Consider the following 45,086-nt stretch of genomic DNA (forward strand, 5'->3'; position numbering starts at 1 on the left):
GTTTCGGTGGTCATAGCGTGAGGGAAACGCCCGGTTACATTCCGAACCCGGAAGCTAAGCCTCACAGCGCCGATGGTACTGCAGGGGGGACCCTGTGGGAGAGTAGGACGCCGCCGAACAATCATTCCAAAAAGACCCCCTCCCATTCGGGAGGGGGTCTTTTTGCGTTACCCTCTGCCAATGCAGAACCTGACCCTGACCTGGCAGACCGCCGGGGGCGCCGCCGTCGTCCTCTACGGCGGCGCGTACGCGGCGGCGCGGGTCCGGAAGCCGGGGGTGTCGGCGCTGCTGCGGGAGGTCGGCACGCTGCTGGCGCTCTTCACGCTGTGGCAGTTGGTGGGGCACCTGTCGGTGATGAGTGCCGACCACGCGCTGGACCGGGCGAGCTGGATCCATCGGACCGAGCAGGTGGTCGGGCTGCCGGACGAGGCGTCCTGGCAGGCGGCGGTCACGCCGTACCCGGTGCTGGTGCGGCTGGCGAACTACTACTACGCGGTCATGCACTTCGCCGTCATGCTCGGAGTGCTGTTCTGGGTCTTCGTGCGGCACCGGGCGCGCTACGCGTGGGTGCGCAACACGGTGGTGATCACCACCGCAGTCTGTCTGCTGGTGCAGTTCATCCCGGTGGCGCCGCCGCGGATGCTGCCGGGGAGCGGGTTCGTCGACGTGGCCGCGGAGTACGGGCAGTCGGTGTACGGCGGCGCGGTGGGCGGGGTGGTGGTGGCCGACCAGCTGTCGGCGATGCCCTCGGTGCACGTCGCCTGGTGCGTGTTGGCGGCGGTCGCGGTGGTGCGGGTGTCGCGGAGTCCGTTCCGCTGGCTGGTGGTGCTGCACCCGGTGCTGACGGTGGCGGTGGTCGTGGTGACCGCCAACCACTTCTGGGCGGACGGCATCGTCGCGGTCGCGATCCTGTTGTCCGCCTACGCCGTACTGGCGTTGGCGGCACGGTGGCGGGGTCGGGTCTCCGTCGAGACGGAGACCCGACCCCGCACCGCAGCCGAGAACCGGCCCAGGCAGGTCACTTGACCGGCAGGGCGACCTTCCCCCAGGAGCCGTTGCTCAGCGAGGAGGTGGCCCAGTACCAGGCGACGAGCCCGGCGACGGCCGCGATCCAGCCGGCGGCCTTGCCCAGACCGCTGTAGCTGCCGAAGACCGCGATGGCGTTCAGCACCAGGGAGAGCGTGAACAGGCCGTAGACGGCGCGGCTGACCAGGCCCGCACCCCAGCCGGCCGCTGTGAGGCTGAGGGCGAGCAGGGCCCACAGCAGCAGGAACAGACCGGCGGCGTTCTTGCTCGCGCCGCCCGCCACCGACCAGGTCGCCCAGAAGGCGCCGAGGCTGGTGAAGGCGGTCCCGGTGAAGCCCTCGCCGCGGCGGAGCTGCCAGAGGCCCGCGATGAACAGGGTGACGCCGCCGAGCAGGTGGGCGAGGTGGGCCGCGTCCCCGACGCCGGTGCCGTGCAGGATCCCGGTGGAGAGCAGACCGTAGGCGAGCAGTGTGAGGCCGAGGGCGAGGTAGCCGAGGTTACCCGCGTCGGCTCCGGTGGAGCGGGCGTTCGTTGCCCCGGAAGCGTCGTTGCTCACCGGAGGCTCCTTTCACTCTGTGCGCGCGCAGGGCGCAGTGACGCTGTGGTGTGGGGACGAGGGGGGATGCGCGCGACCGCGCCGAGGGCGCACGGCTGGGAGCGTGCGCGGGCGGCGGTCAGAAGTGAGGTCGGAAGTGGTGGGCCGGCGGAGAGCCGCTGGTCACGTCCTCGCCGGGGAGATTCCCCGGCGAGACCGGTTTACCCGGCCCTGTTCGCTTGTACCCTTGTGAAGATAACAATTTGTGACTGCGTCAGCTGTGGAGCGGTCACGCGCGGACAGCCACGCGCGGACAGCCACGCGCCAACCGTCACGAGCCAACGGTCACGCCTGACGCTGGTGCGGCACCCGAAGGGTCAGGATCGCCATGTCGTCGGACGGCGGCTCGGGGGCGAAGCGCTCGACCGCGCGCTGCACCCGCATGGCAACCGCGCCGGCGGTCAGGCCGGTGCAGCCGGTGAGCACCTCGGCGAGGCCGTCGTCGCCCAACATCCGTCGGCCCTCGCGGCGTTCGGTCACTCCGTCGGTGACGCAGAGCAGCACCTCGCCGGGGGAGAGCACCAGGCGCTCGGCGGTGAGTTCGAGGTCCTCCATGACTCCGAGCAGCGGCTGCGGGGTGGCGGCCCGGTCGACCTGGCCGTCGGTGCGCAGTCTCAGCGGCAGCGGGTGGCCGGCGCAGACCAGGGACAGTTCGGTGCTGCCGTCCGGGCGGGGCGTCAGTTCGCCGTACAGCAGGGTGAGGAATCGGCTGCGCGAACCCTCGTCCAGGATGGCCGCGTTGAGCCGACGCAGCACCTGTGGGGCGTCCAGGCCCTCGCGGGCGAGCAGGCGCAGCGAGTGCCGGGCCAGGCCGGTGACGGAGGCGGCCTCGGGGCCGGTGCCGCAGACGTCGCCGATGGCGAAGCCGTAGGTGCCCTCGCGGATGGTGAACAGGTCGTAGAAGTCGCCGCCGACCTCGTTGCCCTCGCCGGCGGCCTGGTAGTAGACGTCCACCTCGACGCCGGGGATCTCGGGCAGGTCCGGCGGCAGCAGGCTGCGTTGCAGGGCCTGGCTGGTGGCGGTGCGTTCCGAGTAGAGGCGGGAGTTGTCGAGGGCGAGGGCGGCCCGGCGGGAGAGGTCCTCGGCGAGTTCGAGGATCTCCTGGCGGAACCGGACGCCGGCCGGGACGCCGAGCGCGAGCAGGCCGATGACCCGGTTGCGGGCGGTCAGCGGCAGGACGACGGTCTCGCCGAGCAGGCCCGCGAGTTCGGGGCTGTCGGTGAGGCCGCGGGCGGTGGCCGCCTCGGTGGGCGCGGTCCAGAAGCGGACGCCGTGGGTGGGGCCGGCCTCGGGGGAGGCGGTCTTGTCGAGCAGGTCGCGCAGCGGGTCGATCCGGTCCTCGTCCTCGTGCAGAACGAAGGCGAGGCGGGCCGGGGAGCTGTGGTCGCCGTTGGTGTAGACCGCGCACCAGGAGGCGAGCGTGGGGACGGCCATCTGGGCCATCAGCGCGAGGGTCTGCTCGTGTTCGAGGGTGCCGGCCAGCAGGTCGGAGGCCTCGACGAGGAAGGAGAGCGAGCCGCGGCGCAGTTGTTCGAGCTCGGTCAGCCGGGTGCTCTCGACGGCCAGGGCGACCCGGTCGGCGGCGAACTGGAGGCGCAGCGCGTCCTCGTTGTCGTAGCGGCCGGGGGCGGCGGTGGCGATGCCGAGCGAGCCGATGAGGCGGCCCTCGACCTTGAGGGGGACGGTGACCAGGGAGCGCATGCCGCTGCCGGAGAGCAGGGGCAGTCCGCTGGGGCGGGCGGTGAGGTCCTCGTGGACGGAGGGCAGCCGGGCGGAGTCGTAGCGGTTGCCGGTGTCGACCGGGAAGCGACTGTGCCGACGGTGCTCGGTGGTCAGGCCGGTGGCTGCGCGGACCTCGAACTCGGTCTCGTCGTCGGTGGTGAGCAGCAGGTAGGCGGCGTCGGCGTCGAGCAGGTCGCGGGCGCGTTCGACGGTGCGCTGGAGCAGGGTCTCCAGGTCGTCGGTGGCGACCGGGCCGGCCAGCAGGTCGAGCCTGGGGCCGGCGGCGTCGGCGCGCTCGCCGGGCAGGGCGCGGGCGGGGGAGCGCAGGACGGCGCGGTCGGCTTCGAGGACGAGCAGACAGAGGGTGGAGGGGACGCCCTCGGTGTCGCGCACGCGCACCTGGACGCCGTACACCTCGACCTCCTCGCCGTCGGGCAGCCGAAGGCCGTAGCCGCCCTCCCAGCGGGCCAGCCGGAGGGTGTCGGTGAGGCCGGGGCCGCGGCCGGGGGTCTGCGGCCAGACCGCGAGGTCGGCCCATGGGCGGCCGAGGACGGTGGCGGCGGGGTGCTGGAAGAGCGCCTCGGCGTCCGGGTTCCAGGCCAGCACCCGGCCGTCCTCGTCGAGCTGGACGACGGCGACGTGCACCGGGCCGCGGCTGCTGGGCAGGTCGCTGCCGGGGGTGGCGGGAACGGCGTAGCGGGTGCCGACCACGTGTGCCGGCAGGGTGAGCCGGAACCAGACGGTCTTCTGCCCGGCCGCGTACTCGACGCCCCAGCGCTCGGCGAGGGCGGAGCACATCAGCAGGCCGCGGCCGCCCTCGCCGTCGGGGTCGGCGAAGCGGTCGGAAGCGGAGACGGGCCCGTCGCCGAGGGAGGGCAGGCCGCGCTCGGGGTGGTGGTCGGTGACCTCGATCCGGACGGTCTGCTCCTCGCGCAGGCAGCAGACCTCGGCGGCGGTGCCGGCGTGCACGACGGCGTTGGTGACGAGTTCGCTGACCAGGACGACGGCGTCGTCGACGACCTCGGGCAGGCCCCAGCCGAGCAGCGCATCCCGGACGAAGCCCCGGGCGGCGGCCGCGGACCGGCCGTCGGGGGCGAAGGTGGCGGCTGCGCGCGCAGTGACCACGTTGCCACTTCTCCTCTGCTGCTCTGGCCCTGACTGTCCGGGGTTACGGCGCCGACCTCCCCGTGCGCGCCGTCGGGGTGAGCGTCGGCGCTGGGTCGGGTCGTGGCCCGGTGCAGCGCTCCACCCTACTTTCCGCTTGGTTCCCCGTGGGGGCGGGGCCGTGAAACAGGCACCAGAGGGTGATTCTCCCCACCTGTTTCGGACGGTGCGGGGACAACCCAGTGCAACCGGCCGTATACCGGGCGCCAGTGCTGCCAGACTGGGGGGTCCGCGACGGCCGGTGGGAGCAGTACGGTCGTGTAGGTGCCGGTGGACCGGAGGGTCCGGCCGGCACGCAGCCCAGCCGGGCCGGTGCCCGGTCCGTGCCGTACCGGCGCGGCGGTCACCGGACAGTTCACACGATGTGGGAGGGGCCCCGTTGAGTTCGGCCATCAAGGACGCCACCAAGGACGCTACCGGTACGACGCCGCCCGCGCCGCGCGGCGGGCGGTCCGGGACCGCGCCGCGGATCGCGGCCGGCCGGCGATCGGGCCACAACCGCAGCGCGGAGCCCGCCGAGCTGCGCAAGCTGCTGGCCGCGCTGACCGCGATGCGGGACGGCAACTTCCGGCGCCGGCTGACGGTTCCGGGCGACGGGCCGCTGGCGGAGATCGCCGCGGTGTTCAACGAGGTCGCCGAGCGCAACCAGCACCTGACCGGTGAACTGGCGCGGGTGCGGCGGGCGGTGGGCCGCGAGGGCCGGCTGAACGAGCGGTTGGAGACCGGCGCGGGCGAGGGCGCCTGGATGGCGGCCGTCGACAACTGCAACGCGCTGATCGACGACCTGGCCCGTCCGATGGCCGAGGTGGGCCGGGTGCTGACCTCGATCGCCGAGGGCGACCTGGACCAGAAGATGGAGCTGCGCTCGCTGCACAGCAACGGGGTGAGCCACCCGCTGCGCGGCGAGTACCTGAAGATCGGCCGGACGGTCAACGGACTGGTGGACCAGCTCTCGGAGTTCACCGACGAGGTGACCCGGGTGGCCCGCGAGGTGGGCACCGAGGGCAAGCTCGGCGGTCAGGCCAAGGTCCGCAGCGTCTCCGGCAGTTGGAAGGACCTGGCGGACTCGGTCAACACCATGGCTGGTCGGCTCACCGCGCAGGTGCGCAACATCGCCCAGGTGACCACGGCGGTGGCCAAGGGCGACCTGTCCCGCAAGGTGACCGTCGACGTGGCCGGCGAGATGCTGGAGCTGAAGAACACCGTCAACACGATGGTGGACCAGCTGAACGGCTTCGCCGCCCAGGTCACCACGGTGGCCCGGGACGTCGGTACGGAGGGTCGGCTCGGCGGCCAGGCGCAGGTGCCGGGTGTGGCCGGGGTCTGGCGTGAGCTGACCGACTCGGTGAACTTCATGGCCGACAACCTGACCGGCCAGGTGCGCAACATCGCCCAGGTGACCACGGCGGTGGCGCGCGGGGACCTCTCGCAGAAGATCGAGGTGGACGCGCGCGGGGAGATGCTGGAGCTGAAGAACACCATCAACACGATGGTCGACCAGCTCTCCGGCTTCGCGGAACAGGTGACCAGGGTGGCCCGCCAGGTGGGCACCGAGGGGCGGCTCGGGGGCCAGGCCCAGGTGCCCTGGGCGGCCGGGGTGTGGCGGGACCTGACCGACAACGTCAACTTCATGGCGAACAACCTCACCGACCAGGTGCGCAACATCGCCCAGGTGACCACCGCGGTCGCCAAGGGCGACCTCTCGCAGAAGATCCAGGTGGACGCGCGCGGGGAGATCCTGGAGCTGAAGAACACCATCAACACGATGGTCGACCAGCTCTCCTCCTTCGCGGACGAGGTGACCAGGGTCGCCCGGGACGTCGGCACCGAGGGCATCCTCGGCGGCCAGGCGAGCGTGCCCGGGGTGTCCGGGACGTGGAAGGACCTGACCAACAGCGTCAACCTGATGGCCAACAACCTGACCAGCCAGGTCCGCAACATCGCCGAGGTGACCACGGCGGTGGCCCGCGGCGACGTGTCGAAGAAGATCACCGTCGACGCCAGGGGCGAGATCCTGGAGCTGGTCACCACCGTCAACACCATGGTCGACCAGCTGTCGGCCTTCGCCGACGAGGTCACCCGGGTCGCCCGCGAGGTGGGCACGGAGGGCATCCTGGGCGGCCAGGCGCGGGTGCGCGGGGTGTCGGGGATCTGGAAGGACCTGACCGACAACGTCAACTTCATGGCCTCGAACCTGACCGGACAGGTGCGCAACATCGCCGAGGTCGCCTCCGCGGTGGCCCGCGGCGACCTCTCCAAGAAGATCACCATCGACGCGCAGGGCGAGATCGCGACGCTCGCCGGGACCCTGAACACCATGGTCGACCAGCTGTCCGCGTTCGCGGTGGAGGTCACCCGGGTCGCCCGCGAGGTCGGCACCGACGGCACCCTGGGCGGCCAGGCGAGCGTGCCGGGCGTGGCCGGCATCTGGAAGGACCTGACCGACAACGTCAACCAGATGGCCAACAACCTCACCGGTCAGGTCCGCAACATCGCGCTCGTGATCACGGCGGTCGCCCGCGGCGACCTCTCGCAGAAGATCGACGTCGACGCGCGCGGCGAGATCCTCCAGCTCAAGACCAACATCAACACCATGGTCGACCAGCTGTCCGCCTTCGCCGACGAGGTCACCCGGGTCGCCCGGGAGGTGGGCACCGACGGGCGGCTCGGCGGCCAGGCCCGAGTGCCCGGGGTGGACGGCACCTGGCAGGACCTCACCGAGTCGGTGAACGAGCTGGCCAACAACCTGACCCGGCAGGTGCGCGCGATCGCCCAGGTCGCCACCGCGGTGACCAGGGGCGACCTGAGCCTGCGGATCGACGTGGACGCCGCGGGGGAGCTCGACGAGCTCAAGGACAACATCAACCAGATGATCGCCAACCTGCGCGAGACCACCCGCACCAACCAGGAGCAGGACTGGCTCAAGACCAACCTGGCCCGGATCTCCGGCCTGCTGCAGGGCCGCCGGGACCTGGAGGCGGTCGCCTCGCTGATCATGACCGAGCTGACCCCGGTGGTCTCCGCCCAGCACGGCGCCTTCTTCCTCGCCCAGCCGGCCGGCCGCACCGCCGAACTGATCACCGAGGACGACGACGAGAACGACACCGTGCTGCGCCTGATCGGCAGCTACGGCTACCAGCGGCGGGCGATGCCGACCACCTTCCGGCCGGGCGAGTCGCTGATCGGCCAGGCGGCGGTCGAGAAGCGGGCGATCATCGTCAAGGAGGCGCCGCCCGGGTACCTCAAGATCGCCTCCGGCCTCGGCGAGGCCTCGCCGACCCACATCGTGGTGCTGCCGGTGCTGTTCGAGGGCCGGCTGCTGGGCGTGATCGAGCTGGCCACCTTCAGTTCCTTCACCACCGTCGCGCTGGACTTCCTGAACCAGATCGCCGACCTGATCGGCGTCACCGTCAACACCATCAGCGTCAACACCAAGACCGAGGGACTGCTGCTGGAGTCCCAGCGGCTCACCGCCGAACTCTCGATGCGTTCCGCCGAGTTGGAAGCCCGCCAGGAGGAACTGGAGCGCACAAACGAGGAGTTGCAGGAGAAGGCCGAGCAACTCGCCCAGCAGAACCGCGACATCGAGATCAAGAACAGCGAGATCGAGGAGGCCCGGCAGGTGCTGGAGGAGCGCGCCGAGCAGCTCGCCCTGGCCTCCCGGTACAAGAGCGAGTTCCTCGCCAACATGTCGCACGAGCTGCGCACCCCGCTCAACTCGCTGCTGATCCTGGCCAAGCTGCTCTCCGACAACAACGAGGGCAACCTCTCGCCCAAGCAGGTGGAGTTCGCCGACACCATCCACGGCGCCGGCTCCGACCTGCTCCAGCTGATCAACGACATCCTCGACCTGTCCAAGGTCGAGGCCGGCAAGATGGACGTCCGCCCGGCCCGGATCGCCCTGGTCCAGCTGGTCGACTACGTCGAGGCCACCTTCCAGCCGGTCGCCGTCGACAAGAACCTGGACTTCGCGGTCCGGGTCTCGCCCGCCCTGCCGGTCACCCTGCACACCGACGAGCAGCGGCTCCAGCAGGTGCTGCGCAACCTGATCTCCAACGCGGTCAAGTTCACCGACGCCGGCGGCGTCGACTTCTCGATCAGCCCGGCCGGCCGGGACGTCCCCCAGCACGTGCGCGAGCGGCTGCTGGAGTTCGGCTCGATCCAGGGCCCGGACGACGAGCTGATCGCCTTCTCGGTTTCCGACACCGGCATCGGCATCCCCGGCAACAAGCTGCGCGAGATCTTCGAGGCGTTCAAGCAGGCCGACGGCACCACCAGCCGCAAGTACGGCGGCACCGGCCTCGGCCTGTCGATCAGCCGCGAGATCGCCCGGCTGCTCGGCGGGGAGATCCACGCCGAGAGCGAGCTGGGCAAGGGCTCGACCTTCACGCTCTACCTGCCGCTGCGCACCGACGCCCCGGACGCCGCCGCCGAGCGGCCGGCCGAGCGCCCGGGGGCCGCGAACCCGCCGGCGCCGCGCGCCTCGGTCGGGGTGACCCCCGTGGGCCTGCCGGTGCCGGTCGGCGAGAGCCCGGCCGACCACTGGGCCCAGGAGGTCCGGGAGATGGCCGAGGAGCGCCGTCGCGGCGCCATGGAGCGCCGGCGTACCGCCGCGCTGGAGAGCGCCGCCGCGCCGCGGGCGGTGGAGCCCGCGCAGCAGCCCAGGCCGGCCCGCGGCGACACCCGCTTCGACGGCCAGCAGGTGCTGATCGTGGACGACGACGTGCGCAACGTGTTCGCCCTGACCAGCGTGCTGGAGCAGCACGGGCTGACCGTGCTGTACGCGGAGAACGGCCGCGAGGGCATCGAGATGCTGGAGCAGCACGAGAACGTGGCGCTGGTCCTGATGGACATCATGATGCCGGAGATGGACGGCTACGCGACCACCGAGGCGATCCGCCGGATGCCCCAGTTCGCCGGTCTGCCGATCATCGCGCTGACCGCCAAGGCGATGAAGGGCGACCGCGAGAAGTCCCTGGAGGCGGGTGCCACCGACCACATCACCAAGCCGGTGGAGACGGACCACCTGCTGTCGGTGATGTCGGAGTGGCTGAACGGCGACCGCGCGTGAGGGCCCGGCGGGCGCGAACCCCGGGTTCGCGCCCGCCGGCCGGCCGGTTTGCTGGCGATCGGGCTCGGGAACCCGGTAGGGTCACCGATCGTTGCGAACAGTGACCGGACGACGACACGCTGCTGAGCGTGCGCCGGAGCACTGGCTGCGCGCCGCTCCGGATCCGATCACGACGGAGCGATGTGCCGGGCGAGGGGGTGCGGCTAGCATGACCGGGGTAGCGGTGGGCAGTACGCGAGTGCCCTCACCGGGCGGCAGGCAGGCGACAGGAGGGCGAGCCCCGATGCAGAAGGCCAAGATCCTCCTGGTCGACGACCGGCCGGAGAACCTTCTGGCGCTGGAGGCGATCCTCTCCGCGCTGGACCAGACGCTGGTGCGCGCCGCCTCCGGCGAGGAGGCGCTCAAGGCGCTGCTGACCGACGACTTCGCGGTCATCCTGCTGGACGTCCAGATGCCCGGGATGGACGGCTTCGAGACCGCCGCCCACATCAAGCGCCGCGAGCGCACCCGGGACATCCCGATCATCTTCCTGACCGCGATCAACCACGGCCCGCACCACACCTTCCGCGGCTACGCGGCCGGCGCGGTGGACTACATCTCCAAGCCCTTCGACCCGTGGGTGCTGCGGGCCAAGGTCTCGGTCTTCGTCGACCTGTACGTCAAGAACTGCCAGCTGAAGGAGCAGGCCGCGCTGCTGCGGCTGGAGCTGGAGGCGGGCGGCGGCGAGCAGCCGGCCCTCGGCGGGGCGTTGCTCGGCGAGCTGTCCGCGCGGCTGGCGGCGGTCGAGGAGCAGGCGGAGGCGCTGGGCAAGCAGCTGGACGGGGCCGAGGACGCCGGGGTGGCGGCCACCGCGGCGCACCTGGAGCGCAAGCTGGCCGGCCTGCGCCGGGCCCTGGATGCGATGCGCCCCGGCAGCGCGTAGACGTGCCTCCGGGCGTTCACTCGTCCGGGTGGTTTGGTGCTGCGGCCGGGTGAAACGGGGTCAGCGTGACGATGTGTCTGCGACACGTCCGGACCTCCGGCTCGGCCGCATGTGCTCGGGTCGCCCGCCCCGGTAGGCTGCTGACCCATGGCCACTCGTACGCCCGGAAACGCCGCACGCAAACCGAGTCCGGGACCGTCCAAGAAGGCCGCGGCCAAGGCCCCGGGCAAGCCGCCCGCGAAGAAGGCGGCCGCCCGCAGGGCCCCCGCGAAGAAGGCGGCCGCCAAGTCGGCTCCGCCGCCCCCGCCGCGCCGGTCGGTGCTGATGAGCGCCCTCAACGCGCTCGCGAGCCCGATCGCCGCGATCTTCCGCAGCTTCGGCGACGGCGCCAAGAACCTCCACCCGGCCCACCGCAAGGACGGGATCGGCCTGCTGCTGTTCGCGCTCGCGCTGGTGGTCGCGGCCGGCACCTGGTTCAGCTCGGAGGGCTGGCTGAACGGGGCGGCCACCGCCGTGGTCTCCGGGCTGTTCGGGCGACTGGACGTGCTGGTGCCGTTCCTGCTGGCCGGGATAGCGATCCGGCTCTGGCGCCACCCTGAGTTGCCGGAGGCCAACGGCCGGATCGTGATCGGGCTGAGCACGCTGCTGGTCGGCATCCTCGGGCTGGTCCACATCGGCTGCGGCGCGCCCACGATGGGCAGCGGCGCCTCCCGGATAAGGGCGGCCGGCGGGATCATCGGCTGGGGCGCGTCCACCCCGATGATGGCCGCCGCCGGCGCGGTGCTGGCCGTGCCGCTGCTCCTGCTGCTGGCCTTCTTCGGCCTGCTGGTGGTCACCGCCACCCCGGTCAACCGGATCGGCGAGCGGGTGCGCGGCGTGGGGATGAGGCTCGGCGTGGTCGAGCCCGGTCCCGAGGACGCGTCGCACTGGGGGCGTACGCCGGAGCGCGAGCTGTCCACCGAACCGCCGGAGGACGTCGACCCCGAGGCGCTGCCCTACACCGTGGACACCGACCGTGACGACCCGGGCGACGAGATCGCCGCCCGCCGTCGCCGCCGCCGGCGCAAGCAGTCCGTCGAGGACGACGAGGAGCAGCCGGCCGCCGTCCGCGTCTCGCTGGACAAGGGCCCCCTGGGCGAGGAGCCGCCGGACCCGTACGCCACCCGCGACCTCGCCGCCGGCGCGGCCGCCGACCTGGACGGCGCACTGGTCTACGGCGTGCCCGCCTCCTCCGCGGTGGCGGACATGATGCACCAGGTCAAGGACCTCACCGCGGCGCCCGAGGAGCCCGCCGTCCCGGCCGCCCGCAACGGCGGCCCGGGCGCGCCCGCGGAGCACAGCCCGGCGCCGGTGCGGATGGAGCAGCTGCAGCTCGGCGAGGGCGTCACCTACGCGCTGCCCTCGCTCGACCTGCTGGAGCGCGGCGGCCCGGCGAAGGCCCGCAGCGCCCTCAACGACGAGGTGGTCGCCCAGCTCACCGGCACCTTCACCGAGTTCAAGGTGGACGCCAAGGTCACCGGCTTCACCCGCGGCCCGACGGTCACCCGCTACGAGGTCGAGCTCGGCCCGGCCGTCAAGGTGGAGCGGATCACGGCGCTCGCCAAGAACATCGCGTACGCGGTGGCCAGCCCGGACGTGCGGATCATCAGCCCGATCCCGGGCAAGTCCGCGGTCGGCATCGAGATCCCCAACCGGGACCGCGAGATGGTCAACCTCGGCGACCTGCTGCGCTCGCGCACGGCTGCCGAGGACACCCACCCCATGGTCGTCGGCATGGGCAAGGACGTCGAGGGCCACACCGTGATGGCGAACCTCGCCAAGATGCCGCACATCCTGGTGGCCGGTGCGACCGGCGCGGGCAAGTCGTCCTGCATCAACTGCCTGATCACCTCGATCCTCGCCCGGGCCACCCCGGACGAGGTGCGGATGGTGCTGGTCGATCCCAAGCGGGTCGAGCTGACCGCGTACGAGGGCATCCCGCACCTGATCACGCCGATCATCACCAACCCGAAGAAGGCCGCCGAGGCCCTCCAGTGGGTGGTGCGCGAGATGGACATGCGCTACGACGACCTCGCGGCGTTCGGCTTCCGGCACGTGGACGACTTCAACGCGGCGGTGAGGGCCGGCAAGGTCACCCCGCCGCTGGGCAGCGAGCGGGAGCTGCGGCCGTACCCGTACCTGCTGGTGATCGTCGACGAGCTGGCCGACCTGATGATGGTCGCCCCGCGCGACGTCGAGGACTCGGTCGTCCGGATCACCCAGCTGGCCCGCGCGGCCGGCATCCACCTGGTGCTCGCCACCCAGCGGCCCTCGGTGGACGTGGTGACCGGTCTGATCAAGGCCAACGTGCCGTCCCGGCTGGCCTTCGCGACCTCCGCGATGGCCGACTCCCGGGTCATCCTGGACCAGCCCGGCGCGGAGAAGCTGATCGGCAAGGGCGACGCGCTGTTCCTGCCGATGGGCGCGAGCAAGCCGATCCGCATGCAGGGCGCGTTCGTCACCGAGGCGGAGATCGCCAAGGTGGTGCAGCACTGCAAGGACCAGCTGAGCGCCGTCTACCGGGACGACGTGATGGCCGGGGCCGGGCCGAAGAAGGAGATCGACGAGGAGATCGGCGACGACCTGGACCTGCTGATCCAGGCCGCCGAGCTGGTGGTCTCCACCCAGTTCGGCTCCACCTCGATGCTCCAGCGCAAGCTCCGCGTCGGCTTCGCCAAGGCGGGCCGGCTGATGGACCTCATGGAGTCGCGCGGGATCGTCGGTCCGAGTGAGGGCTCCAAGGCCCGAGACGTGCTGGTGAAGCCGGACGAACTGGACGGGGTGCTGATCACCCTGCGGGGCTGACGGACCGTGCCCTCGGCGGGTGTTCACTCGTTCGGAGGAGGGTAGGCGCCACGAAGGCTCGTCTTCGATCCCCCGGGGAACCGAATGTCCGTACGCCGCGTCACAGGCCGCGAAGCACACCCCGAGTTCCGTCGTGCGTCCCCGCTGACCGCCGGCCAGCGGGGGCCGGAGCCACGGTCGTGGCGGGGCCGCGCATTCGGCCCGGTCCGTTTGAGAAACGATCCGCCCGCGCCCCTAGACTGTTCCCCAGCAGGTGGCCATCCGCTCGAAAGGCGTGCCCCGTGACCATCGGCAAGTCCTCCGACCGCGACAACGCCCCGTCGTCCGTCGAGCCGACCGACGACGCGGAGCAGGCAGCCGATGCTCCGAGCATCGGCCGGGTGCTGTCCGCCGCCCGGATCGAGGCGGGACTCACGGTGGACCAGGTGAGTACCTCCACCCGCGTGCGGGTGCCGATCGTCCATGCCATCGAGGAGGACGACTTCGGCCGCTGCGGCGGCGACTTCTACGCCCGCGGGCACATCCGCTCGATCGCCCAGGCGGTCGGCGCCGACGCCGAGGCACTGGTCGCCCGCTTCGACGAGGCGCACGGCGGCTCGCCGGCCTCCAAGCGCCCGACCACCCAGCTGATCGACAGCGGCCCGATCAAGGTGCCCGCCCGCAGCCGGCCGAACTGGGCGGCGGCCATGGTCGCCGCGATCGTCGCCGTGGTCGGCCTGATCGGCTTCAACCTGGTGAGCGGCAGGGGCGGCCACACCGGCACCGGCACCGGCTCCGCCAGCGCCCCGCTGCCCAGCGGCTCCAGCACCGGCTCGGTCGCCCCGGTCACGCCGACCGTCCAGCCGTCGGCGCCCGCGGCGATCGCCGCCGTCCCGGCCGACAAGGTCACCGTGAAGCTGGTCGCCGAGGGCACCAGCTGGGTCTCGGCGATGGACGGCAACGGCAAGTCGCTGTTCCAGAACAACATGAGCGGCGGCCAGGACCAGACCTTCACCGACCCCAAGCAGATCAAGCTGGTGCTCGGCAACGGCGGAGCCGTGCACGCGTACGTCAACGGCAAGGACCTCGGCGTCCTCGGCAAGGACGGCCAGGTGGTGCACGTCACGTACACCCCCGGAGACCCGCAGGCAGGCTGACCACAGGGCCCGCGGGGGCCGGTTATGACCAGCCGAACCGTGGCGCGCGGACTCCGGGGCGAACGGCACCGGAGGCCGCGCGTTAATCTTGGCCCTATGCCTGAACGCCGCACTGTCGCCCTTGTCACGCTCGGATGCGCCCGCAACGAGGTGGACTCCGAGGAACTCGCCGGGCGACTGGAAGCCGACGGCTGGTTGCTCGTCGACGATGCCGCCGAGGCCGATGTCGCCGTCGTCAACACCTGCGGCTTCGTCGAAGCCGCCAAGAAGGACTCCGTCGACGCCCTGCTGGAGGCCAACGACCTCAAGGGGCACGGCCGCACCCAGGCCGTCGTCGCGGTCGGCTGCATGGCCGAGCGGTACGGCAAGGAGCTCGCCGACGCGCTGCCCGAGGCCGACGGGGTGCTCGGCTTCGACGACTACGCGGACATCTCCGACCGCCTGCAGACCATCCTCTCCGGCGGTCACCACGCCCCGCACATCCCGCGCGACCGCCGCAAGCTGCTGCCGATCAGCCCGGCCGATCGGCAGTCCGCCGCCGAGGCCGTCGCGCTGCCCGGTCACGGCGCCGAGGCCGCCGCCGAGCCGATCACCGACCTGCCCGAGGGCCTCGCCCCGGCCTCCGGCCCGCGCACCCTGCGCAAGCGGCTGGACGACAGCCCGGTCGCCTCGGTCAAGCTCGCCTCCGGCTGCGACCGGCGCTGCTCCTTCTGCGCCATCCCGGCCTTCCGCGGCTCCTTCATCTCCCGCCGCCCCTCCGACGTGCTGAACGAGGCCCAGTGGCTGGCCGGGCAGGGCGTCCGCGAGATCGTCCTGGTCAGCGAGAACAACACCTCGTACGGCAAGGACCTCGGCGACATCCGGCTGCTGGAGACGCTGCTCGGCGAGATCTCCGCGATCGAGGGCGTCGAGCGGGTGCGGGTGTCCTACCTGCAGCCGGCCGAGATGCGCCCCGGTCTGATCGACGCGATGACCGGGACCGCCGACGTGGTGCCCTACTTCGACCTGTCCTTCCAGCACTCGGCGCCCGCCGTGCTGCGCCGGATGCGCCGCTTCGGCTCCACCGACCAGTTCCTGGAGCTGCTGGGGACCATCCGGGGCAAGGCCCCGCAGGCCGGTGCCCGGTCCAACTTCATCGTCGGCTTCCCGGGGGAGACCGAGGAGGACTTCACCGAGCTGGAGCGCTTCGTCACCCACGCAGGGCTGGACGCGATCGGCGTCTTCGGCTACTCCGACGAGGACGGCACCGAGGCCGCCACCTACGACGGCAAGCTGCCCGAGGACGTCGTCGCCGACCGGCTGGACCGGCTGAGCCGGCTCGCCGAGGAGATGACCGCCCAGCGGGCCGAGCAGCGGATCGGCACCGAGGTCGAGGTGCTGATCGAGTCGGTCGAGGACGGCGTGGTCGAGGGCCGCTCCGCCCACCAGGCCCCGGAGACCGACGGCCTGACCACCCTGCACGGCGTCGAGGACCCGAAGGTCGGACAGTTCTGGCGGGCCACCGTGGTGGCCAGCGAGGGCGTCGACCTGATCGCCGAGGCGCTGGAGCAGGTGCGAGCGCTCAGGACCGCGGGGGCCGAGGCTCCGGGAGCCGGGGAATGACCAAGGGGCCCGGCGCCCCGGCCGCGGCCCGCCCGGGCAGACCGGCGGCCGCCCTGCCGTCGGCGCCGGGCATCTGGAACATCGCCAACGTGCTCACCATGGTCCGGCTGCTGCTGGTGCCGGTGTTCGTGGCGCTGCTGTTCGCCGGCGGCGGGCACGATCCCAAGTGGCGTTCGGTCGCCTGGGCCTCCTTCGCCATCGCGATGATCACCGACCTGTTCGACGGCGAGCTCGCCCGCCGCAAGGGCCTGGTCACCGACTTCGGCAAGATCGCCGATCCGATCGCCGACAAGGCCATCATGGGCGCGGCGCTGATCGGCCTTTCGGTGCTCGGCGACCTGCCCTGGTGGGTCACTGCGGTGATCCTGGCCCGCGAGCTCGGCATCACCCTGATGCGCTTCTGGGTGATCCGCTTCGGGGTCATCCCGGCCAGCCGCGGCGGCAAGCTCAAGACGCTGACCCAGGGCATCGCGGTCGGCATGTACGTGCTGGACCTCCACGGCTGGCTGGCCACCGGGAGGGCGGTCCTGATGGGCCTGGCGGTGCTGCTGACCGTCGGCACCGCACTGGACTACGTCGGGCAGGCGCTGCGACTGCGCCGCGAGGGCACGGCCGCGGAGCGCGCGGACCGGTAGGAACAGGGGACCTCCGATGACGGACCACGAGCTGGCCGAGCGGGTGCACGCCGCGCTGCGGGCCGAGGGCGGCACGCTGGCCGTCGCCGAGTCGCTCACCGGTGGGCTGCTGGCCGCCGCGCTGGTGGACGTCCCGGGGGCCTCCGCGACCTTCCGCGGCTCGGTCACCGCGTACGCGACCGAGCTGAAGGCCTCGGTGCTGGGGGTGGACGAGGGCCTGTTGGACGTGTACGGTCCGGTCCACCCGGTGGTGGCCCGACAGATGGCCGAGGGCGTGCGCGCCCTGCTGGGGGCCACGTACGGGCTCGCGACGACCGGGGTGGCCGGTCCGGACCCGCAGGACGGACAGCCGGTGGGCACCGTACACCTGGCGGTCGCCGGCCCGGGGGGAACTCTGGTCAGTTCGCCCCTGCTGTCGGGCGCCCGTGCCACAATCCGTCACGACGCGGTGACCGCCGCACTGGAACTGCTCGCCGGCCGACTCAGTCGTTGACGGCCGGCGGACGGATCTCCACCGGATCGAGATTCTGCCGAACTGGCGTACAGGCATGACACAGCTGGAGGATCGTGTTACATCCAACGGCCTGGTTGGGCAGAAACCAGGTGGCGAACGAGTTGCGTGACGGTGGCCGGGTGGGCCAGGTCGGGTACCACGAGGGGCCCGCGAACCCGGGTACGACACCGGAACAAGGAGGGGGACGGCCTTGCAGCCCAGAGTGAACACGACCAGGGTCCCCGCACGCGAAGCGGGCAAGGCGGTACGGTGGGGGCGTGACATCTCGATCCGCAGTCCGAGGAGGGAGGCACCGATGATCCTGCTCCGTCGCCTACTGGGCGATGTACTGCGTCGGCAGCGCCAGCGCCAGGGCCGCACACTCCGCGAGGTGTCGGCGGCCGCCAGGGTTTCGCTCGGGTACCTCTCCGAGGTGGAGCGGGGACAGAAGGAGGCCTCTTCGGAGCTGCTCTCCGCCATCTGCGACGCGCTCGACGTCCGGATGTCCGAGGTCATGCGCGAGGTCAGCGACGAACTGTCGCTCGCCGAACTTGCGGCGATGGCCACCCTCTCCGAGGGTGATCTGCTGAGGCCGGTACTCGAACCGGTTCCGCTGCCCGCCCCCGGCGCCGACCGGGCGAACATGTCGCCCAAGGCCGCCGCGATGGATGTGGTCGCTGCCTGATCCGGCCTCGACTCCCGGGTATCCGATGCCCGGGGCGAGCGGAGGAGGGCGGTCGTGCGGAGGATCGCGACGGTGCGCACGGTGGCCCGAATACGGCTGCGGGTGCGGTGGGCGGTGACGCGGCCGGCGCGCCGGGTCCTGCTGGTTCTCACGGCCGGGCTCACCTGGTGGCTCGTGGCCGTCCGCGGGCAGCTGACCGACGGCGCGGTGCTGGGGCTGCTGGCGGCCGGCGGCTGGGGGCTCGGTCTCATCCCGGTCCATGCCGACCGGAACGCGACCGGACCCGTGCGACGCCGACGCGGGCGCGAGGAGGCCGTGCGCCGGGTGGAGGCACCATCACCGCCGATCGGGTGAATCGACGTGGCCGGAGGCCGCGGGGTCGTTGACTCCGCGGCCTCCTGGCTCTTTCCGCGGCATTCGGGTGCGTTCGCGGCGTTCCGGCCCCTGGGCGGCGCTCGGGCCCTGCTACGGCCGCAGCCGCAGCCCGCGGGGCGTGGCGTGGAACCCCGCCTCCTCCAGGGCGCGGCCGAGGTCGGAGCCGAGGGCGGGCTCGCCGTTGGCGCGCTCGACCGTGACGCTGCCGAGCGCTCCCGCGCGGACCGCCCCGGCGAGCGCCCCGGCGGCGAGTGCGACCGTCGCCCCGTCCTGCGGCCAGGCCAGCAGGGACTTGCCGCCCCGCTCCACGTACAGCGCCAGCTCGCCGTCGACCAGCACCACCAGGGCGCCGGCCTTGCGGCCCGGGCGGTGCGCCTTGGCCTCCTTGGCCCCCGGCGCTGAGGGCGGCTCCGGCCAGGGCAGCGCGGCGCCGTAGGCGTTCGCCGGATCGGTGGCGGCCAGCACCAGCAGCTGCGGCGGCTCGGCGGTCGGCGCGGCCGGCCACTCGGTGGCCCGGGCCCGCTCCAGTCGGCCGTTGACCGAGCGCAGCCGGTCGGCCGCGCCCTCCATGGCGAACTGGGCGCCGCCCAGGCCCTCGACGAAGTAGCCCCGGCGGGCCCGGCCGCGCTCCTCCATCGCGGCGAGCACCCGGTAGACCCCGGCGAAGCCGCCGGGCACCCGTTCGGCCGCCACCGTGCCCCGGGTCAGCAGACCGTGCCGGTCCAGCAGGCTCTGCGCCTGGGCGGTGGCCCGGAGCGTCGGGTCGGCGGCGAGGGAGGGCAGCAGCGACCAGCGCCCCGCCACCGTCGGGCCGCCGCGCAACGCTGCGCCGGCCCGGCCGAAGGCGCGGCCCGCGCCGCCGTAACGGCCGCGCGGGGTGGACCGGGGCGCGCGGTGGGCGGTGGCTCCGGCGGTGCGGCCGGAGCCGAGCAGGGCGCGCAGCGGTGCCAGGGTGTCGTTGGTGACGTACCCGGCCCAGACCAGGTCCCAGAGCGCCTCGACCGCCTCCGGCTCGGCCGTCTCCTCCGGCAGCTGCTGGAGGAGCTGGCGGAAGAACAGGCCGTAGCCGCCCGCCAGGGACTGCAGCAGGGCGCTGTGCAGCGGGGTGAGCGCGGGCGGCACCGGCTCGGGGCGCAGCAGGTGGGCGTTCTCGGCCAGGTGGAGGCTGAGCCAGCCGTCCTTGCCGGGCAGGGCGCCCGCGCCGCACCAGCCGATCTCGCCGGCCGCCATCAGCTCGTCCAGCAGGCCGGGGGAGTAGTCGCCGAGCCGGGCCGGGAGGATCAGCTTCTCCAGGGAGGAGGCGGGCAGGGCGGTCCCCTGGAGCTGTTCGACCACCCGGAGCAGGCCGTCCGCGCCGCGCAGCCGGTGCCCGGCCAGGTGCTGCCACTGCGGCAGGAAGGCGGCCAGGGCGCGCGGCGGGACGGGCTCGACCTCCTGGCGCAGGGCGGCCAGCGAGCGGCGGCGCAGTCGGCGCAGCACCTCGGCGTCGCACCACTCGGGGGCGGTGTGCCACTCGGGGTCGGTGTGGCTTCCGGCCGGCCTGAACTGGCCCTGGACCAGGCGGCCAGCCGCGGTGAGGCGCTGCAGGGTGCCGGTGACGACGGCGGTGCCCAGGCCGTAGCGGGCGCCGGCCTCGGCGGCGGTGAACGGGCCGTGGGTGCGGGCGTGCCGGGCCAGCAGGTCGCCCAGCGGGTCCTTGACCGGCTCGGTGAAGGCCTCGGGGACGCCGACCGGCAGCGGGGTGCCGAGTGCGTCGCGCAGCCGTCCGGCGTCCTCGATCGCGGCCCAGCGCTGCTCGCCGGAGATCCGGACCTGGATCACCCGGCGGGCGGCCTCCAGTTCCAGGGCCCACAGCGGCTCGGCGCCACGGGCGGTCAACTCGGCCTCGGTGAGCGGACCGAGCAGGCGCAGCGCGTCGGCGACGCCCTCGGCGTCCTTGATCCGGCGCTCGGGGGTGAGGCGTTGGAGCTCGGCCTCCAGCTCGGCGAGCACCTGCGGGTCGAGCAGTTCGCTCAGTTCGGCCTGGCCGAGGAGCTCGGACAGCAGCCGGGAGTCGAGCGAGAGGGCGGCGGCCCGGCGTTCGGCGAGCGGGGAGTCGCCCTCGTAGAGGAACTGGGCGACGTAGCCGAACAGCAGTGAGCGGGCGAAGGGCGAGGGCTCGGGGGTGGTGACCTCGACCAGGCGGACGGCGCGGGATTCGAGGTCCCCCATCAGCTCGACCAGGCCGGGGACGTCGAAGACGTCCTGGAGGCACTCGCGGACGGCCTCCAGGACGATCGGGAACGAGCCGTACTCGGAGGCGACTTCGAGCAGTTGGGCGGCGCGCTGGCGCTGCTGCCAGAGCGGGGTGCGGCGGCCGGGGTTGCGGCGGGGGAGCAGCAGGGCTCGGCCGGCGCACTCGCGGAAGCGGGAGGCGAACAGGGCGGAGCCGCCTACCTGGTCGGTGACCAGCTGCTCGATCTCGGTCGAGTCGAACAGGGCGGCGTCGGCGCCGACCGGGGCCTCGTCCCGGGACGGACTCGCGGGCTCCGACGGGCCGGCGAAGTCGAAGTCGGGGGAGAACAGGTCCGCGTCGGGCAGCCGGAGCACGATGCCGTCGTCGGCGTGCATGACCTGCGGGTCCAGGCCGTGCTTCTCGCGCAGCCGGGCGCCGAGGGCGAGCGCCCAGGGGGCGTGCACCTGGGCGCCGAAGGGGGAGTGGATGACGATCCGCCAGTCGCCGAGCTCGTCCCGGAAGCGCTCGACCACGATGGTGCGGTCGTCGGGGAGGTGGCCGCAGGCGGCCCGCTGCTCGGCGAGGTAGTCCAGCAGGTTGGCGGCGGCCCAGTCGTCCAGGCCGGCCCGCTTGAGGCGCTCGGTGGCGGCCTCCGGTTGGAGCGAGCCCAGCTCGCGGGTGAACGCGCCGAGGGCGCGGCCGAGTTCGAGCGGGCGGCCGAGGGTGTCGCCCTTCCAGAACGGGAGCCGGCCGGGGACGCCGGGGGCCGGGGTGACCAGCACCTTGTCGTGGGTGATCTCCTCGATCCGCCAGGACGTGGTGCCGAGGGTGAACACGTCGCCGACGCGGGACTCGTAGACCATCTCCTCGTCGAGCTCGCCGACCCTGCCGCCGCCCTTCTTGGGATCGGTGCCGGCGATGAAGACGCCGAACAGGCCTCGGTCGGGGATGGTGCCGCCGGAGGTGACGGCCAGGCGCTGGGCGCCGGGGCGGCCGGTCACCGTCCCGGCCACCCGGTCCCAGACCACCCGGGGGCGCAACTCGGCGAAGGCGTCGGAGGGATAGCGGCCGGCCAGCATGTCGAGCACGGCGTCGAAGGCGGACTGCGGGAGGGTGGCGAAGGGGGCGGCGCGGCGGACCACGGTGAGCAGCTCATCCACCGGCCAGGCGTCCAGGGCCGTCATCGCGACCAGTTGCTGGGCCAGCACGTCCAGCGGGTTGCGCGGGATGCGCAGCGCCTCGATCCGCCCCGCCCGCATCCGCTCGGTGACCACGGCGGACTGCACCAGGTCCCCCCGGTACTTGGGGAAGAACACGCCGGTGGAGACGGCGCCGACCTGGTGGCCGGCCCGGCCGACCCGCTGCAGGCCGGAGGCGACCGAGGGCGGGGACTCGACCTGGACGACGAGCTCGACGGCGCCCATGTCGATGCCCAGCTCCAGGCTGGAGGTGGCGACCACGGCGGGCAGCCGGCCGGCCTTCAACTCCTCCTCGACCAGGGAGCGCTGCTCCTTGGACACGGAGCCGTGGTGGGCCCGGGCGATCACCGCGGGCACGCCCCCGGCGGCGCCCGAGCCGCCCATCAGCTGGGCCGGGGCGTGCGCCTCGGGGGCGGCGGTGCCGGTGACGCGCTCGTAGGCGATCTCGTTCAGCCGGTTGCACAGGCGCTCGGCCAGGCGGCGGGAGTTGGCGAAGACGATGGTCGAGCGGTGCGCCTCGACCAGGTCGACGATCCGCTCCTCGACGTGCGGCCAGATCGAGGCCTGGCGCTGCGGGTCGGAGCCCGCGGCGCCGCCGGTGGCCGGGGCGGCGGGCAGGTCGTCCAGGTCGGGGACCGGGACGACCACCGAGAGGTCGAACTCCTTGGCGGCGGCGGGCTGGACGACGACGGCGCCGCGCTGGGGGCTGAGGAAGCGGGCCACCTCCTCGACCGGGCGCACCGTCGCGGACAGGCCGATCCGGCGGGCCGGGCGGTCCAGCAGTTCGTCCAGCCGCTCCAGGCTGAGCGCGAGGTGGGCGCCGCGCTTGGTGCCGGCGACGGCGTGGACCTCGTCCAGGATCACCGTGTCGATGCCCCGGAGCGCCTCCCGAGAGGCGGAGGTGAGCAGCAGGAACAGCGACTCGGGGGTGGTGATCAGGATGTCCGGCGGGTGGGTCGCGAAGCGGCGGCGGTCGGCGGCGGGGGTGTCCCCCGAGCGGATGGCGACCTGGACCTCGGGCTCGGGCAGGCCGAGCCGGACGGCGGCCTGGCGCAGGCCGGTCAGCGGGGCGCGCAGGTTCCGTTCGACGTCCACCGCCAGGGCCTTGAGCGGGGAGACGTAGAGCACCCGGCAGCGGCGCTTGGGCTCGGCCGGGGGCGGGGTGCTGCTGAGCCGGTCGAGCGCGGAGAGGAAGGCGGCCAGCGTCTTGCCGGAGCCGGTGGGGGCGACCACCAGGACGTCGGTCTCCCGCTGGATGGCGCGCCAGGCCTCGGCCTGGGCGGTGGTCGGGGCGGAGAAGGCACCGGTGAACCACGCCCGGGTGGCCGGGGCGAAGTCGGCCAGCGGGTCGTCGGGCCGGGGGGCGTCGGCGGGCGGGGTCGGGTGCTGGGGCGCCATGCACCCATGGTGCCGGGTGGGACTGACAAGCGAGGGCGGGGCCGTGAGCAGGGGTGGGGTGGGCGGAAGGGGCCGGGCGTGAGGGGGCCGGGCCGAGGGGTGTAGCTGCGGGGGCGGGAATGATGAAACGCTCATATGGTGAGAAATCGGGCGGGTGATCACTTGGTGGCTGCCCGGCTTGGGCTGTGACCTCACTGGACCGACGAGCGGAGAGCGTGGGATGGCGCAGGCGCACCGGTCCGGCGGTCCCGTCCGTACGGCCCGCCGCCGCAGGGTGTGCGGGCACGCCCGGGCGCTGCTCGCGATACTGGTCACCGCCCTGGTGGCGGGCGGCGCCGTGCCGTACGTGTCGGGGCCCGGGCGCGCCTACGTCAGCTACCTGGTGCTGGCCGAGCGGGAGGACGCCGCAGGGGCCACCAGGGCCGGGAAGGAGAGCCGGGCAGCGGGCGGACAGGTGGTGCAGGAGTACCCGCAGATCGGGGCGGTGCTGACGTACGCCACCGGGGGCTTCGCGGAACGGGTGCGACGCAGGCCGGGGATCGCCGCGGTCGGGGCGACCCGGACGGCGCCGGTGGTGGGGCCGCCGCGGGAACTGGCCGGGGCGGGTGACTTCGCCGCGGGGGTGGGGCGCGGCTGGCGGGGGGATGCGGGGGACGGCGGGACGGGGACGACGGCTGGTACGGTGCCGGACCCCAGGGAGGGCGGGGCCTGGAACCTGGCCATGGTTCATGCGGGGGCAGGGACGGCGTCGGGAGCGGTGGCGGGGGTTGGGCCGACCGGGGACGGTGTCGGTGGGGTGCCGGGGCCGGAGGCGATGCGCAAGGTGCTGGTCGCGGTGCTGGACTCGGGCGTGGACGACACCCACCCCGACCTGCGGGCGGCCGTCGACCCGAAGGCCTCGGCGTCCTGCGCCGACGGACGGCCGGACGCACGCACCGGCTCCTGGCGGCCCGACCCCGGGGTGGAGGAGAGCGGGCACGGCACCCACGTCGCCGGGATCATCGGTGCGGCCCGGGACGGGCAGGGCGTCACCGGGGTCGCGCCCGGTGTGCGGATCGCCGCCGTCCGGCTGCTCGGGCCCCTGGGGCAGTACTACGCGGAGAACATCGTCTGCGGCATGCTCTGGGCCGCCGACCACGGGGCGAAGGCGATCAACGACAGCTACTTCGCCGACCCGTGGAAGTACAACTGCCCCGAGGAACCGGACCAGGCGGCGCTGATCGCGGCCGTCGGCCGGGCCGTCGCCTACGCCCGGCGCAAGGGCGCGGTGGTGGTCGCCTCGGCCGGCAACGACGGGCAGGACCTCGGCGCGGCCCGGACGGACCGGCGCAGCCCCAACGACCGGGTCACCGGGCCGGCCCCCACCCGCTACCTGGGCACCGAGTGCATCCGCCTTCCCGGCGAGTTGCCCGGGGTCGTCACCGTCACGGCCGTCAACCGGGACGGGAGTCCGTCCTCCTACACCAACTACGGGCGCGGCCGGATTTCGCTGGCTGCACCCGGCGGGGACCCGGACGGCGGGGCGGAGGGGGCGATCGTCTCGGACTGGCCCGGTGGGCGGTTCGCGGCGCTGGCGGGCACCTCGATGTCGGCGGCGCACGTCACGGGGGCGGTGGCGGTCGCGGCGGCGTTGCACCCGGACTTCGGGGCGGCGCAGTTGGCGGATCTGCTGGCTCGGACGGCGGCGGGGTGTCCGGTGCGGGGGTGCGGGGACCGGGGGCACTTCGGGGTGGGGTTGTTGGTGGTGCCCCGGTAGGCGGTTGGGGACGGGGGTGTTCGCGGGGCTCTCGGGAGGGGTGGGCGGTGCTTCGTGGGCGCGCGGGTTCTGCCCGCGCGCCCACGAGGGCGGGGGGCGGCGCCCACTGGCGGGGGATGGCGGTGGGCGGGGCCCGTGAGGGGCCTCCGGGATACTGGGGGTATGAGGCTGACCGAGTTCTGGCGACGGATGTATGCGCACTTCGGGGAGGGGTATGCGGAGTCGTTTGCGTCTGATCATGTGATGAGTGAGTTGGGTGGGCGGACGGTGCGGCAGGCGTTGGAGGCGGGGTGGGAGGCCAAGGACGTGTGGCGGGTGGTCTGTGAGACGCAGGGGGTTTCGGCGCTGCTGCGCTGAGCGGTCGGTGCGGGGGTGGTGGGACAGACTGTCCGGGTGACTACGAGCGGAGAGCAGGAGCGCCTCGGTGAGGCGGTGCGGGGTGCCGAGGGGGAACGGGCGGGGCACGGTGGGGTGTTGTGGGGCGGGATGCCGCCCTGGTTGCCCCGGGCGATGGTGTTGTTCCTGGTGTCGGTGGGGCTGTTCCAGCTCGCGGACTGGGCGTTCCGGCAGTTGATCGACCTGTTCGTGATGCTGTTGGTGGCGTTCTTCCTCTCGTTGGCGCTGGAGCCGGCCGTGGACCGGATGGCGGCGCGCGGGGTGCGTCGGGGGGTGGGGACCTTCCTGGTGTTCGTGGCGGTCGGGGTGGCGGTGGTGGGCTTCCTGGCGGCGCTCGGCACGCTGTTGGTGGACCAGGTGGCGAAGATCGCCGGGGACATGCCGCACCTGGTCGACAATCTGATCGTCTGGACCAACCGGACGTTCCACCAGGACCTGTCGCTGGGTGAGCTGCAGAAGCGGCTGCTGAAGGACTCCGGGACGATCGAGGGGTACGCCCAGCAGGCCGCGGACAACGTCTGGGGCGTCTCGTCGACGCTGATCGGCGGGCTGTTCCAGACGTTCACGGTGGGGCTGTTCACGTTCTACTTCACCGCCGAGGGCCCGCGGGTGCGGCGGACGGTGTGCTCGCTGCTGCCGCCCGCCAAGCAGGCGGAGGTGCTGCGGGCCTGGGAGATCGCGCTGGCCAAGACGGGCGGCTACCTGTACTCCCGGGCGGTGCTGGCGGTGGTGTCGGCGGCCGGGCACTGGGTGATGTTCGCGCTGATCGACCTGCCGTACTCGGCGGCGCTGGCGATCTGGGTCGGCGTCATGTCGCAGTTCGTGCCGACCATCGGGACGTACCTGGCGGGTGCGCTGCCGGTGCTGGTCGCCCTGACGGTGGAGCCGGTGGACGCGTTGTACGTGCTGGTCTTCACGGTGGTCTACCAGCAGATCGAGAACTACGTGCTGCACCCGAGGATCACCGCCAGGACGGTGGACGTGCACCCGGCGGTGGCCTTCGGCGCGGTGATCGCGGGGGCGGCGCTGCTGGGGGCGGTGGGCGCGCTGATCGCGATCCCGGCGGCGGCGACCATGCAGGGCTTCGTCGGGACGTACGTGCGGCGGTACGAGGTGGCGACCGATCCGAGGATCGACCAGGGCGAGCAGCGGCGGGCCCGGCGGGAGCTGCGCCGGGAGGCGGCGCGGCGGCTGCGGCGGATGGTGGGCGGCGACGGGGAGTGACGGACGGTGCGGGGCGGGCGGCCGGGGGTGACCCCGTCGACCCGCCCCCCGGCGTGGTCGGACCTGCGCGGCTTGAATCGAACAGACGTTCCTTTGTACTCTCCGGCGAGGAGTTTTCCACAGGCGGAGCCGGGTGGGGCTCGTTTGTCAGTGGGACGCGCTAGCGTCGATGACGATGAAGCGCACAGCACAGAACCCGAGGGAAAAAGCCATGGCAGGTACGGACCGCGAGAAGGCCCTGGAGACCGCGCTCGCCCAGATCGAGCGGCAGTTCGGCAAGGGCTCGGTGATGCGCCTCGGCGAGAAGGCGAACGAGCCGGTCGAGGTGATCTCCACCGGGTCGACCGCCCTGGACGTCGCCCTCGGGGTGGGCGGCATCCCGCGCGGCCGAGTGATCGAGATCTACGGCCCCGAGTCCTCCGGCAAGACCACCCTGACCCTGCACCTGGCGGCCAACGCCCAGCGGGCCGGCGGCACGGTCGCCTTCGTCGACGCGGAGCACGCGCTCGACCCGGAGTACGCCAAGAAGCTCGGCGTGGACACCGACGCCCTGCTGGTCAGCCAGCCGGACACCGGTGAGCAGGCCCTGGAGATCACCGACATGCTGATCCGCTCCGGCGCGATCGACCTGGTGATCATCGACTCGGTCGCGGCACTCGTCCCGCGCGCCGAGATCGAGGGCGAGATGGGTGACTCGCACGTCGGTCTGCAGGCCCGCCTGATGAGCCAGGCGCTGCGCAAGATCGCCGGTGCGCTGAACCAGTCGAACACCACCGCCATCTTCATCAACCAGCTGCGCGAGAAGATCGGTGTGATGTTCGGCTCGCCGGAGACCACGACCGGTGGCCGGGCGCTGAAGTTCTACGCCTCGGTCCGACTGGACATCCGCCGGATCGAGACCCTGAAGGACGGCACCGAGGCGGTCGGCAACCGCACCCGCGTCAAGGTCGTCAAGAACAAGGTCGCCGCGCCGTTCAAGCAGGCCGAGTTCGACATCCTCTACGGCATCGGCATCAGCCGCGAGGGCGGCCTGATCGACATGGGCGTCGAGCACGGGTTCATCCGGAAGTCCGGCGCCTGGTACACGTACGAGGGCGACCAGCTCGGCCAGGGCAAGGAGAACGCCCGTAACTTCCTGCGGGACAACCCGCAGCTCGCCGACGAGATCGAGCGGAAGATCAAGGGCAAGCTCGGCATCGGCCCGAAGACCGAGGAGCCGGCCGAGGCCGCTCCGGAGGCCGCCGCTGCCGCCGCCGACGGCGTCGCGAAGCCGATCACCGCGACCGCCGCCAAGACGGCCGCGGCGAAGAAGACGGCGGCTGCCAAGGCCTGAGCCGTTGACGCAGTACGACATGGTGGGCGGCGGCCCGGCGGGCCCCGAGGACGACGACTTCGGGCCGCCGGACTGGTTCGCCGCGGTCGCGGAGCCCGAGCCGGAGCCGCGAGCGCGGCCCGAGCGGACTCCGGTCCGGGTGGCGCGCGGCGCGGCGCCCGGACCGGTTCTCGACCGGGAGCAGCCGACGGAGGCCCCGCTCGAGGCACTCGGCCTGGTCCCCGCCTCCGAGCTGCGCGCCGGCCGTCGGCGGCGTCGCTCGGCGCTGGCCGAGGAGTCGGAGGCCGCGGGCGGCGGCATGCCCGCAGAGCGGAGCCCGGGTGGGGCCGAGGCGGCCGGTCACGGGGGTGTGGCCGCCTCGCCCACCCGAGCTCGCCGCGGCCGGCGGAGCGCGCGCTCCGAGGAGGGGCCGCCGGGCGAGGAGACGGGCGCCGCCCGTACCTCCCGCAAGCGGGCCGAGGAGGAGTCCGACCCGGAGAGCCGCGCCCGGGACATCTGCCTGCGGCTGCTCACCGGTGCGGCCAAGTCCCGCAAGCAGCTCGCCGACGCCCTGCGCAAGCGGGAGATCCCGGAGGACGTCGCCGAGGAGGTGCTCACCCGGCTGGAAGAGGTCGGGCTGATCGACGACGCCGCCTTCGCTGCGGCCTGGGTCGAGTCCCGGCACGCCGTCCGGGGCCTGTCCCGCCGGGCGCTGACCCAGGAGCTGCGCACCAAGGGGGTGGCCGCCGACGTGGTCGAGCAGGCCGTCGCCCAGCTCGACCACGACGACGAGACGGACGCGGCCCGGGCGCTGGTCGAGCGCAAGCTGCGGTCCACCCGGGGGCTTGACCCGCAGGTCCGCACTCGGCGGCTGGTCGGGATGCTGGCCCGGCGCGGCTACTCCGAGGGGCTGGCCTTCCGGGTGGTGCGCGGTGCGCTGGAGCAGGAGGCGTCCGGTGAACGGTCCGGGACGGAATGGGAGTAGTGGAGGTCCGGGAGAGCCGGGCCACGGCGGTAGCGGGTTGAGGCGTGTCCCTCGGATCTCCCCGAGGAAGCCCTAACTCGCGGAATCCACCTGCTGGGGCTCCGGGGTGGGTTCGGGCTCCGGCTCGGGCGGGGCGGCGATCGGGGCCGGCCCGCCGCGGGCGCGGTCGGCGAGTGCCAGGAGGTCCTCGGCGGCGGCGCCCTGGGTGACGCCGACCAGGTGGCCGTCCGGGCGGATCAGCAGCACGGTGTGCGGCCCGGCGCCCGGGTACTCCTCGGTGACCAGCACCTGGGCCGGCACCGGCAGTGCGGCGGCGACCTCGGCCAGCCGGGGCATCAGCCCGGCGCCGAGCCAGTGCTCGGCCGACCAGACCGCGGTGCCGGGGGCGACCAGCAGCAGCAGGAAGGTGGCGCCGAGCCGGGCGTGCAGGTGGTCCGGGGTGCCGTCGGTGGTGAGCACCGGAAGGTCCGGGACGAGCACGCCGGGGGCGGTGGCGGGCAGCAGTTCGCTGAGCGAGGTGGCGCCGCGCGCGCCGCGCTGCACCGGCACCCGGCCGGGGACGCCGGAGGGCGCCGCCGGGTAGGCGGGGGCGCCGCCGAAGCGGCCGGTGCCCAGCTGGCCGTCGGCGAGCAGCGGGGCGTGTTTGCGGAAGCCGCCGACCAGCAGCGAGCGCCGGGTCTGCTGCCAGCCGCGCAGCGGGCGCAGCAGCGGCATGGACTGGTCGACGGCGCGCAGCCGGGCGCCGACCGCGCCGCGGCGCTCGGCCTCGTAGCCGTCCAGCAGGGACCCGCCGGGCTGGGGGCCGCCGGAGTGGAGGTGCCAGGCGAGGGCGAGCCGCCAGGCGAGGTTGTCGGCGTCGCGCAGTCCGTCGGCGAGGTTCTGCATGCCGAGTGCGCCGTGCAGGTGAGCGGCGTCGCCGGCCAGGAAGCAGCGGCCGCTGCGGAAGCGGGCGGCGAGGCGCTGCTGGGCAGTGTGGTCGGCGGCGGCGAGCAGCTCGTAGCGGGGGAGTTCGCCGCACCAGCCGGTGAGGGTGGAGGTGACCCGGGTGAGCAGGGTGTCGCCGGTGACGATGCCGGGCCAGGTGGCGTGCGGGTCGACCTGTTCGGTGGGGGCGGGTCGGCCGGGGGGCAGCCGCCAGTCGAGCCGCCAGACGCCGTCCGGCAGCGGACGGGCGGAGGCCTCGCGGTCGCCGCGCCACGGGGGTTCGCGGTGCAGCCGGGCGCCGTCGAAGGGCAGGTCGACCCGGACGGTGGCGATGGCGTTGCGGTCGACGGCCGGGCGGCCGGGGAAGCGGATCTTCAGCAGTTTGCGGACGGTGGAGCGGGCGCCGTCGCAGCCGACCAGGTGGCTGCCGCGCCACCAGGTGGCGGAGCCGTCCTGGGTGCCGTGGGTGCGGACACTGACGCCGTCGCGGTCCTGTTCGAGCTCGACGACCCGGTTCAGCGGGACCAGCCGGACCAGCGGGGTGCCGGTCAGGGCGTCGCGCAGGCCGCGCTGGAGGCGGTGCTGGGGGAGGTGGAAGGTGGGCGAGTCGGTGAGGTCGATCCGCCGCACCTCCTGGCGGCGCCGCCAGATGGCGAAGGAGTCCCACAGCGCCGAGTCGGAGACGGCCCGGGAGTAGCCGATCCGGGTCAGGAAGGCGGTGGTGTCGGCGCCGAGGACGACGCTGCGGGGGCCCTCCGGGCAGAGCCCGGAGCCCTCGTCCAGGACGACGGTCGGCACCTCGTGCCGGGCCAGCGCGAGGGCCAGGGCCAGACCGACCGGTCCGGCCCCGACCACGATCACCGGGTCCATGCGGGGACCTCCGGGCACGAACCGGCCCATGGGCCGGCGTCAGTTACCGCTGCCGCATATGCCGCGTGGATGCTCCCGGGAGGTGTCACGAACAGCAATGCAACAGTTCACCTGCGTGTCCGTCAAGCAGCAGCTGAAGTGCGCCGGTTCGCGCCGCGGCGGCCGCGTGCTTCGATCCACCGCGCGAGCGCGGTCAGCAGCAGGCACAGCGCGATGTAGATGGGCGCGATCACCAGCACCACGGGGATGTACGGGAAGCCCGCGGCGTTCATCGGCTGGCTGGCGATCTTCTTGCCCATGAACAGCAGCTCGTTGTACGTGATGATGTAGCCGAGCGAGGTGTCCTTGAGGGTGACGACCAGCTGACCGATCATCGACGGCAGCATCGAGCGGACGGCCTGCGGCACCAGGATGGTGGACATCACCTGGGTCTTGCGCATTCCGAGGGCGTACGCCGCCTCGCCCTGGCCCCGAGGGACGGCGTTGACGCCGCTGCGGATGATCTCGGCCTGGACCGAGCCGTTGTAGAGGGTGAGGCCGAGCACCAGCGCCCACATCGGGTCCTTGGCGAAGAACGCGTAGTAGAGCGCGACGATCAGGATCAGCAGCGGCATCGCCCGGAAGAACTGGACGATCGCGGTGCAGACCCAGCGGACCGGCCCGTGGTCGGAGAGCGTCCCGGAGGCCAGCAGCGCGCCCAGGGCGAGCGAGAAGGCGCCCGCCAGGCCGAAGGCCTTCAGGGTGGACAGCAGGCCGTCCACGATCATCTGCTGGACGAAGTTGTACTGGAACGGGTCCCACAGGTCGGCGTCGAACTGGCCGTTGTCGGCGAGCGCGCTGACGGCGTACCAGAGCAGCCCCGCGATGCCGAGCAGCGCGAGGACGCCGAACAGCCGGTAGCGGGTGCGGGTCCGGGGGCCGGGGATGTCGTAGAGGACGCTCGCCGAGCCCTGCCGCTGACGCTGGAGCATGCTCATCGGGCCACCGCCAGTCGGGATTCCAGGAAGCGGAAGAGGGAGGCGACCGTCGCGCTGATCAGCAGGTAGGCGCAGGCCACCCAGAAGAAGATCGAGAAGATCGAGTAGCCGCGCTCGGAGAAGGTCTGCTGGGCGCTGTACAGCTCGCCGACGCTGAACGCGCCGGCGATCGCCGAGTTCCTGGGCAGTGCGATGAACACGCTGCTCATCGGGCCCAGCACGGTCCGGGTGGCCTGCGGCAGGATCACCAGGCTGAGGGTCTGGAAGAAGTTCATGCCGAGGCTGCGGGCCGCCTCCGCCTGGCCGAGCGGGACGGTGTTGATGCCGGAGCGAATCACCTCGCAGACGAACGAGGCGGTGTACCCGCCGAGCGCCAGCACCGCGAAGGTGAGGTGGCTGAAGTGCACCCCGAGCGGCGGCAGGCCGAAGGTGACGGCAAAGAACAGCAGGGTCAGCGGCGTGTTGCGGAACAGCGTCACCCAGGTGGTGCCGAAGGCGCGCAGGACCGGCACCGGGGAGACCCGGAAGGCCGCCAGCAGGGTGCCCAGCAGCAGGGCGAGCAGGGCGCTGAGCGCGCTCAGCTCGATCGTCTGCAGGAAGCCGTCGCGGAACAACGCGAAGTTGTCCTGCTCGAACAGGAACCCCATCCGGCGGCCCTCCTCTCACAGATGGTCGGGAAGCGGGGGGTGGAATCAGTAGCGGTCGAGGGTCGGGATCGCCGGGGCGGCCGAGCCGGACGCGCCCAGGGTCGCGTCGTAGGCCTTCTTCCAGTCGCCGTTGTCCTCGTGGGCCTTGAGGGCGTCGCTGATCGCGTCGCGCAGCGCCTTGTCGTCCTTGTTCAGGCCGACGCCGTAGTTCTCCTTGGTGAACGGCTTGCCGACCACCTTGAGCTTGGGGGCGTACTTGGAGGCGTAGCCCTTGAGGATCGCGTCGTCGGTGGTGACCGCGTCGACCTCGCCCGACATCAGCTTCTCGACGCAGGCCGAGTAGGTGTCGAACTGGGTGACCTTCGGGTTGTACGGCTGGATGTTCTTGATCGAGGTCGAGCCGGTGGCGGTACAGATGTTCTTGCCGCTGATGCTGTCCGGGCCGGTGATCGAGGTGTTGTCGCTCTTCACCAGGAAGTCCTGGCCGGCGATGTAGTACGGGCCGGCGAAGGAGACCGTCTTCTTGCGCTCGTCGTTGATGCTGTAGGTGCCGACGTAGAAGTCGATCTGGCCCTTGGCGATGGCCGGCTCGCGCTGCGAGGAGACCAGGGTCTGCCACTTGATCTGCTGCGGGGTGAAGCCCAGGTCGGCGGCGACCATCTTGGCGATCTCGATGTCGAAGCCGCTGCGGTCGCCGCTGGCGACGTCCTCCCAGCCGAGGTTCGGCTGGTCGGCCTTGGCGCCGATGATCAGCTGGCCGCGCTTCCTGGCCTCGGCGATGACCGGGGAGTCGACCTTGGCGTCCGTCTTGACCGTGTAGGTCGGCAGCGCCGGGGCGTTGGTCGCGCTCGCCGCGTTGGAGGCGGGGGTGCCGTCCTTGCCGCAGGCGGCGGTGGCGGTCAGCGCGACGGCACAGAGCGCCACGGCGAGGGTGCGGGAAGTCCTCATGAGGGTTGTACTCCTGGGGCTGGGCCACGGTGCGGACCGGGCTCTGGCGTCTGGAAGTCGTGCACGGGCAGGGCCGTCCGGCGCCGTTGCCGGAGGCGGCCCCGCGTGGTCTCGAAGCGTCAGTGGTGCAGGATCTTCGAGAGGAAGTCCTTGGCGCGGTCGGAGCGGGGCGCGGTGAAGAACGCGTCCGGGGTGTCCTGCTCGACGATCTTGCCGTCGGCCATGAACAGCACCCGGTTGGCGGCGGAGCGGGCGAAGCCCATCTCGTGGGTGACGACGACCATCGTCATGCCGTCGGCGGCCAGCTGGCGCATGACCTCCAGCACCTCGTTGACCATCTCGGGGTCGAGCGCCGAGGTCGGCTCGTCGAAGAGCATCACCTTGGGCTTCATCGCCAGCGCCCGGGCGATCGCCACGCGCTGCTGCTGGCCGCCGGAGAGCTGGGCCGGGTACTTGTCCGCCTGCGCGCCCACGCCGACCCGGTCGAGCAGTTCGCGGGCGGTCTTCTCGGCGTGCGAGCGGAGCACCTTGCGGACCTTGACCTGGGCCAGGACCACGTTCTCCAGCACGGTCTTGTGCGCGAACAGGTTGAAGCTCTGGAACACCATGCCGACCTCGGCGCGCAGCTTGGCCAGCTCCCGGCCCTCCGCGGGCAGCGGCCGGCCGGACAGGGTGATCGTGCCGGAGTCGATCGTCTCCAGCCGGTTGATCGTCCGGCAGAGCGTGGACTTGCCCGACCCGGAAGGGCCGATCAGGACGACCACCTCGCCCTGCCTGATCTCCAGGTCGATGTCCTGGAGCACGTGCAGCGCGCCGTAGTGCTTGTTGACGTTGCTCAGCACGACCAGCGGGGCGGCTGCGGGGGTGGAGTCCTCGACCGGGCTCTCGGTCATCGCGCCTGCTCCCTACTGTGTCGAACTGGGTCATTTCGGCCTGCCCGAGGAGTCCCAACTCCCTTGGGTGGCAAAGGTGGTGCGAATCCGGGAGCCGCGACCGGCGGAGCCGCAGCCCCCGGTGGGGCGACCTTAGGAGCGCTGACGGTGCCCCGTCAGCGGATCTGAGCGGAACTTGAGGATCACGAAACGGACACACGACGGGTACGCACTGTTCGCGAGTGTGTCGACGGGGCATGTCACAGCGGGAATCCGTACCGGTGCTCGCAGTCCCCCGGGAGCCCGGTACGCGGTCGAGCCTGGCGCCGGGCCGCGCACTGGCCCATACTGCGCAGGACCGGGCCCCGACCTAATCGGCCCCGGCGACCACGTGGGGGAGGGAGGAGAACGGGATGCGACTGCTGCTCGTCGAGGACGACGAACGCGTGGCCGCGGCACTGGTCGCGGTGCTCGGCCGGCACGGCTTCCAGGTGCGGCACGCCCGCAGCGGGCACGAGGCGCTGGACGCCCTGGTGCCGGACGGCAACGAGCCGTACCGCGTCGTGCTGCTCGACCTCGGGCTGCCCGACCGCGACGGCTTCGAGGTGTGCAGCCGGATCCGGGCCGGCAGCGGAGTGCCGGTGATCATGGTGACCGCCCGCGCCGACATCCGCTCCCGGATCCACGGCCTCAACCTGGGCGCCGACGACTACGTCACCAAGCCGTACGACATGGGCGAGCTGCTCGCCCGCATCCACGCGGTCGCCCGCCGCGGTGCCCAGCCGTCCTCGGTGGCGGTGCCCCCGCTCGACGCCGTACCGCAGCAGCGCGGCCCGCTGGAGTCCCGCGGCATCCGGATCGACCGGGAACGCCGCCGGGTCAGCGTGGACGGCCGGGACGTGCCGCTCACCCGCAAGGAGTTCGACCTGCTGGCGCTGCTCGCCCAGAGCCCCGGCGTGGTCTACCGGCGCGAGCAGATCTTCAGCGAGGTCTGGCGCAGCGGCTGGGAGGGCAACGGCCGCACCCTGGAAGTGCACATCGGCTCGCTGCGCAACAAGCTCGCGCTGCCGGGCCTGGTCGAGGCCGTGCGCGGCGTCGGCTACCGGCTGATCCCCGACAGCCCGACCTCCACCGCGGCCGACCAGGCCCCGTCCGCCCCCGCGGAGCACTGACCGCACGTGCGCACCCGCCTGCTCGGCATCCTGATCGCCCTCATGCTCTGCGTCCTGGCCGCCCTGGGGCTGCCGCTCGCGGCGGCGTTCGCGGCGGCCGAGCAGAGCCGGGTGGTGGTCGACCGGCTTGACGACGCCGCCCGCTTCGCCCAGGACCTGCCCACCTCGGGCGCCGCCGCCCTGGACTCCGCGCTCAAGGCCGACCCGGAGCCCGCCCCCGGCGACCTCAGTCGGCGGCACGCGATCGAGGCCGAGGTCCAGCGCTACTTCGACCTGTACGGCGTGCGCCTGGGCATCTTCCAGCGCGACGGCGCGCCGATCGCGGTCGCGCCGCGCGACTGGCGGGTGCCCGCCGTCGGCTGGGGCGCCCAGGCCTTCCAGGAGGCGCTGGACGGGCGGCGCAGCCACAACCCGCCGCAGGTCTGGCCGTGGACCGAGGACCGGACGATTACCGTCGCCGCCCCGGTGGTGCGGGATGGCGACGTGGTCGCGGTGGTGCTGAGCGAGTCCCCGACCGGCGCGCTACGGGCCCGGGTGCTGCACAAGTGGCTGGTGCTCGCCGGCGGCGAGGCGGCCGCGATGGCCGTCGCCGTACTGCTGGCCGTACGGCTCACCGAGTGGGTGCTGCGCCCGGTGCGCACCCTGGACAGGGCCACCCACGACATAGCCACCGGCCGGATGGCCGCCCGGGTCGCCCCCGGCGGCGGACCGCCCGAACTCCAGCGACTGGCCCGCTCGTTCAACGAGATGGCGGACCACGTGGTGCACGCCATGGACCAGCAGAAGGCCTTCGTCGCGGACGCGTCGCACCAGCTGCGCAACCCGCTCTCGGCCCTGCTGCTGCGGGTCGAGGTACTCGGCCTGGAACTGCCCGAGGGCCACGAGGAGGAGCTCGGCGGCGTCCGTGAGGAGGGCTCCCGGCTGGCCCGGGTGCTGGACGACCTGCTGGGGCTGGCCACCGCCGAGCACGCCCGCCCCGAGCCCGAGCAGACCGACCTCGCCCAGCTGACCCTCGCCCGGGTGGACGGCTGGCGGCCGGTGGCCGAGCGGCGCGGGATCGTCCTGCGCTGGGACGGCCCGGCGCTGGCGATCGGCATGGCGGACCCGATCGGCTTCGGCTCCGCGCTGGACGCCGTCCTGGACAACGCGCTCAAGTTCAGCCCGTCCGGCAGCGAGGTGCGGCTGCGGGTCGCGGTGCGCCGGGACGAGGTCGCGGTGACCGTCAGCGACGCCGGGCCGGGGCTCACCGAGGACGAGCTGTCCCGGGCCGGGGACCGGTTCTGGCGCAGCCCGCGACACCAGAACGTGGACGGCTCCGGACTGGGCCTGTCCATCGCCCGCACCCTGCTGGCGGCCGGCGGCGGCACGCTCGGCTTCGCCCCGGTGAAGCCGACCGGGCTCGCGGTGACCCTGGCGGTGCCGCGGCCGGAACGGCCGTAGCGGTTCCTAGGGTTTTACGGACCGGTAGTAGCGCGCCGCGCCCTCGTGCAGCGGGAGCGGGTCGGTGTAGACGGCGGTGCGCAGGTCGACCAGCTGGGCGGCGTGCACCTGGGCGCCGATCTGGTCCCGGCTGTCTATCACCGCCCGGGTCATGCCCTCCACCAGGCCCGGGTCCGCGTCGTCCCGGGTGACCAGCAGGTTGGGCACGGCCATGGTGGCGACCGCGTCCTTGGGTTCGGCGTTCGGGTAGGTGCCCTTGGGCATGGTGGCCGCCCGGTAGGCGTCGACGCCGTCGCCCTCCGTCTTGTGCAGCGCCTCGGACAGGTCGGCCAGCGGGACGATCCGGATCCGGAAGCGGTCGGAGAGGTCGGTGAGCGCGCTGGTCGGCAGGCCGCCGGACCAGAAGAAGGCGTCCAGCTTGCCCTCGCGCAGCTCGTCCGAGCCGTCGCTGACGCCCGCCGGGACCGCGGTGATGTCGTGGTCGGGGTCCAGCCCGGCCGCGGTCAGCAGCCGCCTGGTCACCAGGTTCACCCCGGACTGCGGCAGCCCGACACCGACCCGCAGGCCCTTGAGGTCGGCGGTGCGGTGCACCGGGGAGCCGGCCGGGACGATCAGCTGCAGGTAGTCGTCGTACAGTCGGGCGATCGCCCGCAGCCGGTCCTTGCCCGCGCCCTGGTAGGCGGCGACCGCGTCGGCGGTGGCGATGGCGAAGGTGTCCTGGCCGGTGACCACCCTGGACAGGTTCTCCACCGAGCCGTCGGTGCTGTCCAGGGCCAGCCGCACCCCCGGCATGGTCTGCGAGACGTGGGCCTGCAGCAGCTGCCCGTACCGGTCGTAGACCCCGCGCGGGACGCCGGTCGCGAAGCGGGTCTCCCCGCGCGGGTACCCGGGCGAGCGGCCCGCCGACAGCCACCAGCCGCCCAGGCCGGCGACCAGCAGCACCAGCACCAGCACCGTCCGCCACAACGGGCTGCGGGCCGCGCGGCGGACGGCGGCGCCGAGAAGTGACGGATCGGTGGGGGTCATGCAGGGATACTGCCAGGCGCTCCGGCCGAACGGGAGGGGAACGGGCGGCGGAAAGCTCGGCGAAGGTCCGGAAAAACCGGTGTGCCGCTGCCCGTACCCTGGTCTGGTGAGCGGTGAGAGCGGATTGAAGAGCTACAAGGTCGTCACGCACGGCTGTCAGATGAACGTCCACGACTCCGAGCGGCTGTCCGGGCTGCTGGAGGACGCCGGGTACGTCAAGGCCGGGCCGGACGGCGACCCCGACCTGGTCGTGTTCAACACCTGTGCGGTGCGCGAGAACGCCGACAACAAGCTGTACGGCAACCTCGGACAGCTCGCGCCGGCCAAGAGCCGCCACCAGGGCATGCAGATCGCCGTCGGCGGCTGCCTGGCCCAGAAGGACCGCGAGACCATCGTCAAGCGCGCCCCCTGGGTCGACGTGGTCTTCGGCACCCACAACATCGGCCACCTGCCGGCACTGCTGGAGCGGGCCGCCGTCGAGCGCAGGGCCCAGGTCGAGATCCTGGAGTCGCTGGAGACCTTCCCCTCCACGCTGCCCACCCGCCGCGAGTCCGCGTACGCGGCCTGGGTCGCCATCTCGGTCGGCTGCAACAACACCTGCACCTTCTGCATCGTCCCCGCGCTGCGCGGCAAGGAGGAGGACCGCCGGCCCGGCGACGTCCTCGCCGAGATCGAGGCGCTGGTGGACGAGGGCGTCATCGAGGTGACCCTGCTCGGCCAGAACGTCAACGCCTACGGCTCCGACCTGGGCGACCGCGAGGCCTTCTCCAAGCTGCTGCGCGCCGCCGGGCAGATCGAGGGCCTGGAGCGGATCCGCTTCACCTCGCCGCACCCGCGCGACTTCACCGACGACGTGATCGCCGCGATGGCCGAGACCCCGAGCGTGATGCACCAGCTGCACATGCCGCTGCAGTCCGGCTCGGACCGCGTCCTCAAGGCGATGCGCCGCTCCTACCGGCAGGAGCGTTTCCTCGGGATCATCCGCAAGGTGCGCGAGGCGATGCCGGACGCGGCCATCTCCACCGACATCATCGTGGGCTTCCCCGGCGAGACCGAGGAGGACTTCGAGGAGACGATGCACGTCGTCCGCGAGGCCCGCTTCACCAACGCCTTCACCTTCCAGTACTCCAAGCGCCCCGGCACCCCCGCCGCGGAGATGGAGGACCAGGTGCCGAAGGAGGTCGTCCAGGCCCGCTACGACCGGCTGATCGCGCTCCAGGAGGAGATCTCCTGGGACGAGAACAAGAAGCAGGTCGGCCGCACCCTGGAGGTCCTGGTCGCCGAGGGCGAGGGCAAGAAGGACGACCGGACCCAGCGGCTGTCCGGGCGCGCGCCCGACAACCGGCTCGTGCACTTCACGAAGCCGGAGGAGCCGGTGCGGCCGGGCGACATGGTGACCGTCGAGATCACCTACGCCGCCCCGCACCACCTGCTGGCCGAGGGCCCGGCCCTCGCCGTGCGCCGCACTCGGGCCGGCGACGCCTGGGAGAAGCGCCAGGCCGAGCCCGCCGGCAAGCCGGCCGGCGTGATGCTCGGCCTGCCGAAGATCGGCGCCCCGGCCGAGCTGCCGCTGGCCGCCCCGGCGGGCGGCGCCTGTTGCGGCGACTGACGCCCGTGCCGTGACGGCGGCCCGGCGGGAGCGTTGGTGCTCCCGCCGGGCCGTTGTCGTGGACGGCCGTTGTCGTGGAGGGCCGTTCTCGTGGAAGGCCGTGTCTCCCCGCAGCGGGGATCCGGGGGACACGCCTTAGAGTGATCGGCATGCTGGTAGCCGCCGCCGTGTGTCCCTGTCCGCCGCTGCTCGTCCCCGAGGTCGCCGCCGGGGCCGCGCCCGAGCTGGACGCGCTGCGCGCCGCCTGCGACGAGGCGCTGGCGGCGCTGGTCGCGGCCGAGCCGCAGCTGGTCGTGGCGGTCGGCGCCGGGCCGGAGGCCGAGGTCTGGACCGAGGGCGGGGCCGGGTCCTTCCACCGCTACGGGGTGCCGCTGATCGCCAAGCTGCCCGGGGGGCGCGTCGAGGGGCCGGAGCTGGCGCCCTCGCTGACCGTCGGCGCCTGGCTGCTGGAGCGCGCCGGGGTGACCCTGCCGACGCACGCCTGCGCCGTGCCCGCCGACGCCCCCGCCGACCGGATGCTCGGCCTCGGCCAGGGCCTGGCCGGCCTCGCCGACCGGGTCGCCCTGCTGGTCCTCGGCGACGGCAGCGCCTGCCGTTCGCTGAAGGCGCCCGGCTACCTGGACGAGCGGGCCGAGGGCTTCGACACCTCGCTGGCCGCCGCCCTGGGCTCCGCCGACCTGCCCGCCCTCGCCGCCGTCGACCCAGCGCTGGCCGCCGAGCTCAAGGCCGAGGGCCGGGCGCCCTGGCAGGTGCTGGCCGGCGCCGCCGAGGGCGCCGGCCTCACCGCGCGGCTGGGCTACCAGGACGCCCCGTACGGCGTCGGGTACTTCGTGGCGTCCTGGTCCTGACCGGTTACGGCCGCGGGGCCTGCGGCGGCTGCGGGGCCCGACCCTGCTCGCCGCCCGGCTTCGGCTTGTGGGCGAAGTCCTCGACCGCGTCCTTGGCCCGGCCGGCGCCGTGCTCGATCCTTTCGCTGTACTTGCCCTTGGTGGCCTTGTCGATCGCGCCCCCGGCCCTGTCCACGATCTGCTCGATCTGGTCGCTGTGCCTGCCCGCGAGCTCGCCGGCCTTCTCCTTGAGTTCCTCGGCCTTGCCCTTGAGGTTGTCCATCAGACCCATGGCGATCTCCTTCGTTCCCTGTCTCCTGCACAACGCGCCGGAAGGGTAAAGCGTTCGCAAAAAGGGCGGTCGGCCGTGGAAACGGCCGGAGACGGTCCGGGGAACGGTCACGTCCTCGCGCAGTCGGGGGCGAGCGGCAGCCGGTCCCGGGCGGCCCGGCGGTTTGCGAGACTGGAGCGGTGAGCAGCTCCCGTGTGATCAGCATCGTCGGCGCGACCGCCGCCGGAAAGTCCGATCTGGCCGTCGCCATCGCCCGCAGCCTCGGTGGCGAGGTGATCAACACCGACTCGATGCAGCTGTACCGGGGCATGGACATCGGCACCGCGAAGCTGACCCTGGACGAGCGCGGGGGAGTGCCGCACCACCTGATGGACGTCTGGGAGGTCACCGAGGCCGCCAGCGTCGCCGAGTACCAGCGGCTGGCCCGGGCCGAGATCGACCGGCTGCTCGCCGCCGGGCGCACCCCCGTCCTGGTCGGCGGCTCCGGACTGTACGTCCGGGCCGCGATCGACGAGATGGAGTTCCCCGGTACCGACCCCGAGGTGCGCGCCCGGCTGGAGGCCGAGCTGGAGCAGGCCGGCCCGTACGCGCTGCACCGGCGGCTGGCCGAGCTGGACCCGGCGGCCGCCGAGGCGATCCTGACGAGCAACGGGCGGCGGATAGTCCGCGCCCTGGAGGTCATCGAGATCACCGGGCAGCCCTTCACCGCCAACCTGCCGAGCAACACCGCGGTGTACGAGGCGGTGCAGATCGGCGTCGCCGTCCCGCGCCCCGAACTGGACGAGCGGATCACCCTGCGGGTCGACCGGATGTGGGAGGCCGGGCTGCTGGACGAGGTGCGCGAGCTGGAGAAGGTCGGACTGCGGGAGGGCCGGACCGCCTCGCGGGCGCTCGGCTACCAGCAGGTGCTCGACCACTTCGCCGGCGAGTGCACCGAGGACGAGGCACGGGCCGAGACCGTCCGGGCCACCAAGCGCTTCGCCCGCCGCCAGGAGTCCTGGTTCCGCCGGGACGACCGCATCCACTGGCTCTCCCGTCCGGCCGGCACCGACCCGGTCGAGTTGCTGGAGCGCTCCCTCGAACTGATCGGACGTCAGGGAGTTCCGGCCGCATAGGACCTGTTCCGGCCAATTCGGCGGTGCACCTGCGCGCGCAGGCGACCGTGCAGAGCGCACCGGGGGTCACGGCCCGATCACGTGATGGCCACGGATCACCCGAGGACCCCGGTCAGGCCCCGAACGTCCCCTCTGGACATGCCATCATCGATGCCATAAGGGTCGGCCCGCGCGGGTCGACCGTGCCCGGCCGCGAGTCCGCTCGTGTCGATCTGTCAGGGGAGGCCGTGTGTCGACGGGTACCGGCCCCGAACCCGGCCAGGGCGGGAGCGTCACCGCACCGGCCGAGGAGTTCGACGAGTTCGACGAGTCGACGATGGGCGACCTCCCCGTGCTGACCGGCCTGGGGGCACCGACCTCCTACGCCTCCGCGGTGCCCGCGCTGGACACCCGCACCCCGCCGGACGCCGCCGTGCACGAGCGGGAGATCCGGCCGCTGCGCCGGCTCCGCTGGTGGCAGACCCTGCCGATCGCCCTGCTCGGCACCCTCGGCTCGCTGATGTTCGCCTTCCCGCTCGCCTTCGGCTCGGCCGGGGCGCGGGCCACCATGATCGGGATGCTCGGGCTGCTGTTCACCGCCGCCTCGTTCGGCTGGGGCGCGATGGCCGCCCGGCACGCCGGCTACAAGTGGCCGGGGCTGCCGCGCCGGGGATCCGGGCAGCGGGCCGGCTGGAAGGCCATCGCGGTGTACACCCTGATCGCGCTGGCCGCCTGTGCGCTCGCGGTCTGGCGGGTCGCCTACCTGCGCTGAGCCGGCCGTGGGCACCTTCCCGCCCCACGCCGGGCGGGCGGGCATCAGTACCATCGGAGGGGTGAGCGCATCCTCTCCTCAGCAGTCCTCCTCCCAGCGGGCCGGTCTCCCCTTCTTCAAGGGGCACGGCACCCAGAACGACTTTGTGATCGTGCCGGACCCGGACGGCGTGCTGGAGATCGGCCCGGAGACCGTCGCCGCGCTGTGCGACCGGCGGGCCGGCATCGGCGGCGACGGGCTGCTGCGCGTGGTGCGCGCGGCCGCCGACCCGGCCGCCGCGGACCTGGCCGACCGGGCCGAGTGGTTCATGGACTACCGCAACTCCGACGGCAGCATCGCCGAGATGTGCGGCAACGGCCTGCGGGTCTTCGCCCGCTTCCTGGTCGAGGCCGGTCTGGCGAAGCCCGGGGAACTGGCGATCGCCACCCGCTCCGGGGTGCTCACCGCGAAGGTCGCCGAGGACGCCGAGGACGGCACGCCCGGCGAGGTCACCGTCGGCATGGGCCGCGCCCGGCTGCCCGGACCGGACGGCATCGAGGTCGCGGTCGGCGAGCGGCGCTGGCCCGCGCTGAACGTCAACATGGGCAACCCGCACGCGGTGGCCTTCGTGGAGAGCCTGGACCACGCCGGGGACCTCTTCACCGCGCCGCTCACCAGCCCCGAGGGGGCGTACCCGGAGGGCGTCAACGTCGAGTTCGTGGTGGACCGCGGCCCGCGGCACGTCGCGATGCGGGTGCACGAGCGCGGCTCGGGCGAGACCCGCTCCTGCGGCACCGGCGCCTGTGCCGTCGCGGTGGCGGCCATCCGCAGGGACGGCGCGGACCCGGCCGTCACCGGCGAGGCGGTCTCGTACACCGTGGACGTGCTGGGCGGCCGCCTGGTCATCACCGAGCACCCGGACGGCCGGGTGGAGATGACCGGACCGGCGGTGATCGTGGCCGAGGGGCGGCTCGACGAGCGCTGGTGGGGGTCCCTGACGCGGGGCTGACGGCCCGGTTTGCCCATTTCGCGCGGTGACGAATCCCCCCGATCGGGTGATACCGCTCGCGGACGGGAATCACTGCGTCGCGGAACGTGCTCTGCTCGGTAGCATGGACCACCGGGTCGATCACCCCACGGGGAGGGGCAGCGCCCGGCGACGTTGCCGGAGGTGCCGATGACCATCGAAGCCGGGCAGCCCCCTCTCGCGGGGCAGCCGACGAGCGTACGGCAGGCCGGGGCCAGGAGGCCCCTCGGAGAGCTGGGCCGGGCCGCCCTCGGCCGGGCCGGGCGGGCCGCCTTACTGGCCACCGGGCGCCCGCCCGTGCCGGACGCCCTGGAACCGCTGGTCCGGGTGCACCGCCGACACCATCCGCAGGCGGACCTCGCCCTGCTGGCCCGGGCGTACCGGCTGGCCGAGGCCAGCCACCGCGGCCAGAAGCGCAAGAGCGGCGAGCCGTACATCACCCACCCGCTGGCCGTCACCATGATCCTGGCCCAACTCGGCGCGGGGACGACCACCTTGGTCGCCTCGCTGCTCCACGACACGGTCGAGGACACTGAGTTGACGCTGGACCAGGTGGGCGCCGGGTTCGGGCCCGAAGTCGCCTACCTGGTCGACGGGGTGACGAAGCTGGAGAAGGTCGACTTCGGCGCCGCCGCCGAGGCCGAGACCTTCCGCAAGATGCTGGTCGCCACCGGGGACGACGTCCGGGTGATGGTGATCAAGCTCGCCGACCGGCTGCACAACATGCGCACCATCCGGCACATGAAGCCGGCCAGCCAGGTGCGGATCGCCAAGGTCACCAGGGACGTGCTGATCCCGCTGGCCGAGCGGCTCGGCATCCAGGTGCTCAAGGCGGAGCTGGAGGACATCGTCTTCGCCACCCTGCACCCCGAGGAGCACGCCCGCACCCGCGCACTGATGGCCGCTCACGAGGCCGAGCCGGACGCCCTGCTGGAGCCGTTCGCCCGCCGACTGGCCCGCCAGCTGGCCGAGGCCGGGGTCGCCGCCGAGGTGACGGTACGGCCCCGGCACTGCGTCTCGCTGCACCGGGTGCTGGTCAAGCGGGCCGCCGCGCCCGGGCCGGACGGGCAGCCGCAGCGGCCGCAGCCGGCCGACTTCGGGCGGCTGCTGGTGGTGGTCGAGGAGAACGCCGACTGCTACGCCGTGCTCGGCGAGCTGCACACCTGCTGGACGCCGCTGCCCGGGGAGTTCAAGGACTTTGTCGCCGCCCCCAAGTTCAACCTCTACCAGTCGCTGCACACCGCCGTGGCGCTGGACGGCGAGGTGGTGGAGGTGCTGGTCCGGACCCGCCGGATGCACGAGGTGGCCGAGACCGGGGTGGTCGCGCTCGGCGACCCGTCGCGGACCGGCGCCGCCCAGGACGCGGACGAGCTGGACCGCACCGACCCGGCCCGGCCGGGCTGGCTCAGCCGGCTGCTGGAGTGGCAGCAGGAGACCCCCGACCCGGATGCCTTCTGGTCCGCGCTCACCGCCGACCTGGCGGGCGACCGGGAGATCACCGTGGTGACGGAGAGCGGTGAAACGCTTCAGCTCAGGGCCGGGGCCAGCTGTGTGGACGCCGCCTACCTGCTCGGCGAGGAGACCGGTCACCGATGTATCGGCGCCCGGGTCAACGGCCGGCTGACCGCGCTGTCCACCGTGCTCCAGGACGGGGACGTGCTCGCCGTGCTCACCGAGGGCCCCCCGGCCGGGAGCGGCCAGCGCGGCGCCGAACCCTCGGGGCCGTCGCCGGAGTGGCTGGCGCACGCCCGCACCCCCGCCGCCCGGCTGGCCATCGAGCGCTGGCTCGCCGACCACCCGGCCCGGCTGCCGGTGGTGCGCACCGGCCCGGCCGGCGGTCAGCCCGCCCCGCCCG

General features: G+C 73.1%; 33 protein-coding genes and 1 rRNA gene. 24 read left to right on the forward strand and 10 right to left on the reverse strand.

Features of this window, described 5'->3' with window-relative positions; all coding sequences use genetic code 11:
• Positions 1–2: 2 nt before the first annotated feature.
• Both rrf and HS99_RS29315 read left to right on the forward strand, forming a co-directional pair.
• Positions 3–119: ribosomal RNA gene (rrf, locus tag HS99_RS29310) — 5S ribosomal RNA — on the forward strand.
• 61 nt (positions 120–180) lie between these two features.
• Positions 181–1,026, forward strand: a complete 846-nt coding sequence (locus HS99_RS29315) for a phosphatase PAP2 family protein (RefSeq protein WP_046386030.1) — start codon at positions 181–183, stop codon at positions 1,024–1,026.
• Here the strand turns inward: HS99_RS29315 and HS99_RS29320 are convergent.
• Together HS99_RS29320 and HS99_RS29325 are read right to left on the reverse strand one after the other, a co-directional pair.
• A complete protein-coding gene (locus tag HS99_RS29320) occupies positions 1,019–1,582 on the reverse strand; it encodes a GPR1/FUN34/YaaH family transporter (protein WP_030290925.1) in 564 nt (187 codons plus the stop codon). The two genes, HS99_RS29315 and HS99_RS29320, sit on opposite strands and share 8 nt — an antisense overlap.
• A 324-nt stretch (positions 1,583–1,906) precedes the next feature.
• Complete coding sequence (locus tag HS99_RS29325) at positions 1,907–4,468, reverse strand: SpoIIE family protein phosphatase (protein ID WP_030290923.1); 2,562 nt, start codon at positions 4,466–4,468, stop codon at positions 1,907–1,909.
• Positions 4,469–4,976: 508 nt separating this feature from the next.
• Between HS99_RS29325 and HS99_RS29330 the strand changes: the two genes are divergently transcribed.
• From HS99_RS29330 to HS99_RS29370, 9 genes are all read left to right on the forward strand, one after another.
• Positions 4,977–9,578 carry a HAMP domain-containing protein gene (locus HS99_RS29330; RefSeq protein ID WP_283810023.1) on the forward strand — a complete coding sequence of 1,534 codons (4,602 nt, stop codon included), beginning with the start codon at positions 4,977–4,979 and terminating at the stop codon, positions 9,576–9,578.
• 283 nt (positions 9,579–9,861) lie between these two features.
• Positions 9,862–10,500 carry a response regulator gene (locus tag HS99_RS29335; protein ID WP_030290922.1) on the forward strand — a complete coding sequence of 213 codons (639 nt, stop codon included), beginning with the start codon at positions 9,862–9,864 and terminating at the stop codon, positions 10,498–10,500.
• 147 nt (positions 10,501–10,647) lie between these two features.
• On the forward strand, positions 10,648–13,344 hold the full coding sequence (locus HS99_RS29340) for a DNA translocase FtsK (RefSeq protein ID WP_030290921.1): 2,697 nt from the start codon (positions 10,648–10,650) through the stop codon (positions 13,342–13,344).
• A 281-nt stretch (positions 13,345–13,625) separates the two neighbouring features.
• Positions 13,626–14,480, forward strand: a complete 855-nt coding sequence (locus tag HS99_RS29345; protein WP_030290918.1) for a helix-turn-helix domain-containing protein — start codon at positions 13,626–13,628, stop codon at positions 14,478–14,480.
• Between the two features lie 96 nt (positions 14,481–14,576).
• Positions 14,577–16,082: a 30S ribosomal protein S12 methylthiotransferase RimO gene (gene rimO / locus HS99_RS29350; RefSeq protein ID WP_030558067.1), complete on the forward strand. Its 1,506-nt coding sequence runs from the start codon at positions 14,577–14,579 to the stop codon at positions 16,080–16,082.
• A complete protein-coding gene (pgsA, locus tag HS99_RS29355; protein ID WP_030290914.1) occupies positions 16,079–16,717 on the forward strand; it encodes a CDP-diacylglycerol--glycerol-3-phosphate 3-phosphatidyltransferase in 639 nt (212 codons plus the stop codon). The genes rimO and pgsA overlap by 4 nt, the downstream gene beginning before the upstream one ends.
• Before the next feature lie 16 nt (positions 16,718–16,733).
• Entirely contained in the window at positions 16,734–17,210 is a 477-nt protein-coding gene (locus HS99_RS29360; RefSeq protein ID WP_046386031.1) for a CinA family protein, read from the forward strand.
• 316 nt (positions 17,211–17,526) lie between these two features.
• The gene (locus HS99_RS29365) at positions 17,527–17,895 is read left to right on the forward strand and encodes a helix-turn-helix domain-containing protein (RefSeq protein WP_030290911.1); all 369 of its coding nucleotides are present in this window, start codon (positions 17,527–17,529) and stop codon (positions 17,893–17,895) included.
• A 54-nt stretch (positions 17,896–17,949) separates the two neighbouring features.
• Positions 17,950–18,249, forward strand: coding sequence for a hypothetical protein (locus HS99_RS29370; RefSeq protein ID WP_030290910.1), 300 nt, complete (start codon positions 17,950–17,952; stop codon positions 18,247–18,249).
• 111 nt (positions 18,250–18,360) lie between these two features.
• On the opposite strand, the gene HS99_RS29375 is transcribed toward HS99_RS29370, so the two are convergent.
• Entirely contained in the window at positions 18,361–23,082 is a 4,722-nt protein-coding gene (locus tag HS99_RS29375) for an ATP-dependent helicase (protein ID WP_078867772.1), read from the reverse strand.
• A 220-nt stretch (positions 23,083–23,302) separates the two neighbouring features.
• Between HS99_RS29375 and HS99_RS29380 the strand changes: the two genes are divergently transcribed.
• From HS99_RS29380 to recX, 5 genes are all read left to right on the forward strand, one after another.
• Positions 23,303–24,838 (forward strand): S8 family serine peptidase, encoded by a 1,536-nt coding sequence (locus HS99_RS29380; RefSeq protein ID WP_050366559.1) that lies wholly within the window; start codon positions 23,303–23,305, stop codon positions 24,836–24,838.
• Positions 24,839–25,000: 162 nt separating this feature from the next.
• Positions 25,001–25,195, forward strand: a complete 195-nt coding sequence (locus HS99_RS29385; RefSeq protein WP_030285284.1) for a DUF3046 domain-containing protein — start codon at positions 25,001–25,003, stop codon at positions 25,193–25,195.
• A gap of 36 nt (positions 25,196–25,231) precedes the next feature.
• Positions 25,232–26,458: an AI-2E family transporter gene (locus HS99_RS29390; protein ID WP_370863314.1), complete on the forward strand. Its 1,227-nt coding sequence runs from the start codon at positions 25,232–25,234 to the stop codon at positions 26,456–26,458.
• 211 nt (positions 26,459–26,669) lie between these two features.
• Positions 26,670–27,791: a recombinase RecA gene (recA, locus tag HS99_RS29395; protein ID WP_030285288.1), complete on the forward strand. Its 1,122-nt coding sequence runs from the start codon at positions 26,670–26,672 to the stop codon at positions 27,789–27,791.
• Between the two features lie 4 nt (positions 27,792–27,795).
• Complete coding sequence (gene recX / locus HS99_RS29400) at positions 27,796–28,755, forward strand: recombination regulator RecX (RefSeq protein ID WP_232543224.1); 960 nt, start codon at positions 27,796–27,798, stop codon at positions 28,753–28,755.
• A gap of 72 nt (positions 28,756–28,827) precedes the next feature.
• Here recX and HS99_RS29405 read toward each other — a convergent pair whose 3' ends face one another.
• The 5 genes from HS99_RS29405 to HS99_RS29425 all read right to left on the reverse strand — a co-directional run bounded on the left by HS99_RS29405 (position 28,828) and on the right by HS99_RS29425 (position 34,014).
• Positions 28,828–30,549 carry an FAD-dependent monooxygenase gene (locus HS99_RS29405; protein WP_051746950.1) on the reverse strand — a complete coding sequence of 574 codons (1,722 nt, stop codon included), beginning with the start codon at positions 30,547–30,549 and terminating at the stop codon, positions 28,828–28,830.
• Between the two features lie 122 nt (positions 30,550–30,671).
• Positions 30,672–31,526 carry an amino acid ABC transporter permease gene (locus HS99_RS29410; RefSeq protein WP_223885964.1) on the reverse strand — a complete coding sequence of 285 codons (855 nt, stop codon included), beginning with the start codon at positions 31,524–31,526 and terminating at the stop codon, positions 30,672–30,674.
• Positions 31,523–32,173, reverse strand: a complete 651-nt coding sequence (locus HS99_RS29415; RefSeq protein WP_030285296.1) for an amino acid ABC transporter permease — start codon at positions 32,171–32,173, stop codon at positions 31,523–31,525. Before HS99_RS29415 ends, HS99_RS29410 begins: the two co-directional genes overlap by 4 nt.
• Before the next feature lie 45 nt (positions 32,174–32,218).
• Positions 32,219–33,121, reverse strand: coding sequence for a glutamate ABC transporter substrate-binding protein (locus HS99_RS29420; RefSeq protein ID WP_030285299.1), 903 nt, complete (start codon positions 33,119–33,121; stop codon positions 32,219–32,221).
• Positions 33,122–33,240: 119 nt separating this feature from the next.
• On the reverse strand, positions 33,241–34,014 hold the full coding sequence (locus tag HS99_RS29425; RefSeq protein ID WP_030285301.1) for an amino acid ABC transporter ATP-binding protein: 774 nt from the start codon (positions 34,012–34,014) through the stop codon (positions 33,241–33,243).
• 392 nt (positions 34,015–34,406) lie between these two features.
• On the opposite strand from HS99_RS29425, the gene HS99_RS29430 reads away from it, so the two are divergent.
• Both HS99_RS29430 and HS99_RS29435 read left to right on the forward strand, forming a co-directional pair.
• Positions 34,407–35,165: a response regulator transcription factor gene (locus tag HS99_RS29430; protein ID WP_046386349.1), complete on the forward strand. Its 759-nt coding sequence runs from the start codon at positions 34,407–34,409 to the stop codon at positions 35,163–35,165.
• Between the two features lie 6 nt (positions 35,166–35,171).
• Entirely contained in the window at positions 35,172–36,605 is a 1,434-nt protein-coding gene (locus tag HS99_RS29435; RefSeq protein WP_030285306.1) for a sensor histidine kinase, read from the forward strand.
• 6 nt (positions 36,606–36,611) lie between these two features.
• Here HS99_RS29435 and HS99_RS29440 read toward each other — a convergent pair whose 3' ends face one another.
• Positions 36,612–37,631 carry a TAXI family TRAP transporter solute-binding subunit gene (locus HS99_RS29440; RefSeq protein ID WP_030285308.1) on the reverse strand — a complete coding sequence of 340 codons (1,020 nt, stop codon included), beginning with the start codon at positions 37,629–37,631 and terminating at the stop codon, positions 36,612–36,614.
• Between the two features lie 106 nt (positions 37,632–37,737).
• On the opposite strand from HS99_RS29440, the gene miaB reads away from it, so the two are divergent.
• Both miaB and HS99_RS29450 read left to right on the forward strand, forming a co-directional pair.
• Entirely contained in the window at positions 37,738–39,240 is a 1,503-nt protein-coding gene (gene miaB / locus HS99_RS29445; RefSeq protein ID WP_223885963.1) for a tRNA (N6-isopentenyl adenosine(37)-C2)-methylthiotransferase MiaB, read from the forward strand.
• Between the two features lie 149 nt (positions 39,241–39,389).
• A complete protein-coding gene (locus HS99_RS29450; protein WP_030285313.1) occupies positions 39,390–40,088 on the forward strand; it encodes a class III extradiol dioxygenase subunit B-like domain-containing protein in 699 nt (232 codons plus the stop codon).
• Between the two features lie 4 nt (positions 40,089–40,092).
• On the opposite strand, the gene HS99_RS29455 is transcribed toward HS99_RS29450, so the two are convergent.
• Positions 40,093–40,359: an antitoxin gene (locus HS99_RS29455; protein WP_030285315.1), complete on the reverse strand. Its 267-nt coding sequence runs from the start codon at positions 40,357–40,359 to the stop codon at positions 40,093–40,095.
• A 179-nt stretch (positions 40,360–40,538) separates the two neighbouring features.
• Between HS99_RS29455 and miaA the strand changes: the two genes are divergently transcribed.
• From miaA to HS99_RS29475, 4 genes are all read left to right on the forward strand, one after another.
• The gene (gene miaA / locus HS99_RS29460; protein ID WP_030285317.1) at positions 40,539–41,474 is read left to right on the forward strand and encodes a tRNA (adenosine(37)-N6)-dimethylallyltransferase MiaA; all 936 of its coding nucleotides are present in this window, start codon (positions 40,539–40,541) and stop codon (positions 41,472–41,474) included.
• A 229-nt stretch (positions 41,475–41,703) separates the two neighbouring features.
• Positions 41,704–42,225, forward strand: a complete 522-nt coding sequence (locus HS99_RS29465; RefSeq protein ID WP_094743072.1) for a DUF1129 domain-containing protein — start codon at positions 41,704–41,706, stop codon at positions 42,223–42,225.
• A gap of 61 nt (positions 42,226–42,286) precedes the next feature.
• Entirely contained in the window at positions 42,287–43,213 is a 927-nt protein-coding gene (dapF, locus tag HS99_RS29470; RefSeq protein WP_046386351.1) for a diaminopimelate epimerase, read from the forward strand.
• A gap of 168 nt (positions 43,214–43,381) precedes the next feature.
• Positions 43,382–45,086 (forward strand): RelA/SpoT family protein (locus HS99_RS29475; protein WP_079151544.1); only part of this gene is annotated, 1,705 nt, incomplete at its 3' end.

The sequence above is a fragment of the Kitasatospora aureofaciens genome (assembly GCF_001188955.3).
Classification (GTDB): Bacteria; Actinomycetota; Actinomycetes; order Streptomycetales; family Streptomycetaceae; genus Kitasatospora; species Kitasatospora aureofaciens.

Excerpts from the sequence above, each read along its gene's own strand:
- HS99_RS29430 (WP_046386349.1), top strand. The coding sequence starts at position 34,407 with ATGCGACTGCTGCTCGTCGAGGACGACGAACGCGTGGCCGCGGCACTG.
- HS99_RS29375 (WP_078867772.1), bottom strand. The coding sequence starts at position 23,082 with ATGGCGCCCCAGCACCCGACCCCGCCCGCCGACGCCCCCCGGCCCGAC.
- rimO (WP_030558067.1), top strand. The coding sequence starts at position 14,577 with ATGCCTGAACGCCGCACTGTCGCCCTTGTCACGCTCGGATGCGCCCGC.
- HS99_RS29425 (WP_030285301.1), bottom strand. The coding sequence starts at position 34,014 with ATGACCGAGAGCCCGGTCGAGGACTCCACCCCCGCAGCCGCCCCGCTG.
- HS99_RS29360 (WP_046386031.1), top strand. The coding sequence starts at position 16,734 with ATGACGGACCACGAGCTGGCCGAGCGGGTGCACGCCGCGCTGCGGGCC.
- HS99_RS29405 (WP_051746950.1), bottom strand. The coding sequence starts at position 30,549 with ATGGACCCGGTGATCGTGGTCGGGGCCGGACCGGTCGGTCTGGCCCTG.
- HS99_RS29415 (WP_030285296.1), bottom strand. The coding sequence starts at position 32,173 with ATGGGGTTCCTGTTCGAGCAGGACAACTTCGCGTTGTTCCGCGACGGC.
- pgsA (WP_030290914.1), top strand. The coding sequence starts at position 16,079 with ATGACCAAGGGGCCCGGCGCCCCGGCCGCGGCCCGCCCGGGCAGACCG.
- HS99_RS29385 (WP_030285284.1), top strand. The coding sequence starts at position 25,001 with ATGAGGCTGACCGAGTTCTGGCGACGGATGTATGCGCACTTCGGGGAG.
- HS99_RS29455 (WP_030285315.1), bottom strand. The coding sequence starts at position 40,359 with ATGGGTCTGATGGACAACCTCAAGGGCAAGGCCGAGGAACTCAAGGAG.
- HS99_RS29440 (WP_030285308.1), bottom strand. The coding sequence starts at position 37,631 with ATGACCCCCACCGATCCGTCACTTCTCGGCGCCGCCGTCCGCCGCGCG.
- HS99_RS29340 (WP_030290921.1), top strand. The coding sequence starts at position 10,648 with ATGGCCACTCGTACGCCCGGAAACGCCGCACGCAAACCGAGTCCGGGA.
- HS99_RS29450 (WP_030285313.1), top strand. The coding sequence starts at position 39,390 with ATGCTGGTAGCCGCCGCCGTGTGTCCCTGTCCGCCGCTGCTCGTCCCC.
- HS99_RS29420 (WP_030285299.1), bottom strand. The coding sequence starts at position 33,121 with ATGAGGACTTCCCGCACCCTCGCCGTGGCGCTCTGTGCCGTCGCGCTG.
- HS99_RS29410 (WP_223885964.1), bottom strand. The coding sequence starts at position 31,526 with ATGAGCATGCTCCAGCGTCAGCGGCAGGGCTCGGCGAGCGTCCTCTAC.
- HS99_RS29380 (WP_050366559.1), top strand. The coding sequence starts at position 23,303 with ATGGCGCAGGCGCACCGGTCCGGCGGTCCCGTCCGTACGGCCCGCCGC.
- HS99_RS29365 (WP_030290911.1), top strand. The coding sequence starts at position 17,527 with ATGATCCTGCTCCGTCGCCTACTGGGCGATGTACTGCGTCGGCAGCGC.
- recA (WP_030285288.1), top strand. The coding sequence starts at position 26,670 with ATGGCAGGTACGGACCGCGAGAAGGCCCTGGAGACCGCGCTCGCCCAG.
- HS99_RS29335 (WP_030290922.1), top strand. The coding sequence starts at position 9,862 with ATGCAGAAGGCCAAGATCCTCCTGGTCGACGACCGGCCGGAGAACCTT.
- HS99_RS29315 (WP_046386030.1), top strand. The coding sequence starts at position 181 with ATGCAGAACCTGACCCTGACCTGGCAGACCGCCGGGGGCGCCGCCGTC.